Consider the following 54,194-nt stretch of genomic DNA (forward strand, 5'->3'; position numbering starts at 1 on the left):
AAATTTTGAAAGGCGGCCCCCGTGGGGGCGGGGGGTGCCCCGCGAAGACGGTCGATCAGTCCGGCACCAACTCCCGGCGAACCACATTCATCCCGGCACTCTCATACAGACGCTGCGCCCGCAGGTTGTCTTCCAGCACCTTCAGATCGACAAACCCTTCACGGCGTTGCTGAAACACCTTGAATGCATGCAACAGCAACGCCCGACCCAGCCCACAGCCCTGAGCGCGCGGATGCACCACCAGATTCTTGATGTACGAGCTGGTCCAGCACTGCGCCACGCCGATCACGCCTTCGGCATCGCTGGCAATGAAACACAGCGCCGGATCGTATTCGGGATCGCTCTCGAAGCGCAGCTGCCATTCCTCCAGTGCCGGCACCCGACCGCCGCCCTCACGGTAGCCGAGTTGCATCAGCTGATGCACCGCCGCCGCGAGTTCCGGGCGATAAGTGCTCAGTTCAATGCCTTCCGGCCAGTAGATCGGCGGCACGTCTTGGCGAAGGTCGCGCCGCATCAAAAAGCAGTACGTCTGGCCCAAGACTCAGTGACCGTTGGCGGCGACGTGTTTGGCCGCTTCGATCAGCCGCTGCGTCAGTTCCGGCGAGGAGAACTTGGTCAGCACCGCGTTGGCCCCGGCCAGGCGTGCTTTCTCGCTGTTCATCGCGCTGTCGAGCGAGGTGTGCAGCAGCACGTAGAGGTGGGCGAAGTCCGGCGTCTCGCGCAGGGTGCGGGTGAAGGCGTAGCCGTCCATCTCGGACATTTCGATGTCGGAGACGATCAGGTTGATCTGCTGAGCGGTGCCTTGCAGATCCAGCAGGCAGTCGATGGCTTCCTTGGCACTGCGCGCAGTGTGACATTGCAGGCCGAGGTTGCGCAGGGTGTGCACCGATTGCTGCAGCGCCACCTGGCTGTCGTCGACCACCAGAATCCGTGCGTTGCCCAGGACTTCGGCGTCTTCCATGCTCAGGTCGGTCGGGGCCATCTCGATCTGCGCTGGGGCGATGCTGTGGATGACTTTCTCGATGTCGAGCACTTGTACCAGTGTGCCGTCGACCGACGTCACGCCGGTTATGTAGGCGCGCGAGCCGCCGGAGCCGAATGGCGGTGGCTTGATGTCGGTGGTCAGGCAATGGACGATTTTGCTCACCGCCTGAACGTGCAGACCCTGCTTGGAGCGGCTGACGTCGGTGACGATCAGGCAGCCGCCGTTCGGGTCTTCCAGCGGTCGCTCGCCGATGGCGCGGCTGAGGTCGATCACCGACAGCGAAGCGCCGCGCAGGGTGGCGATGCCTTTGACGTGCGGATGCGACTCCGGCATTTTGGTCAGCGGCGGGCAGGGAATGATTTCACTGACTTTCAGCAGGTTGATCGCCATCAGCTTGCCGCTGCGCAAGGTAAACAGCAGAAGCGAAAGTGAATCTGCGCGGGCTTTGTTGGAAGACATAAAAACCTTCTGTGGAAAAAGGTGATGGGCGAGGGTGCAAATCGCCAGAAACTATTGATGCCGGGTTATCGACTTGTCGGGGGCAGGCTTTAGGCTCAATCCCCAATCTCGGCCGAACGGCGGCGAATGCTCTGTGGCGACGGAGCTTGCTCCCGCTGGAGTGCGAAGCGCTCCCATAACCATCCACCGCGGTGTATCAGCTTGGCCATGTCCGCTGATTTTGCGACTGCTGCGCAGCCGAGCGGGAGCAAGCTCCCTCGCCACAATGGAGATCTATCTCATTCCAAGGCGTTTAGCCATCCGCCCCAGATTCGCCCGGTCCAGCCCCAGCTCCCGCGCCGCACTCGCCCAGTTATCCTGGTTACGTTCAAGCGCAGCACTGATCAACTGCCGCTGATATTGCTCGGTGGCACTGCGCAAATCGCCGCTGATCAACGGCATCGCAGGCACCTCGGCAACCGGCTCAGCCGAGTTATCCACAACCTCGCGCGGCAGATCCAGATCTGCCGCGCTCAGGCTGAGAATCTTCGGCCGTACCTTGCAGTTACCCAGCGCTTTCAGTGCGCTGCGGCCAATCAAGTGTTCCAGCTCGCGCACGTTGCCCGGCCAAGTGTAGGCGAGCAACGCGTCCTGGGCGTCGCTGCTCAGGCGCAGGCTGTTGAGGCCCATGCGCGAGCGGTTCTGTTCCAGAAAAAAGCCGCTGAGCAGCAACACATCGCGGCCGCGATCGCGCAGCGCCGGGACCCGCAGCGGGTACACGCTCAGGCGGTGATAGAAGTCGGCGCGGTAGCGGCCGCTGCGCACTTCTTCAGCCAGATCGCGGTTGGTCGCGGCGATCAGGCGCACATCGACCTGGTGTTCCTTGTCCGAGCCAAGCCGCTGCAACTGGCCGCTTTGCAGCACACGCAGCAATTTGGCCTGCACGGTCAGCGACAGTTCGCCGACTTCATCGAGAAACAGCGTGCCGCCATTGGCCAGTTCGAACTTGCCGCGGCGGTCGCTGGTAGCGCCGGTAAAGGCACCGCGCACATGGCCGAACAGTTCGCTCTCGACCAGGGTGTCGGGCAGGGCGGCGCAGTTGAGGCTGATGATCGGTTTGTCGGCGCGCGGGGAGGCGGCGTGGATCGCCTGCGCCACCAGTTCCTTGCCGACCCCGGTTTCGCCGGTGATCAGCACGGTCAGGTCGCTGCCGCCGACCAGATTGATTTCCTCCACCAGGCGTTTGTGCGCCTTGCTCTGGCCGATCATTTCGCGCGGCTGCTGGCCGCTGGCCTGGCGGTAGACCTCGGCGCGCTGGTGCTCGTCCTCGGCACGCAGCGCCAGGCGTTCGATGCGTTCGGCGGCGTTGACCGTGGCCGACGCGAGGCTGGCGAAGGCTTGCAAAGCGTCGAGTTCGATCGGCTCGAAACGCTCCGGGTCGAGCGCATCAAGGGTAATCAGGCCCCAGAGTTGTTCCTCGACGAACAGCGGGCAACCGAGACAGTCATGGACTTCGAGATGATCGCCCAGACCATCGACCAAGCCATCGTACGGATCGGGCAAGTCGCTGTCGGCGGCGAACCGGGTCGGACCGGCGCCTTCCAGCAGGATGGCAAAACGTGGATGTTCGCTGACTTTGAAGCGCCGGCCGAGTGTGTCGGTACTCAAACCATCCACCGCTAGCGGCACCAGCCATTCGCCGTCCAGACGCAGCAACGCGGCGGCGTCGCATGGCAGCAGGGTGCGCATGGCTTCGAGCAGGCGCCGGTAGCGCTCGCCTTCGGGCAGTTCGCGGGACAGGTCGGAGACCAGCGGCAGTAGAGCGGTGAGCAAGGATTTGGCGGTCATGGTCTTGTAGTCAAAGAGACTCTATGTAGTCGCTATGACTATAAGGTGCTTTGAGTCTAAATGACTACTTAAAAAATAAACCATTGATTTATAACGATAAATAATCTGGCACGAAAACTGATAAGCCTAAGGTAATTCTCAAAAAGCTCAGGAGTCACTCTTATGCTTAGCGTCCAGGATCGTGCCATCGTCAAATCCACCGTGCCTCTGCTGGAAAGCGGCGGTGAAGCGCTGATCACCCACTTCTACCGCATGATGCTCGCCGAATACCCTGAGGTACGTCCACTGTTCAACCAGGCGCACCAGGCCAGTGGCGACCAGCCGCGTGCTCTGGCCAACGGCGTGTTGATGTATGCGCGGCACATCGATCAGCTCGACCAGTTGGGCGATCTGGTGGCGAAGATCATTAACAAGCACGTCGCCCTGCAAATCCTCCCGGAGCACTACCCGATTGTTGGCACCTGCCTGCTGCGCGCCATCTCCGAAGTGCTCGGTGACGAGATCGCCACGCCTGAGGTCATGAGCGCATGGGGCGCGGCGTACGGGCAGCTGGCCGAGATTCTGATCGGCGCGGAGACGGCGATCTACGACCAGAAAGAACAAGCGGTCGGCGGCTGGCGCGGGGCGCGGGAGTTCATCGTGGTGGACAAGGTCGAGGAGAGCGCGGAGATCATCTCGTTCTACTTCGAACCGGCGGACAAAGGTCCGATCCTTGCTGCGCAGCCGGGCCAGTACATCGGCATGAAGTTGATCCTCGATGGCGAAGAGATTCGCCGTAACTACTCGCTGTCGGCGCTGGCGAACAAGGGCCAATACCGCATCAGCGTCAAACGCGAGCCGGGTGGTCGTGCGTCCAACTATTTGCACGATCAACTGCACGTCGGCGCAAGCATTGCGCTGTTCCCGCCATCGGGCGAGTTCACCCTGACGGCCAGCGACAAGCCGTTGGTGCTGATCAGTGGCGGTGTCGGCATCACTCCGACTTTGGCGATGCTTGAAGCAGCGCTGCAAACCGAACGCCCGGTGCATTTTATCCACTGCGCGCGCAATGGCAGCGTGCATGCGTTCCGCGACTGGGTCGACGGTCTGGCGGCGCGTCATCCACAGCTCAAACGCTTCTATTGCTACGCCGAAGATGACGGCGTAAGCCCGGCGGCGGACAAGCTCGGGATGCTGAGCGCCGAGCAGTTGGGTGAATGGTTGCCGCAGCAGCGCGATGTCGATGCTTACTTTCTTGGGCCGAAAGGCTTCATGGGGGCGATCAAACGGCATCTGAAAGCGTTGGGCGTGCCGGAGCAGCAGAGCCGTTATGAGTTCTTCGGGCCGGCGGCTGCTCTGGAATGATCTGAAACGCGGTTGCCTTGATTCGCGAGCAGGCTCGCTCCCACAGGATTTGTGTTCGACGCAGATCCAATGTGGGAGCGAGCCTGCTCGCGAAGGCCGTTACGCGGTCTCTATTATCAAATTCTGTTTAAAGGTTAATCATTCCTTAACCGCCTTATCGTTTATTCCCCCGCTACTGCGCGGCGTAATGTCCCGCGTGTAGACTTGCGGGCAACCATCAGCCGTTCAACGGCTGAACCATGGATTTGAAAGGGAAACGCGATGAGCGAGGAAACGATTCGACTGGGACGTGAGCGGCGCCTTCTGGTGCTGTTGGGGGTCATCTGTCTGGCGCTGATCGGTGGCGCTCTTTATATGCAGATCGTGCTGGGCGAGGCGCCATGCCCGCTGTGCATCCTGCAGCGCTATGCCTTGCTGCTGATTGCGCTGTTCGCCTTTATCGGCGCGGCCATGCGCACCCGACGCAGCATCACGGTGTTCGAAGTGCTGGTGGTGATCTGCGCGATCGCCGGGGCCGGTGTCGCCGGGCATCATGTGTACACCCAGTTCTATCCGGCGGTGAGCTGCGGCATCGATGTGTTGCAGCCGATTGTCGACGACCTGCCGTTGGCGAAGATCTTCCCGCTGGGCTTCCAGGTCGACGGTTTCTGCTCGACGCCGTACCCGCCGATCCTCGGCCTGTCGCTGGCGCAATGGGCGCTGGTGGCGTTCGTGCTGGTGGTGATCCTGGTGCCGCTGCTGACCTCGCGCAACCGAAAAGCACTGCGCTGAGTCAACTCTTCGGCTGATTGGCCGATACAGAAAACGCCTCGATTTGCGGATCAGCCGATCGAGGCGTTTTGCATTTCAGAGTGTTTGTGAAATCACCGTGACGAACGGCAACAGAGAGTGCGGCAGGTGTGCGACATGTTGTCACACGCGCCATGTCGCAGGGCGTTTCGGCAACCCGGATTGGCGTAATGTTACAAAAAAGGATTGGTCTGTTTCGGCATTTTTCTGGTTTTGCACGGATGTGCCAGATCAGGCAGTTTTAACAAGCTCTGGCAGATGGCCAGAGGCCTTTGAATATCGGGCTTTGCGCCGATTCGCTGCCGGGAAAAAGCCTTCGGAGCTGTCTGAACTGAGGTGTATAGGCCTACATTTTTTGGTGTTTTTGTTGAGAATTGATTTCGATAACATGCGGAACTTTTGCAAAAACGGTGATGGATTGTTGCTCTGAGCGATAAAAATTATTTCGGGATAAGACATGGTGTATAGGGCGCTACCTATCTACAATCGCCCGCATTGAATTCCCGGCACTGCTCGGCCTTTATAAGGAACCGAGCAGGAAGTCGGGTGTCGAGCAGGCCGAAAGGCTTTTGAGACACCCAGGTGTCGGTGCCTTCCAACTTTCCGCACCAAATGGAATTGGTCTGTAACAAGGCCTTTGACCACGAATTCGAATAAGAACTGACCGCTGTCCCAAGGTTTTGTCGAGCGTCTGACGCGCGACGGGCGGCCCTTATTCAATCCAAAGAAAATGCCAACCCTTGGCAGGGTGAAGTGTTGGCGATCAAAACCCAACTGCATTGCGCAAGCTGCTTTAGAGGTCGTGAGATGAGTAAAAACAGGTACCCCAGATTACTAGGCCTAGTGCCGCTGCTCGGCACGTTGTTGCTGGGAGGCTGCAACATGACCCTGCTCAATCCAACGGGCCAGGTCGGCCTGGAACAGCGCAACCTGATCATCACCGCCACGCTGCTGATGCTGTTGGTCGTTGTGCCGGTTATCGTCATGACCTTCCTGTTTGCCTGGAAGTATCGCGCTTCCAACAAGGACGCCGTCTACACCCCGAAATGGTCGCACTCGACCAAAATCGAGGTGGCCGTCTGGACCATCCCGGTTCTGATCATCATCGCCCTGGGTTACATCACCTACATTTCGACCCACAAACTGGACCCGTACCGTCCGATTGAATCCGACGTCAAGCCGGTGACCATCGAAGTCGTTGCGCTGGACTGGAAGTGGCTGTTCATCTACCCGGAACAAGGCATTGCCACGGTCAACAAGATCGTGTTCCCGGCGCACACGCCAATCAACTTCAAGATCACCTCCGACGCCGTGATGAACTCGTTCTTCATCCCGGGCCTGGGCGGCCAGATCTACGCGATGGCGGGCATGCAGACCAAGCTGCACCTGATCGCTGACCGCAACGCTGAAATGGACGGTATCTCCGCCAACTACAGCGGTGCTGGTTTCACCGGTATGAAATTCAAAGCGATCGCAACTTCTCAGGAAGATTTCGACGCCTGGGTAAGTGAAGTCAAAAAGGCACCTAAACAGCTTGAACAAGCTGAATACGCAGCCCTTGCCAAGCCAAGCCAGAACAATCCAGTCGAGCTCTACTCCTCGGTCACGCCGAACCTGTTCCAGATCATCGTCGACAAGTACGAAGGCATGAAACCGGGCAAGCCGCTGAAGCACGAGAAGAAAGAGAAAGAAGTGGCGGCAACGGATATGGACTCGAATTCGCATTCAGCTGCCGGGGCAGAGGAGTAAACGATGTTTGGTAAATTAAGTTGGGAAGCGATCCCTTTCCACGAGCCGATCGTGATGGTCACCATCTCGATGATCGCGCTCGGTGGTCTGGCGTTGTTCGCTGCAATCACCTACTTCAAGAAGTGGACCTACTTGTGGACCGAGTGGCTGACGTCGGTCGACCACAAGAAAATCGGTGTGATGTACATCATCGTTGCCATGGTCATGCTGCTGCGTGGCTTTGCCGACGCCATCATGATGCGTACCCAGTTGGCCATGGCCACCGAGGGTTCGCCTGGCTACCTGCCACCTGAACACTATGACCAGATCTTCACCGCTCACGGTGTGATCATGATCATCTTCATGGCGATGCCATTCTTCACCGGCCTGATGAACCTTGCAGTGCCGCTGCAGATCGGCGCGCGTGACGTTGCCTTCCCGTTCCTGAACTCCCTGAGCTTCTGGCTGCTGGTGTCCGGCGTTGTGCTGATCAACCTGTCCCTGGGCGTCGGCGAATTCGCCAAGACCGGCTGGGTTGCCTATCCGCCGCTGTCGGGTCTGCAGTACAGCCCTGGCGTGGGTATGGACTACTACATCTGGGCGCTACAGCTATCCGGGTTAGGTACGACGCTGACGGGGGTCAACTTCCTCGCGACCGTGCTGAAAATGCGTACCCCTGGCATGAAACTGATGGACATGCCGATCTTCACCTGGACCTGCACCTGGGCTAACGTCCTGATCGTGGCTTCGTTCCCGATCCTGACTGCTACCCTGGCACTGCTGACCCTCGACCGTTACATGGATTTCCACATTTTCACCAATGAACTTGGTGGCAATCCAATGATGTACGTCAACTTGTTCTGGGCCTGGGGCCACCCTGAGGTTTACATCCTGATCCTGCCGGCATTCGGCATCTTCTCGGAAGTGATCTCGGCGTTCACCGGCAAGAAACTGTTCGGCCACCACTCGATGATCTACGCTTCGGGCGCGATCTCGGTACTGGGCTTCATGGTTTGGCTGCACCACTTCTTCACCATGGGTTCGGGTGCCAGCGTCAACGCCTTCTTCGGTCTGGCGACGATGCTGATTTCCATCCCGACGGGTGTGAAACTGTTCAACTGGCTGTTCACCATCTACCAGGGCCGTCTGCGCTTCACCAGCCAGGTGATGTGGACCCTGGGCTTCATGGTGACCTTCGCCATCGGCGGCATGACCGGCGTACTGCTGGCCATCCCGGGTGCTGACTTCGTTCTGCACAACAGCCTGTTCGTGATCGCGCACTTCCACAACGTGATTATCGGCGGCGCGGTATTCGGCTACATCGCAGGTTTCGGCTTCTACTTCCCGAAAGCGTTCGGCTTCAAGCTGCACGAAGGCTGGGGTAAAGCAGCATTCTGGTTCTGGATCTCGGGCTTCTTCGTCGCGTTCATGCCGCTCTATGCACTGGGCTTCATGGGCATGACCCGTCGTCTGAACGCCACCACCAACCCTGAGTGGGTACCGTACCTGTACGTTGCCATGTTCGGTGCGGTGATGATCGCTGTCGGTATCGCCTGCCAACTGATCCAGCTGTACGTCAGTGTGCGTGACCGCAACAAGCCAGAGAACATGTGCGAACACGGTGACCCGTGGAATGCCCACACTCTGGAATGGTCGACCTCGTCGCCACCTCCGTTCTACAACTTCGCTGTGCTGCCTAAGGCTGACTGCATCGACCCGTTCACCGAAGCCAAGGAAAACGGTACTGCGTACCAGGCTCCGGCCAAGTACGAGCCGATCCACATGCCGAACAACACCGCCACTGGCGTGGTTATGGGCGCACTGCTGACCGTCTTCGGTTTCGCGATGATCTGGCACATCTGGTGGTTGGCGATCGCCAGCCTGGCCGGCACTGTCATCTACTTCGTGATCCACGCCGCACGTGACGACCAGGGCTACATGGTTCCGGTTGAAACGATCGAGCGCATCGAAGCCGAGCAGCACAAGCGTCTGGTCGCGGCAGGGAAAATCCCGGCCAATGCCACCCGTGTAACCTCGTTGGAACAGGCTTAAACCATGTCGAACTTAGTGACCAATGTTGGACACGCCCATGGTGACCATGGGCACGATGACCATCACCACGACTCGGGCGAGATGACCGTATACGGTTTCTGGCTCTACCTGATGACCGACTGCATTCTGTTTGCGTCGATCTTCGCGGTGTACGCAGTACTGGTAAACAACGTCGCCGGTGGCCCGTCGGGCCACGACATCTTCGAACTGCCATACGTGCTGGGCGAAACCGCTCTGCTGTTGTTCAGTTCGATCACCTACGGCTTCGCCATGCTGGCGTTGTACAAAGGTAAAAAGCAGCAGGTTCTGGGTTGGTTGTTCATGACCTTCCTGCTCGGCGCAGGCTTCATCGCCATGGAGATCAACGAGTTCCACCTGCTGATCTCCGAGGGCTTCGGTCCTAGCCGTTCGGGCTTCCTGTCGGCGTTCTTCACCCTGGTCGGTACCCACGGTCTGCACGTATCCGCGGGTCTGATCTGGATGGGCATCATGATGTACCAGGTCAACAAGCACGGCCTGACGGCGACCAACAAGACCCGTCTGAGCTGCCTGAGCCTGTTCTGGCACTTCCTGGACGTGGTGTGGATCTGCGTATTCACCGTTGTTTACCTGATGGGGACTCTGTAATGGCTAATGCACACTCCCATGACAGCCATGATGCTGGCCACGGCAGCGTAAAGTCGTACGCCATCGGCTTCATCCTGTCGGTGATCCTGACTGCCATCCCGTTCGGCCTGGTGATGTTCCCGACCTTGCCGAAGTCGACCACGCTGGCAATCGTCCTGCTGTTCGCGGTAATCCAGGTGATCGTTCACCTGTATTACTTCCTGCACCTGGACCGTTCGATTGCACAACGTAACAACGTGATCGCGTTTGTCTTTACGGCCATCGTGATCCTGCTGCTGGTTGGCCTGTCGCTGTGGATCATGTTCAGCATCCACACGTACATGATGGCGAAGTGAGGTAGACCCGATGTCGCTCAAGCACTTTATCCAAATCACCAAACCGGGGATCATTTTCGGTAACGTGCTTTCTGTGGCAGGCGGGTTCTTCCTGGCCTCGAAAGGGCATGTAGATCTGGCGGTGTTCCTGGCCGCCATGATCGGCACATCCCTGGTTGTGGCCTCCGGTTGCGTGTTCAACAACTGCATCGACCGCGACATCGACCTGAAGATGGAACGCACCAAGAACCGGGTGCTGGTGCAGGGCTTGATCTCCCTGAAACTGGCCCTGGTCTACGCGACCATCCTTGGTGTTCTCGGCGTTGCCTTGTTGTACAAGGTGGCCAACCCGTTGGCCGCCCTGTTCGCGGTAATCGGCTTCATCATCTACGTCGGCTTCTACAGCCTGTACCTCAAGCGCAAGTCGGTTCACGGCACGCTGGTGGGCAGTCTGTCGGGCGCCATGCCGCCAGTGATCGGTTACGTTGCCGTAACCAACAGCTTCGACATGGCCGCACTGACCCTGCTGGTGATGTTCAGCCTGTGGCAGATGCCGCATTCCTACGCCATCGCGATCTTCCGTTTCAACGACTACCTGGCCGCATCGATTCCGGTGCTGCCCGTCAAGCGCGGAATCGAAGTGGCCAAGAAGCACATCCTGCTCTACATCCTGGCGTTCCTCGTGGCGACCTTGATGCTGACCTTCAGCGGTTACGCCGGCATGAGCTACCTCGCCGTCGCCGCGGCCATGGGCATGTACTGGTTGTACATGGCCTGGACCGGCTACAAGGCGGTGGATGACACGGTCTGGGCACGCAAGCTGTTCGTGTTCTCGATCTTCACCATCACCGCCCTGAGCGTCATGATGTCCCTGGACTTCAAGGTGCCGGCCGAGCTGCTGCTGACGTACGCGCCGTAAGGCTGGATGGCTTCAAGAAAAACCCCGCACATTGAGAGATGTGCGGGGTTTTTTGTTGGGCCTTATTCAGGTAACCGAACGAATACTTCCAGCACTCAATAATTTCTGCCAGTTGGGAAGGAGCCTTCTTCAAAAAGGGATATCTCCTACCGCCAGAAGATTTTTCTTTCGTTACGATCACTCGACAACTGGGTTTTATCGAGGCGCTGATGGATGGCAAAACGCGTTCTATTTGACGAATTGATGCAAGGAATTCAGGAGATGGCTGCTGCGCGCAGAAAGGCTGGCGCTGCTATTGTGGCGGCAGGTTGCTATCAGTCAGTAAAAGACCTAGATTTGGATCCAACTATGCCGATGATCTACATCGAGTCAAATCCGCGATTTTCATCGGTCTTAACCTGCGATTTTTCATGCATCGATCAAAAGGCTGGGCGAAATGACTGAGAGGATGACCTGCGACGAACGCTTCATTGCCCTGGCACACGAGCTGAATTACGACATCTACGGCGAGAACACCGCCGGCGGCAATTACGCGCCGCTGATCCGCCACCGCGATGAGTTGTACATCAGCGGCATGGTGCCGCGGGTCAATGGCAGGATTCTGTATCCCGGTCGCGTGGGGTTGGAGTTGACCCTCAAGGACGCCCAGGCTGCCGCGAGCATCAGTGCCATGCGCTGCCTGGCGCTGATCGTCGATGCGGTCGGTTCGCTGGACAAGATCCGGGCGTTGTTGCGGGTCACGGTGTATGTGAAGTCGACCCCGGACTTCGTTGACCTGAGTGAGGTGGCCAACGGTGCATCGGACGTTTTCAGCCATGTGCTCGGTGATGCCGGGCGACATACGCGCACTACGGTCGGTGTCTACCAGTTGCCGAAGAACGCCGCGGTTGAAGTCGACATGATCGCAGCGGTGCAGCCGGAAGTCTGACCGCCGCGCCGCCCAACAAAAAGCCCCGCCTGAATCTCAGAGCGGGGCTTTTTTGTCGGTGCCGGGATTACTGCGCAGCGATGCTGTAGCCATCGAATGCGGTCTGCTGTTGCAGGGCGGTGATGATGTTCTTGCGGTTGATCGCGTGTTCGGTGCCGGCGTTGTCGACGAAGGTCTCGCCCTCCAACTCGGCTTCTTCGCCTTCACCGACGAAGGTGAAGCCGAGGAACTCCAGCGCTTCACGGTCAACGTTCATACGCGAGCGCGGCGTGCGCAGCGGCAGGGTCACGCTGCTGCCGTCCTTGCTGATGGTGAAGATTTCGACTTCTTTCTTGGCGCGGGCGGCTTTGCTCTTGCCGCCGCTCGGGTTGCTGATCGCCTGATGGGTCTGGTTCAGCACTTTGAGCGCGAGGCCGTAGACGATTTCCTGGAATGCCGGATCGTCCTTGAAGCAGGACAGGATGCGGCCGATCGAGAACTTGCTGCTCAGGTCTTCGAGGGCGGCGATGTCGGCGGCCTCGGCGTCCTTGAGGCGCTTGAGTTCGCCCATCAGCTCGTAGGCCTTGTCGTCATCGAAGCTGTCGTGCGCCTGACGGATCGCGGCGCGCAGCTCGCGGATCTGGTCGCTTTCGCGGGTCGACTGGAAAGCATCCAGCACCATCTCGCTGATGATCTTGGCTTGTGGAAGGTGTTGTGAAAGATTGATGGAGTTTTCGTATTCCGCTTTTGACGATTCGGTGACTACGGATTCAGCGGTGTTGAAATCGGACATTGAAATTTCACTACTTTTTTAACTTGAGTTGAGACGAGAAAGCACGGGGTCTTTTTCAGGCCGGTTAATTTAGGGGAGCGGGGCGGCGTTGTCACGGAACAACAGTCCGGTGGTGCGGATTATTTGTCCGGCGTGTTCAGGTTCATCGAGCGCACCATCCACTGTTCAGCGGTTTGCTGATCGGTCGGCAGCGTGAAGCGGAAAGTTGCGCCCCGCCCGGCGACATCGACCAACTGAATGTCTCGCCCGTGCAGTTGCAGGATGCGGTGGACGATGCGAAGCCCCAGTCCTCCGTCGCGTCGCGCACCACCAATATTGAACGGACGCAGGAACAGACCTTCGCGCAACTCGGGTGCGATGCCGGGGCCGGTGTCGCTAACCGTCACTTCGACCAGTACGCCCTGGGGTTTCAGATCCAGCTCGATTTCGCCGCCCGGCGGTGTATGGCGCAAGGCGTTGTCCACCAGGTTGGTCAGCACCCGTTCGATCAAGCCAAGGTCGGCGCAGACCGTCGGCAGGTTTGGCCCGAAGCTGGCCTTGAGTTCGACGTGGCGGGCTTCGGCGGCCAGTTCGAATTTCTGGAAGATGTCCTGCAGCAGATCGATCAGGGAGAAGCGTTCCAGCACCGGTTGCACAAAGCCGTGTTCCAGACGCACCAGCTCCAGCAACGATTGCGCCAACCCGCCGACCTTGCGGCTTTGATCGAGAGCGATGCCCAGATAGCGGCGCCGCTCCTCGGCAGAGAGCGTGGCGTCCTTGAGTGACAGGGTTTCCAGATAGCCGTGCAGCGAGGCCAGCGGTGTGCGCAGGTCGTGGGAGATGTTCGCCACCAGTTCACGGCGCTCCTGATCCTGGCGGGTCAACGAGCGCCACTGTTCCCCTAGGCGGTTTTGCATCTGCCGGAAGGCAGCGTCGAGCACAGCGATTTCATCCGGGTCAGCGGTTTTATCCACAGTGGCTGGCATGACGGGCGCAGATTGCGGTGTACCGTCGATGTCGAAGCGGCTGACAGTTTCAGTCAACCGGCGCAATGGCCGGGTGATCAGGTTGAATGCCGTGAGGCCGGCAATCAGGCACAACAGCGCCACCAGCCCGATTGATAGCAACGCGGTATTGAGCGCAGCACTGGTCGCGCCGCGTTCGGCGAAACGATCATGTTCTTCACTGAGCAACACCACGTACAGATAGCCCGCAGGCTTGCCATTGACCTTCAGTGGCGCGGCACTGAACACCTTGCGGCCATCGACGCTGCGCGGGTCATCGCCGAGGATCGGCAGCGGTTGATCGTCGAGCAGGCGCTTGATCGGTACGAGGTCGACTTTTTCCCGTCGCATCCGACCCTCGGGTGCGGCATTGCCGACGATCCGCCCATCCGTGTCGAGCAGGTACACCTCGACACTCGGGTTGACCAGCATCAACTGGCTGAACAGTTCGCGCACGGCGCCGGGCATCAAGCCATTGCTGTCCATCAGCACCGTGTCATGGGCGATGTGCTGGGCCAGGTCCCGCGACAGGCCTTGCACCACTTCCAGCTCGTGCATCTTGCTGGAGCGCACCTGCAGCCATGCCGAGGTGCCGCAGCACACCAACAGCAACACGGCGAATACGACGGACAGGCGCTGCGACAGGGTCAGTTTCATGGTTGTTCCGTGCCGAATTTATAGCCACGGCCCCACACGGTGAGGATGCGTGTCGGTTGCGCCGGATCGCTTTCGATTTTCGCCCGCAAGCGATTGATGTGCGTATTGACCGTGTGCTCGTAGCCTTCGTGGCTGTAACCCCACACCGCATTGAGCAGGTCCATGCGCGAGAACACCTTGCCCGGTTGTCGGGCGAAGAAATACAGCAGATCGAACTCGCGCGGGGTGAGGTCCAGGCGCGTGCCATTGAGGGCGACATCGCGGGTGATCGGGTCGATGCTCAGACCATCGAGATTGAGGCTGCCGGCGTCCATTTTCAGGTTGCGCGCCATGGCGTCGACCCGGCGCAGCAAGGCTTTGACCCGGGCCACCAGTTCCAGCATTGAAAACGGTTTGGCGAGGTAGTCGTCGGCACCCAGTTCCAGACCGAGGATGCGGTGCAATTCGCTGGAGCGTGCGCTGGTGATGATGATCGGCGTATAGCGCGCCATCGCCCGGGCGCGGCGGCAGATTTCCAGGCCGTCGACCCCCGGCAACATCAGGTCGAGGATCAGCGCATCCCATTGCCCCTGTTGCAACAGGCGCATGCCTTCGTCGCCGTCGGCGCAGTGCACGACGTCGTAATGTTCATCGCGCAAATGCAGGCAAATCAAATCGGCGATGTGTTGGTCATCCTCGACCACGAGGATGCGTCTGGTCGGTTCCATCAAGCTCAATCCTTCGGCGCAGTGAGCGCATTGTGCGGGTTTTCCTCGGGGCGAGTTATCACGAATTCGTTAACTTCCCGTGAGGATTTGGCGATCAACCCAAGCCTAGGCTGTGTTCCATGACAGGCACCTGGAATTTTTGGAGACGGCCATGTTTTCACGGCGACAGATTCTCGTAGCGAGCGGCGGGCTAGGGGTTGCAGCCCTGGTGGCGGGTGTATTGCCAAAATTTTCCTCGGGCACCGCACTGATCGAGCAAGCCCATGCCGATGAGGTTTTCGAGGTGAGCCACAGCGACAGTGAATGGCACTCGCTGCTCTCGGATGAGCAGTACGCCATCCTGCGCGAAGAAGGCACCGAGCGGGCCTACACCAGCCCCCTCAACAACGAACATCGCAACGGCACATTCGACTGCGCGGGCTGTGACCTGGCGCTGTTTTCATCGGCGACCAAGTTCGACAGCCGCACCGGCTGGCCGAGTTTCTGGGCACCGCTGGAGCACGCGGTGGCCACGCGTCAGGACCGCTCCTTCGGCATGTCGCGCAATGAAGTGCACTGTCGGCGCTGCGGCGGGCACCTGGGGCATGTCTTCGATGACGGTCCGAAACCCACCGGCCTGCGCTATTGCATGAACGGCCTGGCGATGACGTTCAAACCCGTGGCGGCATGAGCCATGGCCCTTTTTCGATCTTCACTTTCTACAGGACGACACCATGTGGCTCTTGGTTCTCGCTTATCTGGGCGGTGTGCTGACGATCGTCAGTCCGTGCATCCTGCCTGTTCTGCCTTTTGTCTTCGCTCGCACCGGGCAGCCGTTTATCAAGAGTGGCTTGCCGCTCTTGGCCGGGATGGCGCTGACCTTCGCCCTCGTCGCCACGCTGGCGGCGGTGGGCGGCGGTTGGGTGGTGCAAGTCAATCAGTACGGGCGCTGGCTCGCGTTGCTGTTCGTTGCACTGTTCGGGCTGACGCTGCTGCTGCCGCGTCTCGCCGAGCGCCTGACGCGACCGCTGGTCTCGGCCGGCAGTCGGCTGTCCGCAGCCGCGGGCCAGGACAATCGTCCGCGTCCCGGCGCTTCGTTTCTGATCGGCGTTGCCACTGGGCTGCTCTGGGCGCCGTGCGCCGGGCCTATTCTCGGCTTGATTCTGACCGGTGCCGCGCTGCAAGGGGCAAGCATCGCCACCACGCTGTTGTTGCTCGCCTACGCGGCGGGCGCCGCGACTTCACTGGCGGCGGCGCTGCTGCTGGGCGGTAAGGTCTTTGCGTTGATGAAGCGCTCGATCGGTACGGGGGAGTGGATCCGTCGTGGGTTGGGAGCGGCGATGCTGGCGGGTGTCGCGGCGATTGCGCTGGGCCTCGATACCGGGCTGTTGGCGCGGTTGTCGACCGCATCCACGGGCGGAATCGAACAAGCGCTGGTGGGCAAACTCTCCGGCAAATCACCTGCGGGCAGCGGCACGATGATGGCGCAGATTCCCGTTGTGGATGACGCGGCGAACGGCAGCATGAAAGCCACAGGCGCGGTGATCAAAATCGCTGACAAGGCACCCGGAACATTGCCGGTCGAAGGACAGTTGCCACCGCTCACTGGCGCTGTGCAATGGCTCAATTCGCCACCCCTCGATGCCCAGGCATTGAAGGGCAAAGTGGTGCTGGTGGATTTCTGGACCTACTCCTGCATCAACTGCCTGCGCACCCTGCCATACGTCAAAGCCTGGGCCGAGAAGTACCGCGATCAGGGGCTGGTGGTAATCGGTGTGCATGCGCCGGAGTTCGCCTTCGAGCGCGATGTCGGCAACGTCACCAAAGCCATGAAGGAGCTGGGTATCAACTACCCGGTGGCGATCGATAACGACTACAAGATCTGGCGTGCCTTCAACAACGAATACTGGCCGGCGCATTATTTTGCCGATGCTCAAGGACGGATTCGATACCACCATTTTGGCGAAGGCGACTACGCCGAATCGGAGCGGGTCATCCAGCAGTTGCTGCGTGAAGCCGGGGCCAAAACCGTGGCTGATGGCCTGATCAACGCTGACGCCCAAGGCGTGCAGATGGCCCCGGACATGAATCAGGTGCTGTCGCCGGAAACCTACGTCGGCTACCAGCGTGCGGAACATTTCGTACCGCAAACCAGCTTGGTGCCTGACAAGGTCGCGACCTATAACCCACCGGCCGACCTGACTTTGAATGACTGGAGCCTTGGCGGCCAGTGGGCTGTCGGCGCCGAGCGCGCCACCGCCAGTGCGCCGGCCAGTCGCATCGTCTATCGCTTCCACGCCCGCGATCTGCATTTGGTACTGGGGTCGGGCGCAGATGGCAAACCGGTGCGCTTCAAAGTGTCGATTGACGGTCAGTCGCCGGGGGATGCCCACGGAGTCGATGTCGCCGCGGATGGCAGCGGTCGCGTGACCGAACAGCGCTTGTACCAATTGGTGCGGCAAACCGACGAGGTGAAGGATCGCACCTTCACCATCGAATTTCTTGACCCGGGCGTATCGGTTTACGCCTTCACCTTCGGCTGATCGGGAGTGCGCAACATGAAAGCTCAAAACAACTGGCGACGCGTGTTGCTCGGCGTCGCCATGGCCGGCGTGATCGGCCAATGCTCGGCGTTCTCTTTCGGCGCTGAAGACGCGGTGGTCATCCCGCCACCAGCCCTCGACGAAAGCACCCAGGCGCACAGTGAAACCGCGGTGTTCGCCGGTGGTTGTTTCTGGGGCGTGCAAGGGGTTTTCCAGCACGTCAAAGGTGTGCAGAAAGCCGTCTCCGGTTATGCCGGCGGCGCAGCGAACACGGCGCAATACGAGCGGGTCAGCGAAGGTGACACTGGTCACGCCGAGTCCGTGCAAGTTACCTTCGACCCGACGCAAGTCAGTTACGGCAGCCTGCTGCAGATCTACTTCTCGGTGGCCCACAATCCGACCGAACTCAACCGCCAAGGCCCCGACAGCGGCACGCAATATCGCTCGGCGCTATTCCCGGTCAATGCCGATCAACAACGGGTGGCCCAGGCCTACATCGCCCAACTCGACGCGGCGCATGCCTACAGCAAACCGATCGTCACAAAATTGGAAACCTACAACGGCTTCTACCCGGCGGAGGACTATCACCAGGATTTCCTGACCGAACACCCGAGCTATCCGTACATCGTGATCAACGACATGCCGAAGGTGGCGCAGTTGAAGCAGTTGTTTGCGCAGCGTTATCAGGATAAGCCGGTGTTGGTGAAAGACGGCTCCTGATTCATTGTGCGGTCAATCCCGGGCGTTGCGCCTGAAGCAAGCGCAACAACCGGTAGTACTTCAGCGAACGAGTGCCTATCAATCCACAGACGAAACCTGACGTTGCAGCTTTGAACTGCAGCATATCCGGAGTAGAGGCTTGCTCCGGATGCACGTCATCCTGATAACCGAAGTAGTAATTCACGGCGAAAAACAGCAGGTACAACATCAACACTTTCCATGTGCCGGGCAAGATCAGTCCTGTTTGCGAATCATCAAGCGTCACGTATTGCGCCGAAAACATCAGCCATGCTGTACCGCCGCCCAGCAAAAGGGCGCCGATCCAGCAACTGAGGGACAAGGCTGGGTTAAGCGTCAGATTTATTGAGAAGAGAGACCAGACTATCAACGCTGGCGGTGTGACCAGCATTGCTAAACGGCTCTTGGGACTGGGCGTGCGTGCCTTGATCCCGAAATACACCAGTACCAGGAAAACCGCATAAACCCACAGTGGGGTGTTTTGCAGAGTGATTAGCATCAATTGGCGTCCGTGCTTGAAAGAGAAGATGAATCATAGCGGTTGCCATGGTCGGCGCCGGTTATTTCAAGCGCGGCCGCTCCATGGCAATCACCGACGTTTCAAATCCCAAACTGGCAAAAAACGTCTCCGCCCCTTCGCGCCCGGCGCGCAAAACCCAAGTGATCTCGGGGTTGTCACCCATGACATGCTCGACCAGTGCGCGCCCGACGCCGGCGCGCCGATGTTGATCATCAACCACCACCATCGACAGATAGCCGTTGGACAAACCATCGGTGAGGCCTCGGGCGAAACCGATGATCTGCTCGCCGCTCAGCGCGACCGCAGTGCGTTGCGAGTTTTCGATGAGTTGGGCGAAGTAGTCGTTGGAACCCGTTCGGTGTCCCCAGCCATGTTGCCCTAGAAACAGGCGAACTGGCTCCACTTCGGCAGGCAACAGATCGCGTACGGTGAGGTTGGTTTTCATCGAATGGCAGCATCCTTGTCGGCAATCACCGGAGCATAGTCAATCGCAGCCTAAATCAGGATCTGCCCCAGGTTTTCATCGCGAATTCGACGAAGCGCCGCAGCTTCGGCAAACGATAACGATCCGGCGCGTACAGCAGATGCAATGGACGGCTCGGGGGCTGGTAATCGGGGATCACCGTCACCAGTTTGCCGTCGCGCAGATCCTGTTCCACCAGCGCATCCGGCAGCATCACAATGCCCATGCCGGTGCGCGCCGCCTGATGCAGGCCGGCAGAGGTGTTCATCAGCATCGGGCCGCTGACGTCGACCAGAATCTCGCCGTCCGGGCCGCTGAGGCGCCAGCGTTTTTCCACCGATTGCCAGTCATCGCCGGCCGGATAGGCAAACGACAGGCAGTCGTGTTGCTGCAGGTCTTCCGGGGTGATCGGCATGCCGCGTCGCGCGACGTACGCCGGGGAGGCGCACACGGTCAGGGTGTAGTCGATCAGCGGCCGGGCGATCAGGTTCGACTGCTCGAAATGCCCCAGCCGAAACGCCACGTCGAGGCCACTTTCCAGCAGGTCCGGACGGCGGTTGGTCAGCACCACATCCATTTTCAATTGCGGGTATTGCAGGGAAAACTCGCTGAGCGCCGGGGCCAGACGTTCGACGCCAAAAGTCAGTGGCGCGGTGATACGCAGCAAGCCGCGCGGCTCGTCGAGGGCCTGTTCGGCGAGGCGTTCGGAGTCGGCCACCAGGCCCAATACATCCAGACAACGCTGGTAATAAACGCTACCGAATTCGGTCAGTCGCTGACGGCGGGTGGTGCGCTGCAGCAACTGCACGCCGAGCCTTTGCTCCAGTGCGCGCAGGTGATTTCCGACCATGGTCGTGGAAATTTCGCACTGCAACGCGGCCGCCGTCATGCTCCCGGCTTCCACGACCTTCACGTACACGCTCATTGCCTGCAACAGGTCCATTATCAAGTCCTGCTTTTAAATGATTGAAGTTTTGCCGAGTTTATCCAGTTCTGGTGGCTAACCATACTGCAAACACACCGACCTTCACTGGAGTTTGAAGTCATGACCGCCGCCCTGATGAATACCTACCAACCGCTGGCCCTGAGCTTTATCAGAGGCCTGGGCACGCGCCTGTGGGATCAGGCCGGTCGAGAATATCTGGATGCTGTCGCCGGAGTCGCGGTGACCAATGTCGGGCACTCGCACCCACGGATTGTCGCTGCTATCAGCGAGCAGGCCGGACTGTTGCTGCACACCTCCAACCTGTACAGCATCGACTGGCAGCAACAGCTGGCGCAGAAACTCACGCAGTTGTCAGGAATGGAGCGGGCGTTTTTCAACAACTCCGGCGCTGAAGCCAACGAGACTGCACTGAAGCTGGCGCGTTTGTACGGCTGGAGCAAAGGCATCGAACAGCCACTGGTGGTGGTCATGGCCAACGCGTTTCATGGGCGCACGTTGGGCACCTTGTCGGCCAGCGATGGGCCGGCGGTGCGTCTGGGTTTCAATGATTTGCCGGGGGATTTCGTCAAAGTGCCCTTCGGTGATCTGGCTGCGCTGGATCAAGTGCAGCAAAAGCACGGCGAGCGGATCGTGGCGATTCTGGTCGAGCCGATCCAGGGCGAAAGCGGTGTGCAACTGCCGCCGCCCGGGTACCTCAAAGCCCTGCGCGAACTGTGCAATCGTCACGCCTGGCTGCTGATGCTCGACGAAATCCAGACCGGCATCGGCCGCACCGGCCAATGGTTTGCGTTCCAGCATGAAGGCATCGTGCCGGACGTCATGACCCTGGCCAAAGGCCTTGGCAACGGCGTGCCGATCGGTGCCTGCCTGGCGCGGGGCAGGGCGGCGGATCTGTTCACCCCCGGCAGCCATGGCAGCACGTTCGGCGGTAATCCGCTGGCCTGCCGGGTCGGCTGCACGGTGCTGGACATCATCGAAGAACAAGGCTTGCTGGAAAATGTTCGGGTACAGGGGGAGCGCTTGCTGGCTCGTCTACGTGCCGAACTGGCAGACAACCCCAACGTGCTGGCGATTCGTGGGCAGGGCTTGATGATCGGCATCGAGCTGAAACAGCCGATCCGCGATCTGACGCTGATTGCTGCGCGGGATCATGGATTGCTGATCAACGTTACACGCGGCAAGACGATACGGCTGCTGCCGCCACTGACGATTGATGAGCGGGAGGTGGAGATGATTGTCAGAGGTGTGGGGCACATCATTCAGTAGTGGTATTTGCAACTAATGACGCAAATCTCACCGCCTTCGATGCTGTAGACCAAACGATGCTCACCCGTAATTCGTCTGGACCAAAAGCCGCTCATGTTGTGTTTGAGCGGCTCAGGCTTGCCAATCCCTTCAAACGGTTCGCGCTGAATTGCCTTTATCAACAGATTGATACGTTTGAGTCCGGCCTTATCGTTCTGCTGAAACCACAAGTAGTCTTCCCAGCCTGATGGCGTGAACTCGATTTTCATTCTTCGATCAATTGTCTGACTTTGGCTTTGCCGGCACGCATTTCGCCAATCGATTTGATCAACCGTTCGGCGTTGGCTGGAGAGCGGAGCAAGTAGGCCGTTTCTTCAAGTGCGTTGTATTCAGCCAGAGACATCATCACCACGGGCTCACCTTTTTGGCGTGTGACTAGAAGGGGAGCCCGGTCTTCGTTAACGCGATCCATCGTTTCGGCCAAATGCGCGCGGGCGGTGGTGTAGTTGATGGTTTGCATGTTGTAGTCCTCGCTGGATGCAAAGAACGTACAGAAATGAGTACATGATGACAAGGCGATACCTACCAGTGGTTGTTTCGCAGAAGGAGGGCTGCGAGTCATTTAAGTATCGACCAGAAACTTTGGAGACGTTTCTGAGAAGGCTGTAATCCTTATCCTCGGTCGTGCCTCATGCGTAGTTGTTGTGCTGTCATCATCTGGCATTGTCAGTGTAGGAAAAGAACCTGAAACTCAGTCCGGATAATCCCCCAACTCCGGCGCCAGCATCCGCGTCTTCACCGCCCCGTTCGAATTGTGCTGAATGATCTCGCTCGGCTGCCCCTGCGCATTGAAAAACACCTGCCCGATCCCCGCCGAATTCCACAGCCGCTCACCCGCTTCGGCATGTTCCGGGGTATAGGGCACGATGCTCATGCGTCGGCGTTTGGTAAACCAGTTCAACGGCGAGCGCGGCGAGTAGAGCCAGCGGTTGAGGCGGTCGAACCATTCCAGCAGGGTTTTCGGAAATTCGTTCTTGATCCCGCTGCTGGTGATCTGCCAGATCCGTGGCCCGGCCTTGCGATGTCGGATAAGCACTTCGTAGACGAAGGAATAATGCACGTCGCCGGACAGCACCACGTAGTTTCCGGGTGTGCGGGTGTGTCGGAAAATGTTCAGGATCACCTGCGCCGCACCGCGATGAGCCATCCAGTTTTCCGCGTCGACCAGCAGCGGATAACCACACCAGCTGAAAACCTTCTGCACGGTTTCGATCAGCTTCACGCCGAAGATCGGCGCGGGGGAGACAATGATTGCTGACGGATGATCGAGCAGCTCCTGTTGCAGTTCGCTCAGCGCTTCCCAGTCCAGTAAACCGGAGGGTTGTTTGAGTGCCATCTCGCTGCGCCAGCGGCGGGTGCGGGTGTCGAGCACCACCAGCGCCGGGCTGGTCGGCAGCACGAAATGCCAGTGCTGAAAGCGCAGCAAATCATCGATCAGCGCGTCCTGCACCGGGCTGTCGAGATATTGATCGTCACCACTGGCGCTCAGGCGGCGAGTGTTCTCCAGCACATCCTTGAACGCGTCCGGATTATTGCCCCAGCCCTGGCACAACATGTACGCGATCAAGGCGTTGCCGATGATGCGTTTGGAGAACGGGTGGCCGTAGGCGGTTTCCTCCCACTGCGCGGAAAGATTCCAGTCATCGGTGATGTCGTGGTCGTCGAAAATCATCAGGCTCGGCAGGTGCGCCAAGGCTCGGGCGACGTTGTTCAGGCCGGCCTTAAATCCATCGATGCGAGTCTGTTCGAGGGTGTAGCGCTTGAGCCGTTCCGGGGTCATTACCGGCGCTTGTGGGGTGATCAGGGTCCACGCAACCGGCGACCACACCAGCAAGTACATCGCCATGACTTCGGCGAACGTCACCAGGTGATTGTCGGCGCTGCTGCTGGTGAAAATCGGCTTACGCGCGCCGCCGAAAAATCGCTCGCGCAAGGTCTCGTTGCTCTCCAGCGCCGGTAACAAATCCGCGCGGTGGTAGTAGCTGGCAGGGTGCTTGTAAAGCTTGGCGCTGTCGCTGACCACCGCGCCTTCGAGGTGTTCGTCGAACAGGCCGAGGCGTTCGATCAAGGCGTGAATTGCCCGCAGCATCGGGCCGGCGACGTCGTCGGCGTAGATCTGGTCGCCGCTCATCATCAGCAGGGCTGGACGTTGTTGCGGATCGGTTTCGGCAGCCAACAGTTGATCGACGCACAGCAAACCGTCTGCCGCCGGGTGATGGGGCTTGCGGCAGGAACCGTGCAGCACCTGATCGATCCGCGAGCGCACGACAAGGTTCGGGCAGTGGGCATTGCCGTACAGCAGATGCGGCGCCCATGCGGCGATGGGCGTCTGGCCGTCGATCAGCAGGTCATAGTCGATACGCGTGTCGCAAGGCAGGGTGCTGTCGAGCACAACGTCGATCAGATGGACGAACGCGTGACGGCCTACGGGGATGACTGTGCATTTCCCGGCATCGAGAGGAATGTCTCCTACACCTTGCAGACGCAAGGTCAGCGCCAGCTCGCGGGAGCCGACCAACCACAGCACCACTCGTGTCGATTCCAGCCGGCGCAGCAGCGGGCCGGCCAAAACGGTAGGCAGCGGATTCAGGTCAGCAGGTATCGGGGACATTCGGGGGCAAAGCTCAAGGCGCACAGGCTGGCGATGATAGCGCAGCCGGCGCCTTGAACCCTTAAACGAGGCTTAAGAACCGACCTTCTGCAACTTCAGATTCAGCAGTCGCCATTCGGCCGACGCGGGTTGCTCCTGCACCGAGCAGTCGAAGCTATAAGTGACGTCATCGCCGTTCATGTTGCGCGCGGTGACCTTGTTGCTGAGGGTGTAGACCTGATCCTTGAAGCGCTTGGTGACAATGGCAGAGCTGTCGGCGAAGCGCGCCGACGCCGGGAAGCGCAGCGTGCTGGTGACCAGCGTGCCGCACATGACATACGCGAGCATCGATTCATCGCTGTCGGCATTTTGCCCAAGCTTGTCGCGCAGCGCGGTGAGCGCTTTACGGCCCTGCGCGTCGCTCTGATCCAGGACGGTTTTTTCCGATATCGATTTCGGTGCCCGGCTGGCGTAATTCGGCAGCAGTGCGGAATCCGGCGGAGAAGGTTGGTTATCCGGCTCGATCGCGGCAAAGCCCGGCGCGTTTTCCAGCACCGCGGACGTCGAATCCGACTCGGCTTCGGGCAACAGACTGGTGGTCACATCACTCTGTGTGATCACGTCTTCGATTGGCGCTTTTGCGGATTTATGCGCCGACGGGAATATCGACAGCAAGATCGACAGCACCACCATGCCGACAATAAAACCGCCCGCCGCGCCAACGATGTTGCCGTAAAACAGATTCCAGCTGCCGCGGTTTTTCACCACCCAGCGCCACATGAAACCCCAGGCGGCGATAAATGCCAGAAAACTCAGAAACTCCATTCGATCCTTTCCTTAACCCTTCAATAGCCTGCAAAACAGCACTCACTGGCGGTGAGTGCTGAAGATGGACGGCAAGATATCAAAATAGAGGTCTGACGCCACGAAGACATTTACATGCCGAGATTGGGCGGATTGATCTGGGCAAAAAACATGATCGCCGTTATGCCGGCCACTACGCCGCAAAGGCCGGCCAGTAGCTGACGCGCGACAGGGTGTTCGACTTGCGAGCGGCGGGCCACCAGCATCCATACACCGCTCAGCGCCGCAGCGGTTGCGAGCATTTCCAGAATCGATCCCATGACCCCCGGGACCGGTGGCCGGCTAGAGCCGAACAGACCGATACAAAGCTGCGAAACCACCAGCCCAACAATCATGCCGCTGGCAGCGCCCAACACATTGGCGAGTAGCAGGTTCCAAGCCCCACGCTGCCTGACGACCCAGACCCACATGCCTATACAGGCGATAAAGAAAAACACAAAATCCATCGTATCCATCCTTCGCAACCCGTCGCGCTACAAACGCTCGGCACCTTGCCGACAGTGGACGGCACGATAGCAAAATAGTAGCGTCGCGCCACTTTCTTGATTCCTGTAATGGACTACGCATGTCAAAAGTCGCTTCTGTTCTGCGCACGCTCTGTGCAATCACGCTCGCCAGCGCCATTACTCCGGCAATCGCCGCCTGGAAAGAGCCTCCGGAGAGCAGCTGGCAGTATTACCTCGCCAACTGCCAGCGAATGCAGGAGAAAATGGCCGACGTCCAGAGCGGTCGCGTACCTGGCGCCTTTGAGGTGGCAGGTGATCTGGAAGGCAGCCTGCGGATCATCAATGAGCGCCGCTTGAACCTGACGCCCCAATACCTCGGCTCCCGCGAATTCGCTCAATGCGAAAACGTCGCCGCCCAGGCCGAGGCAACGATTGCCCAAGGCAAAGCCGAGTTCGCCGCCAGAATGAATCAGGCCGCCCAGCAAGGCCGCATCGCCCACCAGAATTCCCCCGAATACCAACGCGCGCGTTCACTCGGCTACAGCGACGTCGGCGACATCTCCTTCCTGAAACTGCACGAAGACATGGACGGCGAAGCCCGCCTGAAAACCATGCTGATCACCGTCGACGAAGTCTGCGGCCAATACTTCCGCGCCACGCAATATGTGAAGCCGTATGTGATTTATACCGTTCGCCCATCGGATGGCGGTTGTGGCGAGGAAAAAAGCGTGGCGATCGTCGGCGGCCGGTCGGTGGAGAAGGGCGATTACATCGATGAGCGGGGCGAGTTTCAGTATGTGGGCTGGAAGAAGCTTGTGGGGGCGGATGGATTTGCGACGGATATTCGGGTGTTGAAGGCTCGGCGCTAAAAAGAACAAACACCATCAACGGCTGACAGGCCATGGTTTTATTAATAAGTTGAGTTTTTTATGCAAGTATCTGGCAGGTTTGAGAGGCATGCGGCGTATCTCCGTGAGGGCTGGAAAGGAAGAGCACTCATAGCACTCTTGGGGTTTGTCTTGTATTGGCTGATGCAAGCCGCAGGTGGATATGTTTTTCGAGAGAGTTCCGGTGAGTTTCTGATGGTAGTGGGCGCTCATTTGGTCGCCTGCATTGCGATGCTTGTGCTGTTTTGGCTGCTTCGAAAAATGCATCCGATCGGCAACCGTTTCAAAGGGGAAGGTTTTTCGAGCAATGCCTTTTGGCTAGGTCTGGCCAGCGTGGCGTTGCTGTATGTGACCAGCTATGCATTTTCGAAATGGATAGGGCAGCCTCCCGAGCCATTTATGCAGCAATTCATGAACGCGCTGAAGACGGGATCAATCTATAACAGCGGGATATTGCTGTTCCTCATTCTTGTACTGGCGCCATTGGGTGAAGAACTGGCTTTCCGTCATTTCCTGATCAATCTGTTTGCCTTCAAGAAGACGTTTTGGCGATACACCGCAATCTTGTTTTCAGCCGTGCTGTTTACAGCCGTTCATTGGCAATACTCGTTCAAAACGACCTTCGTGTCTCTCTTTGTTCTGGCGTTGATGTTGGCGATTGCCAGGCTCGCAACAGGGGGGCTGATGCTACCGATGATAATGCATGCTTTCGCCGGCCTGCTTGCGGTCGGACTTTATCCGTTTTTTTATTCTTGACCTGCTGCAGGTGCGGCGAGGGTTTCTTCTTCGATCGCTGCTCGTAGGCGCAAGAGTGCGAAGTAATGGGGGGCGGTTCGTCCCCCAAATTACTGAATATCCTTTAAGTAGTTAGTGAGCAGGGTCAGCGGTTGCTGAAACTGTTCAACAGACTCGGCCTGGCTGAACACCATCGACAGTCTGTGCAGCTCGCGGCCCAAGGGTTTCTCGACCCCACCCACTGCACTCATCGCCAACGCAAGGCACTCGTTCAGCTTGAACTGAATAGTCTCGACATCTCCGCGTCGCACCAGCAATTCGAACACGTCTTTTTGATAATCACCCATGACCATGTCATCCCGCAGAATCGGGCTCAGGCCTTCCTCCTCGTAAGCAAGTTTGAGGGAGAACAGGGCGACGGTTTCCAGTGACGTTTCCATGCAGTGAACCCTTTGAGATGTCCTGTCGGTGAAACAGAGGAAGATCAAAAGATCGCAGCCTTCGGCAGCTCCTACAACAGCGGCCACTTTCTGGCAGACGAAAAAAAAGGCCTTGCTAAGCAAGACCTTTCTTAATTTTGGTGCCCCGAGGGAGACTCGAACTCCCACTCCTTTCGAAAACGGATTTTGAATCCGCCGCGTCTACCAATTCCGCCATCAGGGCTCAATGGCGGCGAAGTATAGAGAGGTGACTACCGTTGGTCAATCACGTTTCATGGTCAATTTTCGATATTTCCGCTAGACTTTCCGGCCCTGCTAGACGAACCCCATCATGCGCGTTGCTGACTTTACCTTCGAGCTTCCTGATTCGCTGATCGCCCGCCACCCTTTGGCCGAGCGTCGCGGTAGTCGCCTGCTGACCCTTGATGGGCCGAGCGGCGCCCTTGCACACCGTCAATTCACTGATTTGCTTGAGCATTTGCGCCCGGGCGATTTGATGGTATTCAACAATACCCGGGTGATTCCGGCGCGGTTGTTCGGGCAGAAAGCCTCGGGCGGCAAGCTGGAAATCCTCATCGAACGCGTGCTCGATACGCACCGCGTGCTGGCCCATGTGCGTTCCAGCAAGTCGCCGAAGCCGGGTTCGAAGATTCTTATCGACGGCGGTGGCGAAGCCACGATGCTCGCGCGCCACGATGCGCTGTTCGAGCTGGGCTTTGCTGAAGAAGTGCTGCCGCTGCTCGATCGCGTCGGGCACATGCCGTTGCCTCCTTATATAGACCGCCCGGATGAAGGCTCGGATCGCGAGCGCTATCAGACCGTGTACGCCCAGCGCCTGGGTGCGGTGGCGGCGCCTACGGCGGGGCTGCATTTCGATCAGCCGCTGATGGAGGCGATTGCCGCCAAGGGCGTCGAGACCGCGTTCGTCACGCTGCACGTCGGTGCGGGGACGTTCCAGCCGGTGCGCGTCGACAAGATCGAAGATCACCACATGCACAGCGAGTGGCTGGAGGTCGGCCAGGATGTGGTCGACGCCGTTGCGGCGTGCCGCGCGCGTGGTGGACGGGTGATTGCCGTGGGCACCACTAGTGTGCGTTCGCTGGAAAGTGCCGCGCGCGATGGCGTGCTCAAGCCGTTCAGTGGCGACACCGACATCTTTATCTACCCGGGCCGGCCGTTCCATGTGGTCGACGCCCTGGTCACCAACTTCCATTTGCCCGAATCCACGCTGTTGATGCTGGTTTCGGCGTTCGCCGGTTATCCCGAAACCATGGCCGCTTATAAAGCCGCCGTCGACAACGGCTACCGCTTTTTCAGCTACGGTGATGCGATGTTCATCACCCGTAATCCCGCCCCGACTGCCCCTGAACAAACAGGCCCAGAGGAAACAGAATGAGTCGCGAATGTCGCATGTCCTTTGAACTGCTTGCCACCGATGGCAAGGCTCGTCGTGGTCGTCTGACCTTCCCGCGTGGCACCGTCGAGACCCCGGCTTTCATGCCGGTGGGCACCTACGGCACGGTCAAGGGCATGTTGCCGCGTGACATCGTCGCCACTGGCGCGGAAATCATTCTGGGCAACACCTTCCACCTGTGGCTGCGCCCGGGTACCGAGGTGATCAAGGAACACGGCGACCTGCACGATTTCATGCAGTGGAAAGGCCCGATCCTCACCGACTCCGGTGGTTTTCAGGTGTTCAGCCTGGGCGCCATGCGCAAGATCAAGGAGGAGGGCGTGACCTTCGCCTCTCCGGTCGATGGCTCGAAAGTATTCATGGGTCCGGAAGAATCGATGCAGGTGCAGCGCGATCTCGGTTCCGACATCGTGATGATCTTCGACGAATGCACGCCGTACCCGGCTGACGAAGATGTCGCTCGCGTTTCGATGGAGCTGTCGCTGCGTTGGGCCCAGCGCTCGAAAAACGCGCATGGCGACAATACCGCAGCGCTGTTCGGCATCGTTCAGGGCGGCATGCACCAGGATCTGCGCATGCGCTCGCTGGAAGGCCTGGACAAGATCGGCTTCGATGGCCTGGCCATTGGCGGTCTGTCGGTGGGCGAGCCGAAGCACGAGATGATCAAGGTGCTGGATTATCTGCCGGGCATGATGCCGGCTGACAAACCTCGTTACCTTATGGGCGTTGGCAAACCGGAAGATCTGGTTGAGGGTGTGCGCCGCGGTGTGGACATGTTCGATTGCGTGATGCCAACCCGTAATGCCCGCAATGGGCATCTGTTCATTGATACAGGCGTGCTGAAGATCCGTAACGCGTTCCATCGCCATGATGATTCGCCGCTGGATCCGACCTGCGATTGCTATACCTGCCAGAACTTCTCCCGCGCTTATCTGCATCACCTGGACAAGTGCGGCGAAATGCTCGGCAGCATGCTCAATACCATCCATAACTTGCGCCATTATCAGGTGCTGATGGCTGGTTTGCGCGAGGCTATTCAACAGGGTACATTGGCCGCCTTTGTCGATGCCTTCTACGCCAAACGCGGGCTCCCCGTTCCGCCTTTGGACTGAGTTTTCTGACCCCAAGATTCAACATTTGCAACTGGAGTGCTAAATGAGCTTTTTTATCTCTAACGCCATGGCTGACGCAGCTGCACCGGCTGCTGCAGGCCCAATGGGCGGCGGCTTCGAGTGGATTTTCCTGGTCGGCTTCCTGGTCATCTTCTACCTGATGATCTGGCGTCCACAGGCCAAGCGCGCCAAAGAGCAGAAGAACCTGCTGAGCAGCCTTGCGAAGGGTGACGAAGTGGTTACCACCGGCGGCATCGCCGGCAAGATCACCAAAGTGGCCGATGACTTCGTGGTTCTGGAAGTTTCCGACACCGTGGAAATGAAGTTCCAGAAGGGCGCCATCGCCGCCACGCTGCCAAAAGGCACGCTGAAAGCGATCTAAGGTTCCAACTTCTACTCAATCGACGGGGCGCGCAAGGCGCCCCGCGTTCATAACGGGCGGCGTGATGCTGAACAAATATCCTCTGTGGAAATACATTCTGATCCTGGCGGTGCTGGCGGTCGGTCTGATTTATTCCGCTCCCAATCTATACCCTGATGACCCGGCCATTCAGATCAGCGGCGCCAGCACGGCACTGCAGGTCAATCAGGCCGATCTGGATCGCGTCAGCACCGCGCTGCGTGAGTCCGGGATCAACGTCAAGGCAGCTTCGCTGGCCGCCAACGGCAAGGGCGGTCTGATCCGTCTGACCAAGGCTGAAGACCAGCTGCCGGCCAAGGACGTTGTGCGTAAGGCATTGGGTGATGACTACGTCGTCGCACTGAACTTGGCACAGACCACCCCGCAATGGCTGCGCAACCTCGGCGCGCACCCGATGAAGCTGGGTCTGGACTTGTCCGGTGGTGTGCACTTCCTGTTGGAAGTGGACATGGACAAAGCCCTCGACGCCCGCCTGAAAGTCTACGAAGGCGACGTCAAGAGTCTGCTGCGCAAAGAGAAGCTGCGCTATCGCAGCCTGCCACAACTGGGCGGCGCTATTCAGTTGGGCTTCAGCGATGCTGACTCCCGCGAACAGGCCCGTGCGCTGATCCGCAAGAACTTCAACGATTTCGACATTGTTCCGGCCGACCTCAACGGTCAACCGGTGCTGCGTCTGGCGATGACCCCGGCCAAGCTGGCGGAAATCCGTGAATACTCCATCAAGCAGAACTTGACCACGGTACGTAACCGCGTCAACGAGCTGGGTGTTGCCGAACCGATCGTTCAGCGTCAGGGCGCCAACCGCATCGTGGTTGAGCTGCCGGGCGTGCAGGACACTGCCGAAGCCAAGCGTATTCTCGGCAAGACCGCCAACCTTGAGTTCCGTCTGGCTGCAGAGCCGGGTGCTTCGAAAGCCACTTCCGAAACTTTCGAGTTCCGTGAAGGCAAGCGTCCTCCTGCGCAGATCGAGCGTGGCCTGATCATCACCGGTGACCAGGTGACCGACGCCAAGGCCGGTTTCGGCGAGCACGGCACACCTGAAGTGAACATCCGTCTGGATGGCCACGGTGGCGAGCTGATGAGCCGCGCGACCCGTTCGAACGTCGGTCGCAGCATGGCGGTGATCTTCATCGAACAGCGTCCGGTGACCACCTACGTCAAGCAGGTTGTCGACGGCGTCGAGAAAGACGTGCCGGTTCAGACCTTCAAGGAAGAGAAGAAGATCATCAGCCTGGCGACCATTCAGTCGCCGCTGGGCGCGCAGTTCCGCATCACCGGCCTGAACGGCCAGGGTGAATCGTCCGAGCTGGCGCTGCTGCTGCGTGCCGGTGGTCTGGCCGCGCCGATGTACTTCGCTGAAGAGCGCACAATCGGTCCGAGCCTGGGTGCTGACAACATCACCAAAGGTATCGATGCATCGCTGTGGGGCATGCTGTTCGTCTCGCTGTTCATCATCGCCATCTACCGCTTCTTCGGTTTGATCGCCACGGTCGCGCTGGCGGTGAACATGGTGCTGCTGCTGGCGCTGATGTCGCTGCTGGGTGCAACGCTGACCCTGCCGGGTATCGCCGGTATCGTCTTGACCATGGGTATGGCGGTCGACGCCAACGTGCTGATCTTCTCGCGGATCCGTGAAGAGATCGCCGCCGGCATGACCGTGCAGCGTGCAATCAACGAAGGCTTCGGCCGGGCATTCACCGCGATTCTCGACGCCAACCTGACCACTCTGCTGGTCGGCGGCATCCTCTTCGCCATGGGCACCGGCCCGGTGAAGGGCTTCGCAGTGACCATGTCCCTCGGGATCTTTACCTCGATGTTCACGGCCATCATGGTGACCCGCGCAATGGTCAACCTGATCTTCGGCGGACGTGACTTCAAGAAGTTGTGGATTTAAGGGGCTGCCATGTTACGTACAATCAACTTCATGGGCGTTCGCAACTTCGCGTTCGGCGTCACAGTGTTTCTCACGTTGCTGGCTATTTTCAGCGTCGTCCACAAGGGCATGAACTGGGGCCTGGACTTCACCGGCGGTACGCTCATCGAGCTGACCTACGAGCGTCCGGCCGATGTCACCAAGGTGCGTGAAGAGCTGGTGACTTCCGGTTATCACGAAGCCATCGTGCAGAGCTTTGGTGCAACCACCGACTTGCTCGTACGTATGCCAGGCGAAGACCCGCAGTTGGGTCATCAGGTCGCCGAGGCCTTGCAGAAAGTCGGCGGCGACAACCCGGCGACGGTCAAGCGTGTCGAGTTCGTCGGCCCGCAGGTCGGTGAAGAACTGCGCGACCAGGGCGGCCTCGGCATGCTGCTGGCGCTCGGCGGCATCCTGATCTACCTGGCTTTCCGCTTTCAGTGGAAATTCGCGGTCGGCGCGATCGTTTCGCTGATTCACGACGTGATCGTGACTGTCGGTATCCTGTCGTTCTTCCAGATCACCTTCGACCTGACGGTACTGGCGGCGGTACTGGCGATCATCGGTTACTCGCTGAACGACACCATCGTCGTGTTCGACCGGGTTCGTGAGAACTTCCGTGTGCTGCGTAAGGCTTCGCTGATCGAGAACATCAACATCTCGACCACTCAGACCCTGCTGCGGACTATGGCAACGTCGATCTCCACCTTGCTGGCGATCGCTGCGCTGCTGTTCTTCGGTGGCGACAACCTGTTCGGCTTCTCCATTGCCCTGTTCATCGGTGTTCTGGCGGGTACCTACTCGTCGATCTACATCGCGAACGTGGTGCTGATCTGGCTGAACCTGAGCACCGAGGATCTGATTCCTCCGGCCAACACCGAGAAGGAAGTCGACGACCGTCCATAACGGCCATCGCTTCTCCGGCTGTCAGCCCAGAAAAGGCGCGAGTTGAACTCGCGCCTTTTTTTATGCTCCAAGGCTGGGAGAAGCGCGGGACGCGTCCCGCATGTGATGGTCAGGAGGTTCATGTGAACAAGTCGTTGCTGGTTGGTGCGGTATTGGGTGCTGTCGGTGTGACTGCCGGGGGTGCTGTTGCCACCTACAGCCTGGTTAAAAGCGGCCCTGAGTATGCGCAAGTGCTGGCCGTAGAACCGGTCAAGACACAGATCAAGACTCCACGTGAAGTGTGCAAGGATGTGGCAGTAACCCGGCAGAAACCGGTTCAGGATCAGCACCAGATCGTGGGTACGGTGCTCGGTGCGGTCGGTGGTGGCCTGCTGGGTAACATGGTCGGCGGCGGTAACGGTAAGAAGCTTGCCACCGTTGCTGGTGCGGTCGGTGGCGGTTATGCCGGTAACAAGGTGCAGGAAGGCATGCAGAACCGCGACACCTACACGACCACCCAGACTCGCTGTAACACAGTGAATGACATCAGTGACAAGGTTGTCGGTTACGACGTGCGTTATTCGCTGGATGGCAAGGAAGGCAAAGTGCGGATGGATCGCGATCCGGGCAACCAGATTCCGGTCGACAAGGAAGGCAAGCTGATTCTGTCGCAGAATCAGCCAGGTCAATAACGGTCTGATCGTTTTGAAAAGAAGCACCCTTCGGGGTGCTTTTTTGTGGTCGCGATTCAGCGTCAGATCACCGCAATCCCAATGTGGGAGCGGGCTTGCTCGCGAAAGCGGTCTACCATCCAGAACTGATGTTGGCTGACGTGCCGCCTTCGCGAGCAAGCCCGCTCCCACAGTGGATTCGAGTGGACGCTGAAATCGCAGGCATAAAAAAAGCACCCCGAAGGGTGCTTTTTGCGTTTCGCCGGAAGCTTAGCGCTTCAGCGAAGCCGGCAGGTGCGGCTGGATCGCCGTCAGGACTGCCTTGAAGCATTTGGTGTTGCCGGCAACGATGTGGCCTTTCTCAAGGAAATCGTGACCGCCGGTGAAGTCGCTCACCAGGCCGCCAGCTTCTTGAATCAGCAGGGCGCCTGCAGCCATGTCCCACTCGGACAGGCCCGACTCCCAGAACGCGTCGAAACGACCGGCAGCCACGTAGGCCAGGTCCAGGCTGGCGGAGCCGGCGCGGCGGATGCCGGCAGTCTGGCCAACCAGGGCGCGGAACATGCCCAGGTAGTTGTCGAGGTTGTCCATCTGGTCGTCACGGAACGGGAAGCCAGTGCCCAGCAGAGCGCCGTCGAGGCTGGTGCGACCGCTGACGCGCAGACGACGACCGTTCAGTTGAGCGCCGCGACCACGGCTGGCGGTGAATTCTTCCTGGCGAACCGGGTCCAGAACCACTGCGTGCTCCAGGCGACCACGGTATTTGCAGGCAATGCTGACAGCGAAGTGAGGAATGCCACGCAGGAAGTTGGTGGTGCCATCCAGCGGATCGATGATCCACAGGTACTCTTCGCCTTCGATGCCGTTACCGACGTGCATGCCGGTTTCTTCACCCTGGATCGAGTGATTCGGGTAAGCCTTGCGCAGAGCATCGATGATTTTCTGTTCGGCGGCGCGATCGACCTCGGATACATAATCCTTGGCGTCTTTTTCGTCGACCTTGATGGTATCCAGGCGCTCGATGGAGCGGAAGATCAGTTCACTGGCGCTGCGGGCGGCGCGCAGCGCGATATTCAGCATGGGCTGCATGGATGTGTCACCTAAGGTTGTTAAAGAAAGCCGCGCATTCTATCAGAACTTTTCTTCAGGTGAAGGTCGCTGTTCGCTTTCATAGCTTAACGGTAGGCTGTTCTGTAAGATTTGCACCCCTTTCCTGTGTCCGAGAGCGCCTCCCTTGCTGCAGAACATTCGTGTCGTCCTGGTCAATACCAGCCACCCCGGCAACATCGGCGGGGCCGCGCGCGCCATGAAAAACATGGGTCTGTCGCGGCTGGTGCTGGTCGAACCGCGGTTGTTTCCGCACCACGAAGCCGATGCTCGAGCTTCCGGTGCCGGGGATATCCTTGAAAATGCTCAAGTCGTCGCCACTCTGGAAGACGCTCTGGTCGGCTGCAATCTGGTGCTCGGCACCAGCGCCCGTGACCGTCGCATTCCCTGGCCGTTGCTCGATCCGCGCGAATGCGGGAGCAAAGTGGTCGAAGAGGCGGGGCAGGGCGCGGAAATCGCGTTGGTATTCGGTCGTGAAGACTCCGGCCTGACCAACGAGGAGCTGCAGCGATGTCACTTTCATGTGCACATCCCCTCCGATCCTGGGTTCAGCTCGCTGAACCTCGGGGCGGCGGTGCAGGTGTTGAGCTATGAAGTGCGCATGGCCTGGCTGGCTGCTCAAGGCCAGCCGACCAAGATCGAGAAAGAAGAAGTGGCCTCGGTGAAAAGTGCCGAGCTGGCGACCATGGATGAGCTGGAGCGCTTTTATGAGCATCTGGAGCAGACGCTGGTCGCCATCGAATTTCTCGATCCGGAAAAACCGCGGCACTTGATGGCGCGCCTGCGTCGTTTGTATGGGCGCAGCTCGGTCAGCCGGGCGGAAATGAATATTTTGCGTGGCATCCTCACGGAAACCCAAAAAGCGGCCCGTGGTGAGCTTCTTAAGCGGAAGGACTGAATGATGTTTGAGCGTTTGCGTGAAGATATCCAAAGCGTATTCCATCGAGATCCGGCGGCGCGTAACGCTTTTGAAGTCCTGACCTGCTACCCCGGCATGCATGCGATCTGGATTCACCGGCTGGCCGGCATGCTGTGGCGCAACGAGCTGAAATGGCTGGCGCGACTGGTGTCGAACTTCGGTCGCTGGCTGACCGGGATCGAGATTCATCCGGGGGCCAAGGTCGGTCGGCGTTTCTTTATCGATCACGGCATGGGCATCGTCATTGGTGAAACCGCCGAGATCGGCGATGACGTGACCATTTATCAGGGCGTAACGCTCGGTGGTACCAGCTGGAACAAAGGCAAGCGCCACCCGACGCTGGGTGATGGCGTGGTGGTCGGTGCTGGCGCCAAAGTGCTCGGGCCGTTCACGGTAGGGGCCGGCGCCAAAGTCGGCTCCAACGCAGTGGTCACCAAGGAAGTGCCGCCGGGCGCCACAGTGGTGGGGATTCCGGGGCGGATCATCGTCAAAACCGATGAAGAGCAGGACGCCAAGCGCAAGGCGATGGCTGAGAAGATTGGCTTCGATGCTTATGGTGTCAGCGAAGACATGCCCGATCCGGTGGCCCGTGCCATCGGTCAGTTGCTCGATCACCTGCAAGCGGTGGATGGGCGGCTGGAAGGGATGTGCGGCGCGCTGAAGGATCTGGGCAGTAATTACTGTGCGAAAGATCTGCCTGAGCTGCGCGAAGAAGATTTCGCTTGCGTGAAGGGCAAGGATCAGAGCCAGGCCAGCTAAACCGCGGCGCTGCGTTTCGCGAGCAGGCTCGCTCCCACATTGGAATGCATCCCCCTGTGAGAGCGGGCTTGCTCGCGAAGAACGATAACGCGGTACCGCTGGCTGTACGCCGCCAGCCTTTGCTATGATGCGCGCGCTCTTTTGCGGGTAAACCCGACTAAAGCACTAGGTCTTATAGTTGACTTAAATGCTCGGGAATTGCATACTCCCGCCCATTCCGAACTCCGTGGTAATTGTCCATGCGACTGACTACAAAAGGCCGATACGCCGTGACCGCCATGCTTGACCTGGCGTTGCACGCGCAGCACGGGCCGGTGTCCCTGGCCGATATCTCCGAGCGCCAAGGCATCTCCCTGTCCTATCTCGAACAGCTTTTCGCCAAGCTGCGCCGCAGTAACCTGGTTTCCAGTGTTCGCGGCCCAGGCGGTGGTTATCAGTTGTCGCGCGACATGCAGGGCATCCAGGTGGCTCAGGTGATCGATGCGGTCAACGAATCGGTCGACGCTACAAAGTGCCAGGGCCAGGGCGATTGCCATTCCGGCGACACCTGCCTGACTCATCACCTGTGGTGCGATCTGAGCCTGCAGATTCACGAATTTCTAAGTGGTATCAGCTTGGCTGATCTTGTGACTCGCCGTGAGGTGCAAGAAGTAGCCCAGCGTCAGGACCAGCGTCGTTGCAACAGCAAGGCGCCACGCCTGGACAAGATTGAAGCGTCCGCCGTCGAATGACAGCCGAAGAGCTAGCGGAACGCCAGCCCTGATTTAGGAGATAGTCCATGAAATTGCCGATTTACCTTGATTACTCTGCGACCACCCCGGTCGATCCGCGCGTTGCGCAAAAGATGAGTGAATGCCTGCTGGTCGACGGAAACTTCGGTAACCCGGCGTCCCGTTCCCACGTGTTCGGCTGGAAAGCTGAAGAGTCCGTCGAAAATGCCCGTCGTCAGGTGGCCGATCTGGTCAACGCCGACCCGCGCGAAATCGTCTGGACGTCCGGCGCCACCGAATCCGACAACCTGGCAATCAAGGGTGCGGCGCATTTCTATGGCTCCAAAGGCAAACACCTGATCACCAGCAAGATCGAACACAAGGCTGTTCTCGACACCATGCGCCAACTGGAGCGTGAAGGTTTCGAAGTGACCTACCTCGAGCCGACCGAAGACGGTCTGATCACCCCGGCGATGATCGAAGCGGCACTGCGCGAAGACACCATTCTGGTGTCGGTGATGCACGTGAACAACGAAATCGGCACCATCAACGACATCGCTGCCATCGGCGAACTGACCCGCTCCAAGGGCGTTCTGCTGCATGTTGACGCGGCTCAGTCCACCGGCAAGGTCGAGATCGATCTGCAGAAGCTGAAAGTCGACATGATGTCGTTCTCCGCCCACAAAACCTACGGCCCTAAAGGCATCGGCGCCCTGTACGTCAGCCGCAAGCCGCGTGTGCGCATCGAAGCGACCATGCACGGCGGCGGTCACGAACGTGGCATGCGTTCCGGCACTCTGGCGACCCACCAGATCGTCGGCATGGGCGAAGCCTTCCGCGTAGCCAAGGAAGACATGGCTGCCGAAAACGTACGCATCAAGGCCCTGAGCGATCGTTTCTTCAAGCAGGTCGAGCACCTGGAAGAGCTGTACGTCAACGGCAGCCTGACCGCCCGCGTTCCGCACAACCTGAACCTGAGCTTCAACTACGTTGAAGGCGAGTCGCTGATCATGGCGCTCAAGGATCTGGCGGTATCGTCCGGTTCGGCCTGCACTTCGGCGTCCCTGGAGCCTTCGTACGTACTGCGCGCCTTGGGCCGCAACGACGAACTGGCACACAGCTCGATCCGTTTCACCTTCGGCCGTTTCACCACCGAAGAAGAAATCGACTACGCCGCGCAGAAAGTCTGCGAGGCCGTTACCAAGCTGCGCGCTCTGTCGCCGCTGTGGGACATGTACAAAGACGGTGTCGACATTTCGAAAATCGAGTGGGCGGCACACTGATTTCAAGTCGCCGCGAACCGGCCCTGCGACCCAAGGTTGCGGGGCTTAAAGAGCGACTCTCTGATGAGTGAGGATTAAGCATCATGGCTTACAGCGAAAAGGTCATCGACCACTACGAAAACCCGCGCAACGTCGGCAAGATGAACGCGGAAGACCCGGATGTCGGCACCGGCATGGTCGGCGCTCCGGCGTGCGGCGACGTGATGCGTCTGCAGATCAAGGTCAACGATCAGGGCGTTATCGAAGACGCCAAGTTCAAGACCTACGGCTGCGGTTCGGCAATCGCTTCCAGCTCCCTGGCCACCGAGTGGATGAAGGGTAAGACGCTGGACGAGGCCGAGACCATCAAGAACACTCAGCTGGCCGAAGAACTGGCCCTGCCGCCAGTGAAAATCCACTGCTCGGTACTCGCTGAAGACGCTATCAAAGCGGCTGTTCGCGACTACAAGCAGAAGAAAGGCTTGATCTAAGCATTGCGCGACGAGTAAGGAGTCAACGATGGCTATCAGCATGACAGAAGCGGCTGCTCGACACGTGCGACGCTCCCTCGACGGGCGCGGCAAAGGTGAAGGGATTCGTCTGGGTGTTCGCACCACAGGCTGTTCCGGCCTTGCCTACGTGCTGGAGTTTGTCGACGAGGTGGTTGCCGAGGATCAGGTGTTCGAAAGTCACGGCGAGAAAGTGATCATCGACCCGAAAAGCCTGGCCTACCTGGACGGCACCGAGCTCGATTTCGTCAAGGAAGGGTTGAACGAAGGCTTCAAGTTCAACAATCCCAACGTTCGCGGTGAATGTGGCTGCGGCGAAAGCTTCAACATCTGAGGCTTGTCGTGGGTATTCCTTGTCATTTCGCTTTATTCGAGCTGCAACCGAGCTTTCGCCTGGATCTCGAGCAGTTGGCCACGCGCTACCGTGAGTTGGCGCGCGGTGTTCATCCTGACCGCTTTGCCGACGCCTCCGAGCGCGAACAGCGGTCGGCGCTCGAGCAGTCTGCGCGGCTCAACGACGCGTACCAGACGCTCAAGAGTCCTGCCCAGCGTGCACGCTACCTGCTGACCATCAGCGGGCATGAAGTGCCGATGGAAGTCACGGTCCATGACCCCGAGTTTCTTTTGCAGCAGATGCAGTGGCGCGAAGAGCTCGAAGACCTCCAGGACAGCGCCGACCTCGACGGTGTCGCGGTATTCAAGCGTCGCCTGAAAGTGGCTCAGGAACAGTTGAACGAAAGCTTCGCAGCCTGTTGGGATGATGCAGCGCAACGCGAACAGGCCGAACGCCTGATGCGGCGCATGCAGTTCCTCGACAAGCTCACCTACGAAGTGCGCCAGTTAGAAGAGCGCCTCGACGATTAACCCAGTGCCGCTCCGGTCGCACGCCTGATATACAGATAAGTCCTGATCACGATGGCCCTACTGCAGATCGCCGAACCCGGCCAAAGTCCTCAACCGCACCAGCGTCGTCTGGCTGTGGGGATCGACTTGGGCACTACCAATTCGCTGGTCGCTGCGTTGCGCAGTGGTCTTTCCGAACCACTGGCCGACGCTGACGGGCAGGTCATCCTGCCGTCCGCCGTGCGTTATCACGCCGACCGCGTCGAGGTTGGCGAGTCGGCCAAACTGGCCGCGTCCTCCGATCCCTTGAACACTGTGCTGTCGGTCAAGCGCTTGATGGGTCGTGGCCTGTCCGACGTCAAGCAATTGGGCGAGCAACTGCCATACCGCTTCGTCGGTGGCGAATCGCACATGCCGTTCATCGACACCGTGCAAGGCCCGAAAAGCCCGGTCGAAGTCTCCGCCGATATCCTCAAGGTCCTGCGTCAGCGTGCTGAAGCGACCCTGGGTGGCGAGCTGGTCGGTGCGGTGATCACCGTTCCGGCGTATTTCGACGATGCTCAGCGTCAGGCCACCAAAGATGCGGCGAAACTCGCCGGTCTGAACGTGCTGCGCCTGCTCAACGAGCCGACGGCGGCTGCCGTGGCTTATGGTCTGGATCAGCATGCCGAAGGTCTGGTGGCGATTTATGACCTGGGCGGCGGTACGTTCGATATTTCGATTCTGCGTCTGACTGGCGGTGTGTTCGAAGTGCTGGCCACCGGCGGCGACAGCGCCCTGGGCGGCGACGACTTCGATCACGCGATTGCCGGCTGGATCATCGAGAGCGCCGGTCTGTCCGCCGATCTCGATCCGGGTGCGCAACGCAATCTGCTGCAAACTGCCTGCGCGGCCAAAGAAGCCCTGACCGATGCGGCCAGCGTTGAAGTCGCCTACGGTGACTGGAAAGCGCAGTTGACCCGCGAAGCCTTCGATGCGCTGATCGAGCCAATGGTTGCGCGCAGCCTGAAAGCCTGCCGCCGCGCCGTGCGTGATTCCGGTATCGAGCTGGAAGACGTGCATGCCGTGGTCATGGTCGGTGGTTCGACCCGCGTTCCACGTGTACGCGAGGCCGTTGCCGAAGCCTTCGGTCGTCAGCCATTGACGGAAATCGACCCGGATCAAGTGGTGGCCATCGGGGCCGCGATCCAGGCGGATACGCTGGCTGGCAACAAGCGCGATGGCGGCGAACTGCTGCTGCTCGACGTGATTCCGCTGTCCCTTGGGCTGGAAACCATGGGCGGGCTGATGGAGAAGGTAATTCCGCGCAACACCACCATCCCGGTCGCCCGTGCTCAAGACTTCACCACTTATAAAGACGGCCAGTCGGCCATGGCGATCCACGTCTTGCAGGGTGAGCGTGAGCTGATCAGCGACTGCCGCTCCCTGGCGCGCTTCGAACTGCGCGGCATTCCGGCGATGGTGGCCGGTGCGGCGAAGATTCGCGTGACCTTCCAGGTCGATGCCGACGGTCTGCTCAGTGTTTCGGCCCGTGAACTGGGTTCAGGCGTTGAAGCGAGCATTCAGGTCAAGCCGTCCTACGGCCTGACCGACGGCGAAATCGCCAAGATGCTCAAGGATTCGTTCCAGCACGCCAATGACGACAAGGTCGCCCGCGTCCTGCGCGAGCAGCAAGTCGATGCCCAGCGCCTGATCGAAGCGGTACAGGGTGCTCTGGAGGCTGATGGCGAGCGTTTGCTCGACGCCGAAGAGCGCATGGTCATCGAGCTGCAGATGCAGGAACTGGCCGAACTGATGAAAGGCACCGATGGTTACGCCATCGAGCAGCAGACCAAGCGTCTGTCGCAAGTGACCGATGCTTTTGCTGCCCGCCGCATGGATCTGACGGTGAAAGCCGCTCTGTCGGGGCGCAATCTGAATGAAATCGAGGATATCTGATGCCGCAGGTCATTTTTCTGCCCCACGAGAAGTTTTGCCCTGAAGGCATGGTGGTCGAGGCTGAGCCCGGCACTTCGATTCTCGATCTGGCTCACGAACACCATATCGAGATGGAAAGTGCCTGCGGCGGCGTCTGCGCCTGCACCACTTGCCATTGCATCATCCGCGAGGGTTTCGACTCGCTGGAAGAGGCGGACGAGCTGGAAGAAGACTTCCTCGATCGTGCCTGGGGCCTGGAAGCGCAATCGCGCCTGGCCTGTCAGGCTATCGTCGGCGAAGAAGACATCACCGTCGAGATTCCGAAATATTCGCTTAACCATGCGGCCGAAGCGCCGCACTGACTGGTAAGACTGTCATGAGCTACGGTTGGAATGATGTTCAACGCATTGCAGAAGAATTGGCCGAAGCCAAGCCGGATGTAGATCCGCTTTCTGTCAATTTCGTCGACCTGCAGCGATGGATCATGGAATTGCCTGACTTCGACAACACCTCTGGCCGTGTCGGCGAGAAGGTGTTGGAAGCGGTTCAGGCACTCTGGATCGAAGAAGTCGACTGATCGTCCTCGCAGGTTAGGCAATACCCAAGAACCCGCGTATAATTCGCGGGTTTAATTTTTCGCAAATTACTGTTTCTGGAGTTACACCATGGCTGTTCAACGTACTTTCTCCATCATCAAGCCTGACGCTGTTGCAAAAGGCGCTGCCGGCGAAATCGTTACCCGTTTCGAAAAGGCTGGTCTGAAAGTTGTTGCTTCGAAAATGAAGCAGCTGTCCAAAGCCGAAGCTGAAGGCTTCTACGCTGAGCACAAAGAGCGTGGTTTCTTCGGTGACCTGGTTGCTTTCATGATCTCCGGTCCAGTGGTTGTTCAGGTTCTGGAAGGCGAAAACGCTATCGCTCGCAACCGTGAGCTGATGGGCGCTACCAACCCTAAAGAAGCTGCTGCCGGCACCATCCGTGCTGACTTCGCTGAGTCGATCGACGCCAACGCCGTTCACGGTTCGGACTCCGAAGCCGCTGCTGCTCGTGAAATCTCGTACTTCTTCGCAGCTACTGAAGTAACCACTCGCTAAGCATTGCTTAAAGAGTGAAGGTGAATCCATGACTACATCGACTGTTAAAACAAACCTGCTGGGTCTGACCCAGCCGGAAATGGAAAAATTCTTCGACTCAATCGGGGAGAAGCGTTTCCGTGCCGGTCAGGTAATGAAATGGATTCACCACTTTGGCGTCGATGATTTCGACGCCATGACGAACGTCAGCAAGGCCTTGCGCGACAAGCTCAAGGCTATTGCTGAAGTCCGTGGTCCCGAAGTGGTCAGCGAGGACATTTCCAGCGACGGCACCCGCAAGTGGGTGGTGCGCGTGGCATCCGGCAGCTGTGTCGAGACCGTCTACATTCCCCAGGGCAAACGCGGCACTCTGTGCGTTTCGTCCCAGGCAGGCTGTGCCCTGGACTGCAGTTTTTGCTCCACCGGCAAGCAAGGCTTCAACAGCAACCTCACCGCCGCCGAAGTCATCGGTCAGGTGTGGATTGCCAACAAATCCTTCGGCAGTGTTCCCGCCACCATCGACCGCGCCATCACCAACGTGGTGATGATGGGCATGGGCGAACCGCTGCTGAACTTCGACAACGTCGTGGCCGCCATGCATCTGATGATGGATGACCTGGGCTACGGGATCTCCAAGCGCCGCGTGACCCTGTCCACTTCGGGCGTGGTGCCGATGATCGATGAGCTGGCCAAGCACATCGACGTCTCCCTGGCGTTGTCCCTGCACGCACCGAATGACGCATTGCGTAACCAATTGGTGCCGATCAACAAGAAATATCCGCTTAAGATGTTGCTCGAGTCGTGCCAGCGCTACATGTCCGCCCTTGGCGAGAAGCGTGTGCTGACCATCGAGTACACCTTGCTCAAGGACGTCAACGACAAGCTTGAGCACGCCGTGGAAATGATCGAGCTGCTGAAAGACATTCCGTGCAAGATCAACCTGATTCCGTTCAACCCGTTCCCGCATTCCGGTTACGAGCGGCCGAGCAACAACGCCATTCGTCGGTTCCAGGATCAGTTGCATCAGGCCGGCTTTAACGTCACTGTCCGCACCACCCGTGGTGAAGACATCGACGCCGCATGTGGTCAATTGGTAGGGCAGGTGCTGGATCGCACCCGTCGCAGCGAACGTTACATCGCCGTGCGCGAGTTGAGCGCCGACAGCGATCTGGCACAGAACGCCGCGAACACTAACTAAGAGAGGATCTCTATGTCCCTGCGCTTTGCGCTGCTGTTGCTGATGGCCAGCCTGTGTGCTGGTTGTGTCCTGTCGGGTGACTACAACCCGATGAAGACCAGCAAGGGCCGCGACGAAGCGCGTGCCGCCTACGTGCAGCTGGGATTGGGATACTTGCAGCAAGGGATGACCGAACGGGCCAAGGTACCGCTGAAGAAGGCGCTGGAACTGGACGATTCCGATCCTGATGCCAACGCCGCCCTCGGACTGGTGTTCCAGGCCGAAATGGAGCCGAAACTGGCCGACGAACATTTCCGCAAAGCCCTGTCCTCGCGTCCCACCGATGCACGAATCCTCAATAACTACGGCAGTTTTCTCTACGAAGAACAGCGTTACAAGGAAGCCTACGAGCGTTTTGAGCAGGCAGCCGCCGATACCCTGTATCCTGAGCGTTCGCGGGTCTTCGAGAACCTCGGCATGACCGCTTCGAAGCTCGGGCAGCGGGATCTGGCGCAGCAGCAACTGGAAAAAGCCCTGCGGCTGAACCGTCAACAACCCCGTGCTTTGCTGGAAATGGCTGAGTTGTCCTTCGAAGACAGGCATTATGTGCCCGCGCGTGACTATTACGACCGTTTCAGCCTGCTAACCGAGCAAAATGCACGTAGTCTATTGCTCGGCGTTCGGCTGGCAAAAGTGTTTGAAGATCGCGACAAGGCCGCCAGTTATGGCCTGCAATTAAAACGACTCTATCCCGGTACGCCGGAATATCAGCAATACCTGTCGGAGCAATGATGAAAGCGGCGCATCCCGAAGTTGTAGCAGCGACTCGCGTTAATCCCGGTGAGACTTTGCGCCAGGCCCGCGAAAGCAATGGCTGGTCGCTGGCCGAAGTGGCCCTCAAGCTCAACCTCACCGTGACTTCCCTGAGCAATCTTGAAGCTGGCGCTTTCGACAAGCTGCCGGGGCATACCTTCGCTCGCGGTTACATTCGCGCTTACGCCAAGTTGCTCGGCATGGATCAGACCGTTCTGGTCCAGCAATTCGACCAGTCCACCGGTACCGACTCCCAAGGCAGCAATGTGCATGCGTTGGGGCGTATCGAAGAGCCGGTGCGGGTTTCCCATACCATTTTGCGTATCGTCAGCCTGTTGTTGCTGATCGCGGTCATCGGCGGCGGTTTCGTCTGGTGGCAGGATCAGACCTCGCTGCGCACCAAAGACTTGACCAGCCTGGTTCCGGAGCACGTCGAAGTCGAAGGCGCCGACGGCACCACGCAGATTCACCCGATCGATGAGCCGGAAGACCAGGCCGTTGCCGAAGGTCAGGCCGAGGGCGCAACCGCTCTCGCACTGCCGCAATCGGAAACCACCGCTGAAGCGACGGGTGCCGAGCCTGCCGCTCCGGCAACTGCTCCAGCTGCCCCGGCTGCGACCACACCAGCTGCACCGGTTCATACGCCGGCTCCGGTGGTGGCCACCCCGGCGACTCCAGCACCTAACGTTCCGGCCACACCAGCACCGACCGTCACCGCTCCAGTGACCGCGGCCACAGCTGCGCCAACCGTAGAAACGGCTGCCCCAGCTGCCGGCGACGGCCAGGTGCAACTGCAGTTCACCGCCGATTGCTGGGCACAGGTCACCGACGGTCGCGGCAAGGTGCTGTTCAGCGGTCTGAAACATAAAGGCGACAGCGTTTCGGTTTCCGGCAAGCCGCCACTGGCGGTGCGTCTGGGTGTGGCTCGCGCCGCACAGGTCAGCTACAACGGCCAACCGGTCGATATCGCTCCGTTCACCAGTGGCGAGACTGCTCGCCTGAAGTTGGGTCAATAAGTCATGCACGGCGAATCTCCAATCAAACGTCGCGTTTCGCGCAAGATCTGGGTCGGTAACGTGCCTGTTGGCGGCGATGCGCCTATCGCTGTGCAGAGCATGACCAACAGCGACACCAATGATGTGGCTGCCACAGTCGCGCAGATCAATCGTCTGGAAGCCGCCGGCGTCGACATCGTCCGCGTTTCGGTACCGGACATGGACGCCGCCGAGGCGTTCGGCAAGATCAAACAACTGGTCAAGGTGCCGCTGGTTGCCGACATCCACTTCGACTACAAGATCGCCTTGCGCGTGGCCGAACTGGGTGTGGACTGCCTGCGCATCAACCCGGGCAACATCGGTCGTGAAGACCGGGTGCGCGCCGTGGTCGATGCCGCCCGTGATCGCGGGATTCCGATCCGCATCGGCGTCAACGCCGGTTCCCTGGAAAAAGACCTGCAGAAGAAATACGGCGAGCCGACCCCGGCTGCGCTGGTCGAGTCCGCGCTGCGGCACGTCGAGCACCTTGAACGCCTGAATTTCCAGGACTTCAAGGTCAGCGTGAAAGCTTCCGATGTGTTCATGGCCGTTGAAGCCTACCGTCTGCTGGCGAAAGAAATCGTCCAGCCGCTGCACTTGGGTATCACCGAAGCCGGTGGTTTGCGTTCGGGCACAGTGAAATCCGCCGTGGGCCTAGGTATGCTGCTCGCCGAGGGGATTGGCGATACTATCCGCATCTCGCTGGCGGCCGATCCGGTCGAGGAAGTGAAGGTCGGGTACGACATTCTCAAGTCTTTGCATCTGCGTTCCCGTGGCATCAACTTCATCGCCTGCCCGAGCTGCTCGCGGCAGAACTTCGATGTAGTCAAGACCATGAACGAGCTGGAAGGGCGCCTTGAAGACCTGCTGGTGCCGCTGGATGTCGCGGTGATCGGTTGCGTGGTCAACGGCCCCGGCGAAGCCAAGGAAGCCCATATCGGCTTGACCGGCGGCACGCCAAACCTGATTTACATCGACGGCAAGCCGTCGCAGAAACTGACGAATGACAATCTGGTGGACGAGCTGGAAAAGCTGATCCGCCAGAAAGCGGCCGAAAAGGTCGAAGCTGACGCAGCGGTCATCGCGCGCGGCTGAGCCTGACTGAAAGCCGAACGAATTTAAGGATTTATAGTGAGCAAGTCTCTGCAAGCCATTCGTGGCATGAACGACATCCTGCCCGAACAGACCCCGCTGTGGCGTTATTTCGAGGGCACTGTCGCGCGTCTGCTGGATAACTACGGTTACAAGCAGATCCGCATGCCGATCGTCGAATTCACCGAGCTGTTCAAGCGCTCGATCGGTGAAGTGACCGACATCGTCGAAAAAGAGATGTACACCTTCGAAGACCGCAACGGCGACTCCCTGACCCTGCGTCCGGAAGGCACCGCGGCGTGCGTGCGTGCAGTGCTCGAGCACGGCATCACCGGCGGTGGCCAGGTGCAGAAACTCTGGTACATCGGCCCGATGTTTCGCCACGAGCGTCCGCAGAAAGGTCGTTATCGCCAGTTCCACCAGATCGGTCTGGAGGTGTTCAACCTCGACGGTCCGGACATCGACGCCGAACTGATCATCATGACCTGGCGCCTGTGGGGCGAGCTGGGTATCCGTGATGCGGTCAAGCTCGAACTCAACAGCCTGGGCACCAGCGAGTCCCGTGGTCGCTATCGTGAAGCGCTGGTCGAGTACCTCTCGGCGCACCACGACAAGCTCGACGAAGACAGCCAGCGTCGCCTGAAAACCAACCCGCTGCGCGTGCTCGACACCAAAAATGCCGACACTCAAGCCGTACTGGTCGATGCGCCGAAGATGGCCGACTACCTGGACGACGAATCCCGTGCGCACTTCGAAGGTCTGAAGGCGCGTCTGGACGCGGTTGGCATCCCGTACGTGCTCAACCCGAAACTGGTGCGCGGCCTCGATTACTACAGCAAAACCGTATTCGAATGGGTCACCGACAAGCTCGGCGCCCAGGGCACTGTCTGCGCGGGCGGTCGTTACGACGGTCTGGTCGAGCAGATGGGCGGCAAGCCGACCGCAGGCGTCGGGTTCGCCATGGGCATCGAGCGTCTGGTGTTGATGCTCGAAACCCTTGAGCAGATCCCGGAAGAAATCTCCCGTCAGGTCGACGTCTACCTCTGCGCCTTTGGCGAGCAGGCCGAACTGGCCGGTCTGGCCCTGGCCGAGCGTGTACGTGACCAGCTTCCAAACCTGCGTCTGCAAGTCAATGCCGGCGCCGGCAGCTTCAAAAGCCAGTTCAAGAAAGCCGACAAGAGCGGTGCACTGTATGCACTGATCCTCGGTGACGACGAAATGGCCCAGCAAGTGGTAGGTTTCAAACCCCTGCGTGGCCAGGGCGAACAACAAAGCATTGCCTGGGATGCGCTCGCCGCTCACCTGGCCACCTGCGTCGTGCAGGGTTGAAGCTGTCTAAACAGCCGATTTAGCGATTAAGGAGTATTGGGGTGTCGAGTACCGAAGACGAACAGTTGGCGGATTTGAAGGACTGGTGGACACGCAACGGCAAACCTCTGGTCACCGGTGGCCTGTTGGCGCTGGTCATCGTGTTCGGCTGGCAGGCTTATCACAAGTATCAGAGCAACCAGTCGCAAGGCGCCTCGGTGCTCTATCAACAATTGCTGGAAACCACGCTGACCCCGGATGGCAAGCCTGACGCTGCCCGCGTTGCGGATCTGGCCGGCAAGCTCAACAGCGAATTCGGCGGCACCGCGTACGCGCAGTACGGCAGCCTGTTCGTGGCGAAAGTAGCGGTCGACAGCGGCAAGCTGGACGACGCCGCGACCGAACTCAAAGACATCGTTGCCAAACCGGCCAACCCGGCGCTGGGCGAAATCGCCCGTCAGCGTCTGGCGCAGGTGCTGGGTGCGCAGAACAAGGCCGATGAAGCCCTGAAGCTGCTCGACGGTGATGCTGACAAGGCGTTCCTGGCCACTCGCGAAGAACTCAAGGGCGACTTGCTGGTTCAGTTGGGTCGTACTGACGAAGCGAACACCGCGTATCAAAAAGCCAAGGCGGCACTGTCGGATGAAGCGGCAGTCGGTGGCCTTCAAATCAAGCTCGACGACCTGGCCAAAGGGGATGCGTGACGTGATCCGTTGGAAGCATGCAGCATTGCTGGCTCTGGCCATTCTGGCCGCGGGTTGCAGCAGCAACAGCAAAAAAGAACTGCCACCGGCCGAACTGACCTCCTTCAAAGAAGAAGTCGTTCTGCAGAAGCAGTGGAGTCGTTCGATCGGTGACGGTCAGGGCGAAACCTACAACATGTTGGTACCGGCGATCGACGGTGACACCATCTACGCGGCCGACGTGAACGGCATCGTGATGGCCATGGATCGCAACAACGGCGACGTGAAGTGGAAAAAAGAGCTTGAACTGCCTGTTTCCGGCGCCGTTGGCGTGGGTTACGGTCTGGTCACGATCGGTACCCTCAAGGGTGAAATCGTTGCGCTCGACGCCATCAACGGCGAAGAGAAGTGGCGCGCCCGGGTTTCCAGCGAAGTCCTCGCGCCGCCGGCCAACAACGGTGACGTCGTGGTGGTACAGACTCAGGACGATCGTCTGATCGGCCTGGATGCCGCCACCGGCAACCGTCGCTGGATTTACGACAGCACCCCAGCGGTACTGACCCTGCGCGGCACCAGCGCACCGGTCGTGACCAACCGCCTCGCGGTGGCTGGCCTGTCGACCGGTAAAGTGGTCGCCCTGGACATTTCCAACGGTGTGCCGGTCTGGGAACAACGGGTCGCGATTCCAACCGGTCGTTCGGAACTGGAGCGCGTGGTCGACATCGACGGCGGCCTGCTGCTGTCCGGCGAAACGCTGTACGTTGCCAGCTACCAGGGTCGCGTGGCAGCACTTGATCTGCAGAGCGGTCGCCAACTCTGGCAGCGCGATGCATCGAGCTATGCCGGTGTCGCTCAAGGTTTCGGCAACGTCTACGTGAGCCTGTCTTCGGGCACCGTTGAAGGCGTTGACGAGCGTTCGACCACTGCACTGTGGAGCAACGACTCGCTGGCTCGCCGTCAGTTGTCGGCGCCGGAAGTATTCTCCAGCTACGTAGCCGTCGGTGACCTGGAAGGTTACCTGCACCTGTTGAGCCAGGTGGACGGTCGTTTTGTGGGTCGTGAGCGTATCGACAGTGACGGCCTGCGTGCCCGTCCGCTGGTGGTGGGCAACACGATCTATGTGTATGGCAACAGCGGCAAACTGGAAGCCCTGACCATCAAGTAACAACTATGCTTGGGGTTAACGCCCCAGGCAGCTTCACTTGTGGGAGCGGGCTTGCTCGCGAAGGGCGTCAACGAAGACGCGTACAGCCTGATTAAACGCGGTGCTGCTACGGTCTTTCGCGAGCAAGCCCGCTCCCACAGTGTTGCCCCGAGCACCAGCCGCTGCCTCGCAGCGGCTTTTGTATTTTCTGAAATAACGAAGTGGAGAGCCGCATGGTTCCCGTAATCGCCCTGGTGGGCCGACCGAACGTCGGCAAATCCACCTTGTTCAACCGCCTGACCAGGACTCGTGACGCCATCGTCGGCGACTTGTCCGGTCTGACCCGTGATCGCCAGTACGGTGAGGCCAAGTGGCAAGGGCGTTCCTACATTCTGATCGACACCGGCGGTATCTCCGGTGACGAACACGGTATGGACGAAAAAATGGCCGAGCAGTCGCTGCTGGCCATTGAAGAAGCGGATGTTGTGCTGTTCCTGGTAGATGCCAAGGCCGGTTTCACCGCCGCCGACCAGATGATCGCCGAACACTTGCGCAAGCGTAACAAGCGTTCCCACGTGGTCGCCAACAAGGTCGACAACATCGACCCGGAAATGGCCCGCGCCGAATTCGCCCCGTTGGGCATGGGCCACGCGATCCCGATCGCCGGTGCTCACGGCCGTGGTATCACTCAACTGCTGGAAGCGGCACTGAGCGATTTCCCGCGTGATGATGACGAACCGGCGGAAGGCGAAGAGGAAGAGATCGTTGCCGAAGGCGAGGAAGCCAAGCGCATTCCTGGCCCGAGCGAAAAAGACGGGATCAAGATCGCCATCATCGGCCGTCCGAACGTCGGCAAGTCGACCCTGGTCAACCGCATGCTCGGTGAAGACCGGGTGATCGTCTACGACCAGCCCGGCACAACCCGCGACAGTATCTACATCCCGTTCGAGCGTAACGACGAGAAGTACACGCTGATCGACACCGCCGGTGTGCGCAAGCGCGGCAAGATCCACGAAGAAGTCGAAAAATTCTCCGTGGTCAAAACCCTGCAGGCGATCAAAGACGCCAACGTGGTGATCTTCGTGATGGACGCCCGCGAAGGCGTGGTCGATCACGACCTTAACCTGCTGGGCTTTGCCCTCGAAGCCGGTCGTGCGCTGGTGATCGCGATCAACAAATGGGACGGCATGACCCCGAGCGAGCGTGACTATGTGAAGGTCGAGCTGCAACGTCGTCTGTTCTTCGTCGACTTCGCCGATATTCACTTCATCTCGGCGCTGCACGGCACCGGCGTGGGCAACCTCTACGCCTCGGTACAGAACTCGTTCAAGTCGGCGGTGACCCGCTGGCCGACCAGCCGCCTGACGCAGATTCTCGAAGACGCGGTCAGCGAGCACCAGCCGCCGATGGTCAACAGCCGCCGGATCAAGCTGCGTTACGCTCACCTGGGTGGCGCGAACCCGCCGATCATCGTGATTCACGGTAACCAGATCGAGAAAGTGCCGAAGTCGTATGTGCGCTATCTGGAGAACACTTACCGCCGTGTGCTGAAGCTGGTCGGTACGCCGATCCGCATCGAGTTCAAGGGCGGCGAGAACCCGTACGAAGGCAACAAGAACACGCTGACCGACCGCCAGGTCAACAAGAAGCGTCGCTTGATGTCGCACAACAAGAAAGCCAGCAAGAAGCGCCGCGACAAGAAGTGATCAAGCTGATTGTTCCCACAATTGCGTGGGAATGCTCAACCGCTTCTGTAGGAGCTGGCGAAGCCTGCGATCTTTTGACTTTGCTTTGAAGGCGGGATCAAAAGATCGCAGCCTGCGGCAGCTCCTACAGGGTTTGGCGATAAAGAAGGGTGCCCGGTTGGGCGCCCTTTTTTTATGGGCGCCGGATGGGCTATTCTCGGGCTCTCCCGCGCCGCCGTCAGAGCCGGGTGTAGAGCAGGGAACCCCTCGATGATCACCAGTAAGCTGCCGAATGTCGGCATCACTATTTTCACGCAGATGTCTCAGCTCGCAGCGCAGACCGGAGCGATCAACCTGTCCCAGGGTTTTCCTGATTTCGACGGCCCACAATCCCTGCGTGACGCGGTCGGTCGGCATATCGCCAGCGGCCATAACCAGTATTCACCGATGACCGGTCTGCCGGCGCTGCGCGAGCAGATCGCGGCGAAGATCGCGCGCAGCTATGGTGTGAAAGTCGATGCCGATAGCGAAGTGACCGTGACGCCGGGCGCGACTCAGGCGATCTTCTGTGCGATTCAGGCGGTTATCCACAGCGGCGACGAAGTCATCGTGTTCGACCCGTGCTACGACAGCTATGAGCCGGCGACGCAGTTGGCGGGCGGCCGCTGCGTGCATGTGCAACTGAACCCGAACGATTTCTCCATCGATTTCGACAAGCTTGCTGCGGCCCTCAGCCCGCGCACGAAAATGATCGTCATCAACACCCCGCACAACCCGAGCGGTGCACTGATCAGCCGTGCCGAACTGGATCAACTGGCGGAGTTGATCCGGGGTCGGGACATCTACCTCATCAGCGACGAAGTCTATGAACACCTGGTGTTCGACGGTGTGCCGCATGTTAGCGTGCTGGCCCACGAAGAGCTGTATCAGCGCGCCTTCGTGGTCAGCTCATTCGGCAAGACCTATCACGTCACCGGCTGGAAAACCGGCTACGTGGTGGCGCCACCGGCGCTGACCGCCGAGCTGCGCAAGGTGCACCAGTACGTCAGTTTCTGCGGGGTCACGCCGCTGCAGTACGCCCTGGCCGATTACATGGCCGAACACCCGGAGCACGTTGAAGAGCTGCCGGGTTTCTATCAGGCCAAGCGCGACCTGTTCTGCGATTTGCTGGCGCCGTCGCGCTTTACCTTCACCCGCGTCACCGGTACGTATTTCCAGTTGGTCGACTACTCGCAGATTCGCCCTGACCTGAACGACGTCGACATGGCGATCTGGATGACCCGCGAACATGGCGTGGCGAGCATACCGGTGTCGGTGTTCTACCAGAATCCACCCGAAGGCCAGCGCCTGGTGCGCCTGTGCTTCGCCAAACGCGAGGAGACGCTGCGCGAGGCAGCGGCAAAACTATGCGTGATCTGAGTGCATTGCCCGATCTTCACCTGGCGCTGATCCAGACCAGTCTGGCCTGGCACGACCGTCAGGCCAACCTTGAGCACTTCGACGTGCTGCTGGAGCAGGCCCGCGGCGCCGACCTGATCATCCTGCCGGAGATGTTCACCACCGGCTTCTCCATGGAATCGGAAACCCTCGCCGAAGCCGAGCATGGCCCGACCAGCAAATGGATGAAGGCGCAGGCGGCGAAGCTCAATGCGGTGATCACCGGCAGCGTGATTATTCAGGCGGCGGACGGTAGCCATCGCAACCGCCTGCTGTGGGCGCGGCCGGACGGCGAAGTCTGGCATTACGACAAGCGCCACCTGTTCCGTATGGCGGGCGAGCACAATCACTACACTCCCGGCGAGCGCCAGGTGCAGTTCGAACTCAAGGGTTGGCGCATCCGGCCGCTGATTTGCTACGACCTGCGGTTCCCGGTGTGGAGTCGCGACGCGCAGGACACCGATCTGCTGCTGTACACCGCCAACTGGCCGGGCGCACGGCGGCTGCACTGGAACCGCTTGTTGCCGGCGCGGGCGATTGAAAACCTGTGCTATGTGGCGGCTGTGAATCGCATTGGCACCGACGGCAAGGGCTTCGCCTATACCGGCGACAGTCAGGTGCTGGATTTTCAGGGTGAAACGTTGCTGGCGGCGGGGGAGGCGGACGGCGTGTTCAAGGTCGTGCTGGAAGCCGCGCCATTGGCGGCGTATCGCGAGCGCTTTCCGGCGAATCTGGATGCGGATACCTTCGAACTCACTTGATA

The 54,194-nt window shown here is 59.4% G+C and carries 58 protein-coding genes and 1 tRNA gene; 42 read left to right on the forward strand and 17 right to left on the reverse strand.

The window, feature by feature from the left end; translation table 11 throughout:
- Positions 1 to 55: 55 nt before the first annotated feature.
- The 3 genes from NTD85_RS16115 to norR form a co-directional block, all read right to left on the reverse strand.
- Positions 56 to 514: a GNAT family N-acetyltransferase gene (locus NTD85_RS16115; RefSeq protein ID WP_262142671.1), complete on the reverse strand. Its 459-nt coding sequence runs from the start codon at positions 512 to 514 to the stop codon at positions 56 to 58.
- 27 nt (positions 515 to 541) lie between these two features.
- A complete protein-coding gene (locus NTD85_RS16120; protein ID WP_003227992.1) occupies positions 542 to 1,444 on the reverse strand; it encodes a chemotaxis protein CheV in 903 nt (300 codons plus the stop codon).
- Between the two features lie 273 nt (positions 1,445 to 1,717).
- Entirely contained in the window at positions 1,718 to 3,271 is a 1,554-nt protein-coding gene (gene norR, locus NTD85_RS16125) for a nitric oxide reductase transcriptional regulator NorR (RefSeq protein ID WP_262142672.1), read from the reverse strand.
- Between the two features lie 162 nt (positions 3,272 to 3,433).
- Here norR and hmpA point away from each other — a divergent pair, with 162 nt between their 5' ends.
- From hmpA to NTD85_RS16170, 9 genes are all read left to right on the forward strand, one after another.
- A complete protein-coding gene (hmpA, locus tag NTD85_RS16130; protein WP_103484048.1) occupies positions 3,434 to 4,615 on the forward strand; it encodes an NO-inducible flavohemoprotein in 1,182 nt (393 codons plus the stop codon).
- Positions 4,616 to 4,876: 261 nt separating this feature from the next.
- On the forward strand, positions 4,877 to 5,386 hold the full coding sequence (locus tag NTD85_RS16135; RefSeq protein ID WP_262142673.1) for a disulfide bond formation protein B: 510 nt from the start codon (positions 4,877 to 4,879) through the stop codon (positions 5,384 to 5,386).
- An 825-nt stretch (positions 5,387 to 6,211) separates the two neighbouring features.
- The gene (gene cyoA, locus NTD85_RS16140; RefSeq protein ID WP_003227985.1) at positions 6,212 to 7,153 is read left to right on the forward strand and encodes a ubiquinol oxidase subunit II; all 942 of its coding nucleotides are present in this window, start codon (positions 6,212 to 6,214) and stop codon (positions 7,151 to 7,153) included.
- A gap of 3 nt (positions 7,154 to 7,156) precedes the next feature.
- Positions 7,157 to 9,184 carry a cytochrome o ubiquinol oxidase subunit I gene (cyoB, locus tag NTD85_RS16145; protein ID WP_003227984.1) on the forward strand — a complete coding sequence of 676 codons (2,028 nt, stop codon included), beginning with the start codon at positions 7,157 to 7,159 and terminating at the stop codon, positions 9,182 to 9,184.
- A gap of 3 nt (positions 9,185 to 9,187) precedes the next feature.
- Positions 9,188 to 9,811, forward strand: a complete 624-nt coding sequence (cyoC, locus tag NTD85_RS16150; protein WP_003227982.1) for a cytochrome o ubiquinol oxidase subunit III — start codon at positions 9,188 to 9,190, stop codon at positions 9,809 to 9,811.
- Positions 9,811 to 10,146 carry a cytochrome o ubiquinol oxidase subunit IV gene (gene cyoD, locus NTD85_RS16155; RefSeq protein ID WP_003227981.1) on the forward strand — a complete coding sequence of 112 codons (336 nt, stop codon included), beginning with the start codon at positions 9,811 to 9,813 and terminating at the stop codon, positions 10,144 to 10,146. The genes cyoC and cyoD overlap by 1 nt, the downstream gene beginning before the upstream one ends.
- A gap of 10 nt (positions 10,147 to 10,156) precedes the next feature.
- Positions 10,157 to 11,044 (forward strand): heme o synthase, encoded by an 888-nt coding sequence (gene cyoE, locus NTD85_RS16160; RefSeq protein ID WP_003227980.1) that lies wholly within the window; start codon positions 10,157 to 10,159, stop codon positions 11,042 to 11,044.
- A 213-nt stretch (positions 11,045 to 11,257) separates the two neighbouring features.
- Entirely contained in the window at positions 11,258 to 11,488 is a 231-nt protein-coding gene (locus tag NTD85_RS16165; RefSeq protein WP_146774718.1) for a hypothetical protein, read from the forward strand.
- Positions 11,481 to 11,972 carry a RidA family protein gene (locus NTD85_RS16170; protein ID WP_027612161.1) on the forward strand — a complete coding sequence of 164 codons (492 nt, stop codon included), beginning with the start codon at positions 11,481 to 11,483 and terminating at the stop codon, positions 11,970 to 11,972. The genes NTD85_RS16165 and NTD85_RS16170 overlap by 8 nt, the downstream gene beginning before the upstream one ends.
- A gap of 67 nt (positions 11,973 to 12,039) precedes the next feature.
- On the opposite strand, the gene NTD85_RS16175 is transcribed toward NTD85_RS16170, so the two are convergent.
- The 3 genes from NTD85_RS16175 to NTD85_RS16185 form a co-directional block, all read right to left on the reverse strand.
- On the reverse strand, positions 12,040 to 12,744 hold the full coding sequence (locus NTD85_RS16175) for a hypothetical protein (protein ID WP_003227976.1): 705 nt from the start codon (positions 12,742 to 12,744) through the stop codon (positions 12,040 to 12,042).
- Positions 12,745 to 12,863: 119 nt separating this feature from the next.
- Entirely contained in the window at positions 12,864 to 14,384 is a 1,521-nt protein-coding gene (locus NTD85_RS16180; protein ID WP_262142675.1) for a sensor histidine kinase, read from the reverse strand.
- A complete protein-coding gene (locus NTD85_RS16185) occupies positions 14,381 to 15,091 on the reverse strand; it encodes a response regulator transcription factor (RefSeq protein WP_262142676.1) in 711 nt (236 codons plus the stop codon). Before NTD85_RS16185 ends, NTD85_RS16180 begins: the two co-directional genes overlap by 4 nt.
- 151 nt (positions 15,092 to 15,242) lie before the next feature.
- On the opposite strand from NTD85_RS16185, the gene msrB reads away from it, so the two are divergent.
- From msrB to msrA, 3 genes are read left to right on the forward strand one after another with little or no spacing between them, the layout of a single operon-like run.
- Positions 15,243 to 15,761: a peptide-methionine (R)-S-oxide reductase MsrB gene (gene msrB / locus NTD85_RS16190; RefSeq protein WP_003227971.1), complete on the forward strand. Its 519-nt coding sequence runs from the start codon at positions 15,243 to 15,245 to the stop codon at positions 15,759 to 15,761.
- Between the two features lie 43 nt (positions 15,762 to 15,804).
- Complete coding sequence (locus NTD85_RS16195; RefSeq protein WP_262142677.1) at positions 15,805 to 17,613, forward strand: cytochrome c biogenesis protein DipZ; 1,809 nt, start codon at positions 15,805 to 15,807, stop codon at positions 17,611 to 17,613.
- Between the two features lie 15 nt (positions 17,614 to 17,628).
- A complete protein-coding gene (gene msrA / locus NTD85_RS16200; protein WP_262142678.1) occupies positions 17,629 to 18,333 on the forward strand; it encodes a peptide-methionine (S)-S-oxide reductase MsrA in 705 nt (234 codons plus the stop codon).
- 1 nt (position 18,334) lies between these two features.
- Here msrA and NTD85_RS16205 read toward each other — a convergent pair whose 3' ends face one another.
- The 3 genes from NTD85_RS16205 to NTD85_RS16215 form a co-directional block, all read right to left on the reverse strand.
- On the reverse strand, positions 18,335 to 18,850 hold the full coding sequence (locus tag NTD85_RS16205; RefSeq protein WP_262142679.1) for a hypothetical protein: 516 nt from the start codon (positions 18,848 to 18,850) through the stop codon (positions 18,335 to 18,337).
- Positions 18,851 to 18,911: 61 nt separating this feature from the next.
- Positions 18,912 to 19,316 carry a GNAT family N-acetyltransferase gene (locus tag NTD85_RS16210; protein ID WP_103484055.1) on the reverse strand — a complete coding sequence of 135 codons (405 nt, stop codon included), beginning with the start codon at positions 19,314 to 19,316 and terminating at the stop codon, positions 18,912 to 18,914.
- A 55-nt stretch (positions 19,317 to 19,371) separates the two neighbouring features.
- Positions 19,372 to 20,277, reverse strand: a complete 906-nt coding sequence (locus tag NTD85_RS16215) for a LysR family transcriptional regulator (protein WP_262142680.1) — start codon at positions 20,275 to 20,277, stop codon at positions 19,372 to 19,374.
- Between the two features lie 102 nt (positions 20,278 to 20,379).
- Here NTD85_RS16215 and NTD85_RS16220 point away from each other — a divergent pair, with 102 nt between their 5' ends.
- Positions 20,380 to 21,546, forward strand: a complete 1,167-nt coding sequence (locus tag NTD85_RS16220; protein WP_262142681.1) for an aspartate aminotransferase family protein — start codon at positions 20,380 to 20,382, stop codon at positions 21,544 to 21,546.
- On the opposite strand, the gene NTD85_RS16225 is transcribed toward NTD85_RS16220, so the two are convergent.
- The 5 genes from NTD85_RS16225 to NTD85_RS16245 form a co-directional block, all read right to left on the reverse strand.
- Positions 21,540 to 21,794 carry a Txe/YoeB family addiction module toxin gene (locus NTD85_RS16225; RefSeq protein WP_086791674.1) on the reverse strand — a complete coding sequence of 85 codons (255 nt, stop codon included), beginning with the start codon at positions 21,792 to 21,794 and terminating at the stop codon, positions 21,540 to 21,542. The two genes, NTD85_RS16220 and NTD85_RS16225, sit on opposite strands and share 7 nt — an antisense overlap.
- Complete coding sequence (locus NTD85_RS16230) at positions 21,791 to 22,045, reverse strand: type II toxin-antitoxin system prevent-host-death family antitoxin (protein ID WP_086791676.1); 255 nt, start codon at positions 22,043 to 22,045, stop codon at positions 21,791 to 21,793. The genes NTD85_RS16225 and NTD85_RS16230 overlap by 4 nt, the downstream gene beginning before the upstream one ends.
- 231 nt (positions 22,046 to 22,276) lie before the next feature.
- Entirely contained in the window at positions 22,277 to 24,196 is a 1,920-nt protein-coding gene (locus NTD85_RS16235) for an alkaline phosphatase D family protein (protein ID WP_262142682.1), read from the reverse strand.
- A gap of 72 nt (positions 24,197 to 24,268) precedes the next feature.
- Complete coding sequence (locus NTD85_RS16240; protein ID WP_201136644.1) at positions 24,269 to 25,000, reverse strand: hypothetical protein; 732 nt, start codon at positions 24,998 to 25,000, stop codon at positions 24,269 to 24,271.
- Between the two features lie 110 nt (positions 25,001 to 25,110).
- The gene (locus NTD85_RS16245) at positions 25,111 to 25,485 is read right to left on the reverse strand and encodes a hypothetical protein (RefSeq protein WP_262142683.1); all 375 of its coding nucleotides are present in this window, start codon (positions 25,483 to 25,485) and stop codon (positions 25,111 to 25,113) included.
- A 119-nt stretch (positions 25,486 to 25,604) separates the two neighbouring features.
- Between NTD85_RS16245 and NTD85_RS16250 the strand changes: the two genes are divergently transcribed.
- Together NTD85_RS16250 and NTD85_RS16255 are read left to right on the forward strand one after the other, a co-directional pair.
- A complete protein-coding gene (locus tag NTD85_RS16250; protein WP_262142684.1) occupies positions 25,605 to 26,354 on the forward strand; it encodes a hypothetical protein in 750 nt (249 codons plus the stop codon).
- A 60-nt stretch (positions 26,355 to 26,414) separates the two neighbouring features.
- Positions 26,415 to 27,128 (forward strand): CPBP family intramembrane glutamic endopeptidase, encoded by a 714-nt coding sequence (locus tag NTD85_RS16255; RefSeq protein WP_262142685.1) that lies wholly within the window; start codon positions 26,415 to 26,417, stop codon positions 27,126 to 27,128.
- A gap of 89 nt (positions 27,129 to 27,217) precedes the next feature.
- Here the strand turns inward: NTD85_RS16255 and NTD85_RS16260 are convergent, their stop codons facing one another.
- Both NTD85_RS16260 and NTD85_RS16265 read right to left on the reverse strand, forming a co-directional pair.
- Positions 27,218 to 27,547 (reverse strand): hypothetical protein, encoded by a 330-nt coding sequence (locus tag NTD85_RS16260; RefSeq protein WP_262142686.1) that lies wholly within the window; start codon positions 27,545 to 27,547, stop codon positions 27,218 to 27,220.
- 138 nt (positions 27,548 to 27,685) lie between these two features.
- A tRNA-Leu gene (locus NTD85_RS16265) sits at positions 27,686 to 27,770 on the reverse strand.
- Positions 27,771 to 27,878: 108 nt separating this feature from the next.
- On the opposite strand from NTD85_RS16265, the gene queA reads away from it, so the two are divergent.
- From queA to NTD85_RS16295, 6 genes are all read left to right on the forward strand, one after another.
- Positions 27,879 to 28,943 carry a tRNA preQ1(34) S-adenosylmethionine ribosyltransferase-isomerase QueA gene (gene queA / locus NTD85_RS16270; protein WP_003227927.1) on the forward strand — a complete coding sequence of 355 codons (1,065 nt, stop codon included), beginning with the start codon at positions 27,879 to 27,881 and terminating at the stop codon, positions 28,941 to 28,943.
- 14 nt (positions 28,944 to 28,957) lie between these two features.
- Positions 28,958 to 30,073, forward strand: coding sequence for a tRNA guanosine(34) transglycosylase Tgt (gene tgt / locus NTD85_RS16275; RefSeq protein ID WP_161794909.1), 1,116 nt, complete (start codon positions 28,958 to 28,960; stop codon positions 30,071 to 30,073).
- A gap of 43 nt (positions 30,074 to 30,116) precedes the next feature.
- On the forward strand, positions 30,117 to 30,455 hold the full coding sequence (gene yajC, locus NTD85_RS16280; protein WP_003227923.1) for a preprotein translocase subunit YajC: 339 nt from the start codon (positions 30,117 to 30,119) through the stop codon (positions 30,453 to 30,455).
- Between the two features lie 64 nt (positions 30,456 to 30,519).
- Positions 30,520 to 32,388 (forward strand): protein translocase subunit SecD, encoded by a 1,869-nt coding sequence (secD, locus tag NTD85_RS16285; RefSeq protein WP_003227922.1) that lies wholly within the window; start codon positions 30,520 to 30,522, stop codon positions 32,386 to 32,388.
- Positions 32,389 to 32,397: 9 nt separating this feature from the next.
- Positions 32,398 to 33,312 (forward strand): protein translocase subunit SecF, encoded by a 915-nt coding sequence (gene secF, locus NTD85_RS16290; RefSeq protein ID WP_003227920.1) that lies wholly within the window; start codon positions 32,398 to 32,400, stop codon positions 33,310 to 33,312.
- Between the two features lie 122 nt (positions 33,313 to 33,434).
- Positions 33,435 to 33,983: a glycine zipper 2TM domain-containing protein gene (locus tag NTD85_RS16295; RefSeq protein WP_003227918.1), complete on the forward strand. Its 549-nt coding sequence runs from the start codon at positions 33,435 to 33,437 to the stop codon at positions 33,981 to 33,983.
- Between the two features lie 249 nt (positions 33,984 to 34,232).
- On the opposite strand, the gene suhB is transcribed toward NTD85_RS16295, so the two are convergent.
- Positions 34,233 to 35,051, reverse strand: a complete 819-nt coding sequence (suhB, locus tag NTD85_RS16300) for an inositol-phosphate phosphatase (RefSeq protein WP_003227916.1) — start codon at positions 35,049 to 35,051, stop codon at positions 34,233 to 34,235.
- Between the two features lie 145 nt (positions 35,052 to 35,196).
- Here suhB and trmJ point away from each other — a divergent pair, with 145 nt between their 5' ends.
- The 21 genes from trmJ to NTD85_RS16405 all read left to right on the forward strand — a co-directional run bounded on the left by trmJ (position 35,197) and on the right by NTD85_RS16405 (position 54,192).
- On the forward strand, positions 35,197 to 35,967 hold the full coding sequence (trmJ, locus tag NTD85_RS16305; protein WP_003227915.1) for a tRNA (cytosine(32)/uridine(32)-2'-O)-methyltransferase TrmJ: 771 nt from the start codon (positions 35,197 to 35,199) through the stop codon (positions 35,965 to 35,967).
- A 3-nt stretch (positions 35,968 to 35,970) separates the two neighbouring features.
- Positions 35,971 to 36,747, forward strand: a complete 777-nt coding sequence (cysE, locus tag NTD85_RS16310; protein WP_003227913.1) for a serine O-acetyltransferase — start codon at positions 35,971 to 35,973, stop codon at positions 36,745 to 36,747.
- Between the two features lie 239 nt (positions 36,748 to 36,986).
- Positions 36,987 to 37,478, forward strand: a complete 492-nt coding sequence (gene iscR / locus NTD85_RS16315) for a Fe-S cluster assembly transcriptional regulator IscR (protein ID WP_003227911.1) — start codon at positions 36,987 to 36,989, stop codon at positions 37,476 to 37,478.
- 47 nt (positions 37,479 to 37,525) lie between these two features.
- On the forward strand, positions 37,526 to 38,740 hold the full coding sequence (locus NTD85_RS16320) for an IscS subfamily cysteine desulfurase (protein WP_003227909.1): 1,215 nt from the start codon (positions 37,526 to 37,528) through the stop codon (positions 38,738 to 38,740).
- A gap of 83 nt (positions 38,741 to 38,823) precedes the next feature.
- A complete protein-coding gene (gene iscU, locus NTD85_RS16325; RefSeq protein WP_003227907.1) occupies positions 38,824 to 39,210 on the forward strand; it encodes a Fe-S cluster assembly scaffold IscU in 387 nt (128 codons plus the stop codon).
- A gap of 28 nt (positions 39,211 to 39,238) precedes the next feature.
- Positions 39,239 to 39,562: an iron-sulfur cluster assembly protein IscA gene (gene iscA / locus NTD85_RS16330; RefSeq protein WP_003227904.1), complete on the forward strand. Its 324-nt coding sequence runs from the start codon at positions 39,239 to 39,241 to the stop codon at positions 39,560 to 39,562.
- 8 nt (positions 39,563 to 39,570) lie between these two features.
- Positions 39,571 to 40,092, forward strand: coding sequence for a co-chaperone HscB (gene hscB, locus NTD85_RS16335; protein ID WP_003227901.1), 522 nt, complete (start codon positions 39,571 to 39,573; stop codon positions 40,090 to 40,092).
- A 51-nt stretch (positions 40,093 to 40,143) separates the two neighbouring features.
- Positions 40,144 to 42,009, forward strand: coding sequence for a Fe-S protein assembly chaperone HscA (hscA, locus tag NTD85_RS16340; RefSeq protein WP_003227899.1), 1,866 nt, complete (start codon positions 40,144 to 40,146; stop codon positions 42,007 to 42,009).
- Positions 42,009 to 42,350: an ISC system 2Fe-2S type ferredoxin gene (fdx, locus tag NTD85_RS16345; protein WP_003227897.1), complete on the forward strand. Its 342-nt coding sequence runs from the start codon at positions 42,009 to 42,011 to the stop codon at positions 42,348 to 42,350. Before hscA ends, fdx begins: the two co-directional genes overlap by 1 nt.
- A gap of 14 nt (positions 42,351 to 42,364) precedes the next feature.
- A complete protein-coding gene (gene iscX, locus NTD85_RS16350; RefSeq protein ID WP_027619659.1) occupies positions 42,365 to 42,565 on the forward strand; it encodes a Fe-S cluster assembly protein IscX in 201 nt (66 codons plus the stop codon).
- Between the two features lie 88 nt (positions 42,566 to 42,653).
- A complete protein-coding gene (gene ndk / locus NTD85_RS16355) occupies positions 42,654 to 43,079 on the forward strand; it encodes a nucleoside-diphosphate kinase (RefSeq protein WP_003227894.1) in 426 nt (141 codons plus the stop codon).
- Positions 43,080 to 43,107: 28 nt separating this feature from the next.
- On the forward strand, positions 43,108 to 44,256 hold the full coding sequence (rlmN, locus tag NTD85_RS16360; RefSeq protein WP_003227893.1) for a 23S rRNA (adenine(2503)-C(2))-methyltransferase RlmN: 1,149 nt from the start codon (positions 43,108 to 43,110) through the stop codon (positions 44,254 to 44,256).
- Between the two features lie 12 nt (positions 44,257 to 44,268).
- Positions 44,269 to 45,027, forward strand: coding sequence for a type IV pilus biogenesis/stability protein PilW (gene pilW / locus NTD85_RS16365; RefSeq protein ID WP_003227892.1), 759 nt, complete (start codon positions 44,269 to 44,271; stop codon positions 45,025 to 45,027).
- The gene (locus NTD85_RS16370) at positions 45,027 to 46,064 is read left to right on the forward strand and encodes a helix-turn-helix domain-containing protein (protein WP_201136661.1); all 1,038 of its coding nucleotides are present in this window, start codon (positions 45,027 to 45,029) and stop codon (positions 46,062 to 46,064) included. Before pilW ends, NTD85_RS16370 begins: the two co-directional genes overlap by 1 nt.
- 3 nt (positions 46,065 to 46,067) lie before the next feature.
- A complete protein-coding gene (gene ispG, locus NTD85_RS16375) occupies positions 46,068 to 47,177 on the forward strand; it encodes a flavodoxin-dependent (E)-4-hydroxy-3-methylbut-2-enyl-diphosphate synthase (protein ID WP_003227888.1) in 1,110 nt (369 codons plus the stop codon).
- A gap of 36 nt (positions 47,178 to 47,213) precedes the next feature.
- Positions 47,214 to 48,503 (forward strand): histidine--tRNA ligase, encoded by a 1,290-nt coding sequence (gene hisS, locus NTD85_RS16380; RefSeq protein ID WP_003227887.1) that lies wholly within the window; start codon positions 47,214 to 47,216, stop codon positions 48,501 to 48,503.
- A gap of 41 nt (positions 48,504 to 48,544) precedes the next feature.
- Positions 48,545 to 49,186 carry a YfgM family protein gene (locus NTD85_RS16385; RefSeq protein WP_262142687.1) on the forward strand — a complete coding sequence of 214 codons (642 nt, stop codon included), beginning with the start codon at positions 48,545 to 48,547 and terminating at the stop codon, positions 49,184 to 49,186.
- Positions 49,179 to 50,330: an outer membrane protein assembly factor BamB gene (gene bamB / locus NTD85_RS16390; protein ID WP_045122617.1), complete on the forward strand. Its 1,152-nt coding sequence runs from the start codon at positions 49,179 to 49,181 to the stop codon at positions 50,328 to 50,330. The genes NTD85_RS16385 and bamB overlap by 8 nt, the downstream gene beginning before the upstream one ends.
- Positions 50,331 to 50,542: 212 nt before the next feature.
- Entirely contained in the window at positions 50,543 to 52,015 is a 1,473-nt protein-coding gene (gene der / locus NTD85_RS16395) for a ribosome biogenesis GTPase Der (RefSeq protein ID WP_103520542.1), read from the forward strand.
- Positions 52,016 to 52,264: 249 nt separating this feature from the next.
- Positions 52,265 to 53,413, forward strand: a complete 1,149-nt coding sequence (locus NTD85_RS16400) for a pyridoxal phosphate-dependent aminotransferase (RefSeq protein WP_201136662.1) — start codon at positions 52,265 to 52,267, stop codon at positions 53,411 to 53,413.
- Positions 53,401 to 54,192: an amidohydrolase gene (locus NTD85_RS16405; protein ID WP_103484079.1), complete on the forward strand. Its 792-nt coding sequence runs from the start codon at positions 53,401 to 53,403 to the stop codon at positions 54,190 to 54,192. The genes NTD85_RS16400 and NTD85_RS16405 overlap by 13 nt, the downstream gene beginning before the upstream one ends.
- The last annotated feature ends 2 nt before the right edge of the window (positions 54,193 to 54,194 follow it).

Origin of the sequence: Pseudomonas sp. 13B_3.2_Bac1, assembly GCF_025466205.1 — a bacterium.
Taxonomy (GTDB): Bacteria; Pseudomonadota; Gammaproteobacteria; order Pseudomonadales; family Pseudomonadaceae; genus Aquipseudomonas; species Aquipseudomonas fluorescens_H.

Coding starts and splice junctions, on each gene's coding strand:
- NTD85_RS16115 (WP_262142671.1), bottom strand. CDS start 514: ATGCGGCGCGACCTTCGCCAAGACGTGCCGCCGATCTACTGGCCGGAA.
- NTD85_RS16120 (WP_003227992.1), bottom strand. CDS start 1,444: ATGTCTTCCAACAAAGCCCGCGCAGATTCACTTTCGCTTCTGCTGTTT.
- norR (WP_262142672.1), bottom strand. CDS start 3,271: ATGACCGCCAAATCCTTGCTCACCGCTCTACTGCCGCTGGTCTCCGAC.
- hmpA (WP_103484048.1), top strand. CDS start 3,434: ATGCTTAGCGTCCAGGATCGTGCCATCGTCAAATCCACCGTGCCTCTG.
- NTD85_RS16135 (WP_262142673.1), top strand. CDS start 4,877: ATGAGCGAGGAAACGATTCGACTGGGACGTGAGCGGCGCCTTCTGGTG.
- cyoA (WP_003227985.1), top strand. CDS start 6,212: ATGAGTAAAAACAGGTACCCCAGATTACTAGGCCTAGTGCCGCTGCTC.
- cyoB (WP_003227984.1), top strand. CDS start 7,157: ATGTTTGGTAAATTAAGTTGGGAAGCGATCCCTTTCCACGAGCCGATC.
- cyoC (WP_003227982.1), top strand. CDS start 9,188: ATGTCGAACTTAGTGACCAATGTTGGACACGCCCATGGTGACCATGGG.
- cyoD (WP_003227981.1), top strand. CDS start 9,811: ATGGCTAATGCACACTCCCATGACAGCCATGATGCTGGCCACGGCAGC.
- cyoE (WP_003227980.1), top strand. CDS start 10,157: ATGTCGCTCAAGCACTTTATCCAAATCACCAAACCGGGGATCATTTTC.
- NTD85_RS16165 (WP_146774718.1), top strand. CDS start 11,258: ATGGCAAAACGCGTTCTATTTGACGAATTGATGCAAGGAATTCAGGAG.
- NTD85_RS16170 (WP_027612161.1), top strand. CDS start 11,481: ATGACTGAGAGGATGACCTGCGACGAACGCTTCATTGCCCTGGCACAC.
- NTD85_RS16175 (WP_003227976.1), bottom strand. CDS start 12,744: ATGTCCGATTTCAACACCGCTGAATCCGTAGTCACCGAATCGTCAAAA.
- NTD85_RS16180 (WP_262142675.1), bottom strand. CDS start 14,384: ATGAAACTGACCCTGTCGCAGCGCCTGTCCGTCGTATTCGCCGTGTTG.
- NTD85_RS16185 (WP_262142676.1), bottom strand. CDS start 15,091: ATGGAACCGACCAGACGCATCCTCGTGGTCGAGGATGACCAACACATC.
- msrB (WP_003227971.1), top strand. CDS start 15,243: ATGTTTTCACGGCGACAGATTCTCGTAGCGAGCGGCGGGCTAGGGGTT.
- NTD85_RS16195 (WP_262142677.1), top strand. CDS start 15,805: ATGTGGCTCTTGGTTCTCGCTTATCTGGGCGGTGTGCTGACGATCGTC.
- msrA (WP_262142678.1), top strand. CDS start 17,629: ATGAAAGCTCAAAACAACTGGCGACGCGTGTTGCTCGGCGTCGCCATG.
- NTD85_RS16205 (WP_262142679.1), bottom strand. CDS start 18,850: ATGCTAATCACTCTGCAAAACACCCCACTGTGGGTTTATGCGGTTTTC.
- NTD85_RS16210 (WP_103484055.1), bottom strand. CDS start 19,316: ATGAAAACCAACCTCACCGTACGCGATCTGTTGCCTGCCGAAGTGGAG.
- NTD85_RS16215 (WP_262142680.1), bottom strand. CDS start 20,277: ATGGACCTGTTGCAGGCAATGAGCGTGTACGTGAAGGTCGTGGAAGCC.
- NTD85_RS16220 (WP_262142681.1), top strand. CDS start 20,380: ATGACCGCCGCCCTGATGAATACCTACCAACCGCTGGCCCTGAGCTTT.
- NTD85_RS16225 (WP_086791674.1), bottom strand. CDS start 21,794: ATGAAAATCGAGTTCACGCCATCAGGCTGGGAAGACTACTTGTGGTTT.
- NTD85_RS16230 (WP_086791676.1), bottom strand. CDS start 22,045: ATGCAAACCATCAACTACACCACCGCCCGCGCGCATTTGGCCGAAACG.
- NTD85_RS16235 (WP_262142682.1), bottom strand. CDS start 24,196: ATGTCCCCGATACCTGCTGACCTGAATCCGCTGCCTACCGTTTTGGCC.
- NTD85_RS16240 (WP_201136644.1), bottom strand. CDS start 25,000: ATGGAGTTTCTGAGTTTTCTGGCATTTATCGCCGCCTGGGGTTTCATG.
- NTD85_RS16245 (WP_262142683.1), bottom strand. CDS start 25,485: ATGGATTTTGTGTTTTTCTTTATCGCCTGTATAGGCATGTGGGTCTGG.
- NTD85_RS16250 (WP_262142684.1), top strand. CDS start 25,605: ATGTCAAAAGTCGCTTCTGTTCTGCGCACGCTCTGTGCAATCACGCTC.
- NTD85_RS16255 (WP_262142685.1), top strand. CDS start 26,415: ATGCAAGTATCTGGCAGGTTTGAGAGGCATGCGGCGTATCTCCGTGAG.
- NTD85_RS16260 (WP_262142686.1), bottom strand. CDS start 27,547: ATGGAAACGTCACTGGAAACCGTCGCCCTGTTCTCCCTCAAACTTGCT.
- queA (WP_003227927.1), top strand. CDS start 27,879: ATGCGCGTTGCTGACTTTACCTTCGAGCTTCCTGATTCGCTGATCGCC.
- tgt (WP_161794909.1), top strand. CDS start 28,958: ATGTCCTTTGAACTGCTTGCCACCGATGGCAAGGCTCGTCGTGGTCGT.
- yajC (WP_003227923.1), top strand. CDS start 30,117: ATGAGCTTTTTTATCTCTAACGCCATGGCTGACGCAGCTGCACCGGCT.
- secD (WP_003227922.1), top strand. CDS start 30,520: ATGCTGAACAAATATCCTCTGTGGAAATACATTCTGATCCTGGCGGTG.
- secF (WP_003227920.1), top strand. CDS start 32,398: ATGTTACGTACAATCAACTTCATGGGCGTTCGCAACTTCGCGTTCGGC.
- suhB (WP_003227916.1), bottom strand. CDS start 35,051: ATGCAGCCCATGCTGAATATCGCGCTGCGCGCCGCCCGCAGCGCCAGT.
- cysE (WP_003227913.1), top strand. CDS start 35,971: ATGTTTGAGCGTTTGCGTGAAGATATCCAAAGCGTATTCCATCGAGAT.
- iscR (WP_003227911.1), top strand. CDS start 36,987: ATGCGACTGACTACAAAAGGCCGATACGCCGTGACCGCCATGCTTGAC.
- NTD85_RS16320 (WP_003227909.1), top strand. CDS start 37,526: ATGAAATTGCCGATTTACCTTGATTACTCTGCGACCACCCCGGTCGAT.
- iscU (WP_003227907.1), top strand. CDS start 38,824: ATGGCTTACAGCGAAAAGGTCATCGACCACTACGAAAACCCGCGCAAC.
- iscA (WP_003227904.1), top strand. CDS start 39,239: ATGGCTATCAGCATGACAGAAGCGGCTGCTCGACACGTGCGACGCTCC.
- hscA (WP_003227899.1), top strand. CDS start 40,144: ATGGCCCTACTGCAGATCGCCGAACCCGGCCAAAGTCCTCAACCGCAC.
- fdx (WP_003227897.1), top strand. CDS start 42,009: ATGCCGCAGGTCATTTTTCTGCCCCACGAGAAGTTTTGCCCTGAAGGC.
- iscX (WP_027619659.1), top strand. CDS start 42,365: ATGAGCTACGGTTGGAATGATGTTCAACGCATTGCAGAAGAATTGGCC.
- ndk (WP_003227894.1), top strand. CDS start 42,654: ATGGCTGTTCAACGTACTTTCTCCATCATCAAGCCTGACGCTGTTGCA.
- rlmN (WP_003227893.1), top strand. CDS start 43,108: ATGACTACATCGACTGTTAAAACAAACCTGCTGGGTCTGACCCAGCCG.
- pilW (WP_003227892.1), top strand. CDS start 44,269: ATGTCCCTGCGCTTTGCGCTGCTGTTGCTGATGGCCAGCCTGTGTGCT.
- NTD85_RS16370 (WP_201136661.1), top strand. CDS start 45,027: ATGAAAGCGGCGCATCCCGAAGTTGTAGCAGCGACTCGCGTTAATCCC.
- ispG (WP_003227888.1), top strand. CDS start 46,068: ATGCACGGCGAATCTCCAATCAAACGTCGCGTTTCGCGCAAGATCTGG.
- bamB (WP_045122617.1), top strand. CDS start 49,179: ATGCGTGACGTGATCCGTTGGAAGCATGCAGCATTGCTGGCTCTGGCC.
- der (WP_103520542.1), top strand. CDS start 50,543: ATGGTTCCCGTAATCGCCCTGGTGGGCCGACCGAACGTCGGCAAATCC.
- NTD85_RS16400 (WP_201136662.1), top strand. CDS start 52,265: ATGATCACCAGTAAGCTGCCGAATGTCGGCATCACTATTTTCACGCAG.
- NTD85_RS16405 (WP_103484079.1), top strand. CDS start 53,401: ATGCGTGATCTGAGTGCATTGCCCGATCTTCACCTGGCGCTGATCCAG.